The following is a 57,671-nucleotide window of genomic DNA, read 5'->3' as shown; positions in this document are numbered from 1 at the left end:
GAGCTCGCCGCCGAGCCCCAGACCGCGCTCGACCCCGTCGGCGTTGGCGACCCGGACCGTCCGCGTCCGGTCGTACGGGCGGAAGGTGCCCGGCACCGCCCAGCGCTCCTCGTACGGCGTCGCCCCGATGCCCGCGAAGGCGCGCCGGGCCGGGGCCTCGGGGTCCCAGACCCGGACCGCCCACAGCCCTTCGCGGCGCAGCACCACGAGCCGCCGCGCGCCCTGGGCCAGCCGGGACTCGCCGACCGGCGCGTGGTCGGCGCCCAGCCGGGCCTCGCCCGTGAACGGCTCGCCGTCCAGGGTGATCCCGTCCTGCTCGACGGCCCGCAGGACCAGCGCGTCGCCGTCTTCGCGCCACTCGCCGGGCACGGCCGGAATTCGACCCTCCACCGCGTCCGCGAGCCAGTGGGTGCCGGTCAGGGCCAGGGGGCCGTGGGGCGCCGAGACCGCGGCGACGCGGTGCTCGTGCCAGTGCTTCCACTCCTGTGCCGCCTCGTGCGGGTCTCTCGCCGCGTCGGTGCTCATGTGTCAACCCTTCCATACGGGGGTGGGGAACCCCAGAGGCGAACGCGGTGTCGGCCCGGAGCGATCCGTGCGGAAGACCCCGCGCCCCTGGTGCGGCGAAGCGATCCGGCCGACGGACTCGCCGGCCGGGTCCTGCGTGCGGCCGGTCAGGCGCCGACGGGATGGCGGGCGAGGTCGCGCAGGAGCGTCAGGGCGGCCCGTGCGCTGGCGTCGTTCTGCCGGAACGCGGGGCCGCCGGTGCGCGGCCGGGTGAAGGCCCCGGCCGCCCGCGCCGTGGTGTGCGGGCCCAGCGCGAAGCGGCGCGGATGCGGGCGCCCGGCGCGGTCCAGGACCCGCCCGTCGCCGGGGTCCACGTGCAGCAGCCCGGTCCCGGTGGCGGCGGCGCCGTCCCGGTGCAGGGCGCGCAGCAGCGGGCTCCGGGTGCGCTCCAGCGACGGCTCGGGCAGCCGGGCCTCGACCAGGGCGCGCGCCCGTGTCCACTCCCCCGGCACACTGGCGCCGCCCGCCCGGAACTCCCCCGCGTCCTCGTCGCACTCCACGACGAGGTCCGCCCCGAGGAAGCGGACCACCCCGGCCTCGGAGAGCGCGAGCAGCTGGCGCAGCCGGGGTCCGGGCGGCCCGGACGCCAGGTAGCTGAAGAAGCCGTGCCACCAGGGGCCCGGGTCGCCGAGGCCCGGCAGCTGTCCGTACGCGCTCAGCAGCCCGAGGAAGACGGCCAGGTCGGCGCTGTGCTCCGGGTCGTGACGGCGTGCCAGGTCCTGGCCGATGTAGGCGCGCAGCCCCTCCTGGAGCGCGTCGCCGGAGGGGTAGCGCACCCCGTCCAGCGGGTGGTCGAGGGCCTCCAGGTCGAGGCGGTCGGCCGGGTCGGGAACGGCGGCGGCGACCAGGGCCGCCGACTCGGGGCCGCCGGGTCCGGCCGCCGCGTACTTCTCCTCGAAGTCGCTCCAGGCCATGGCCGTGCGGCCGGGGTGGGCGGTGAAGAGCCGGTGGTAGTGGGCGAAGCCGAGCTCCTTGGCGATGAGCGGCCACACGTCCCGCCGGAAGTCGGGCGGCGCGGCCGAGCCGAGCAGCTTCCCGACGGCCTCGGGGCCGAAGAAGCGGGGCAGCGGAGGCCGTTCGCCCTGCCAGCCGTATCCGATCTTGGAGTGGTAGGGGACCCCGCGCCGCGACCCGACGTACAGCACCGGCTCCCGGCCCGACGGGTGGTAGGCGCCGCTGTCGTCGTGGTGTCCGCCGCGCCCCTCGGTGAGCAGCACCATGAGGTCGATGAAGGCGAGCCCGAAGCCGCGCACGATGACGGGTTCGCCGGGGGCGAGGGCCGACAGGTCGCAGTCGGCGGTGAAGGCGGGCGGCAGGTGGACCAGGCCGTGCCGGGCCGCGAAGGCGGTCAACTCCCGCTGCTCGTCGTCGGGTTCGGCGTCCAGGTGGCCGAGGGCGAGCACCACGAGGTCGGCGGTGAGCGGCTCGGCGCGCCCTTCCAGCCACACCCGCTGGCGGCCCTCGCGCGGCCCGCCGACGCGCAGCACCCGGGTGCGGTGTTCGCGTACGGTCACGGCCGGGCCCAGCGCCCGGACCGCCCGCTCGTAGACCCAGCGCAGATAGGCGCCCTGGGTGCGGCGGCCGGGGAAGGTCTGGCCGTCGAGCCCGGCCCATTCGGCGAGGGTGGGCCCCGGCCGCACCGGGCCCGCCAGCTCGACCGTCTCGTCGGTGAACATGGTGACGTCCTCGGCCATGGAGTTCATCCACAGCAGCGGCGACTGCCCGGCGCGCCAGATCCGGCCGCCGCCCGGCGGGTACGGGTCGACGAGGTGGACCTCCAGCGGCCGGTCCCCGTACAGCTCGGGCAGGTTGGCGGCGAGCCGCTCCAGGAATCCGGTGCCGCGCGGACCGGCGCCCACGATCACGACCGAGGCGGTGTCCGGCGCGGGGTGCGTCGCGTTCATCGGGTGCGCGCCGGGGCCGGGGGCCGTGCGGGCACGGGTGCGGAGGGGCGTGTGGGCAGGGGCATGCGAAGGCTCCGTGGATGCGGATCGAACACGGTGGTGCCTTCACGGACACGGCGCGGACCAGCCCCTCAGCACGGTCCGGTCCCGAGGCTATGCGGCGCCCACGGTCCGCTGTCAAGGCCGTCCGCACTGTGAGCGCCCCGTCCCGGGGCAGTTGACGCCCCGGGCGAATGCCTGTTCCACTGGGGCCATGCATCCGCAGCAGTGGCTGGTCACGCGCTCCCACATCGACTTCGGTCGAGTGTGGTCCGCTTCCTGTTGAGCCGACCGCCCTGCCCGCGTTCCTCCCGGCCGCCCAGGCGCGCCGGTCTCCCCACGCCTTCACACGGCCGGCACCGCGCACCCCTCCCCTCGCACCACCCCGGACGAGTCCGCGACCCCCGCGTCGCGGATCTCACCCCCCGAACACAAGTGACCCTCGATAGAGGGTTCGTGACGGTACGTCAGCAGTCGCAACCGCAGTCACAGCAGTCACATCCATCGCAGCACTCACAGACGTCACAGCAATCGCAGCAGTCGCAGTCCCGGCAGCAGCCCTCGCGCTTGCGCCGGGACCAGGGACCCTCGTACTCACCGGCGCAGCACAGCTGACAGGTGCAGCAGAGCCCGGCGAAGACGCCGCACCCCGCGAGCAGGCCGCGCGGCGCGGGCGGCCGGGGCGGCTCGCCCTGCGGCGGGGCCCCGTACGGATTGCCGGGCACCGGCGCGTACGGGCCGCCCGGCGGCGGGCTGCCGTAGGGGCCCGGCTGGTGGGCGCCGTGCGCGGCGTGGCCGTCGCCGTGGGCGCAGCCCGCGGTGCCGAAGGAGCGGTTGACGGACTGGGTGAGCTCGTGCGCGAGCAGCACGTGCGCCAGCCTGCCGTCGACGAAGTCCACCTCGCGCAGGGCCAGCCGGATGCCGTGCACGGCGTCGTCGGCCAGCCGCCGGGCCTCGGCGCGGTCGGTCCCGGTGGCGGTCAGCGGGTTCCAGGCGCCCGACGCCGCGTCGGCGCCCTGGTCCTCCACGGCGTCGAGCAGATGGGCGAGCCGCCCGAAGAGACGGCCCGCCTCGGCCAGCGGCTCGGCGTTGTGCGGCCGTCCGGCGAGGACGGCGGTGTGCGCGAAGGCGGCGGCCGTGGCCGTCTCGGTCGGCTCGGTGACGGTGAGCAGCGAGGTGCCCGGTCCGGCGAGCGCCTCGATCGCGGTCTGCCGGTCGACCGCGTCGACCAGCACCGCCGTGTCGAAGCCGAGGGAGGCGCCGGTGCGCGCGCCCGCCCGGTCCCAGCGGGTGGCGACGCGGCGGGCGGCGAGCGCCGCGGGCCGCCGCTTCAACAGGCCGTCCCGGTCGGCCACGTGGTCGCGGACCTTCGCCGAGGCGAGCACCAGAGAGACGGCCGCGGCGAGCCTGGCCCCTTCGCCCCGGGCGACCGGCGCCGTGCGCATCGCGCGCAGCGGGCAGGGCCCGGCGGTGCGCCGGGCGGCCGGGGTGCGCTCGCTCTGAGCCTCCGTCAGAACCGAGACGATCAGGCCGTCGTAGTTGGTCACGACCCGCGCGAACTGGCCGTGGTCGGAGCGAAGTGCCAGGCAGAGGCCGCAGAGATGGGCCATCCACTCGGTCTTCAGGCCCTCGGTGAGCCGGTGCGAACAGGGCCTGACGATTCCGAACACGACGCTCCCCCGGGCGGCGCGGGGCTGCCCGCCCGGCGCTTCGATCTACAGTGCGGCACGCATCGTATCGACGAAACCGTTCACCCGTACGTCCCCGCCCTCACCCGTCCGGACGGAAGTTCATATTTTGTATCGGTTACCCGTCATACAGCGGAAGAAAGCTGACGATTCGCCACATCTTCTGCACCAGTCCCGTCACGAATCCCCTGCACGGCGGCTATCCACTTGGCGCACTATCCGCATGATGGACGACCATAGGGATGCGGAACGAGAGAAGAAGCAAGAAGAAGTCCGCTGTGAGAGGAGGCGTCCATGGGATCGGTGCGCAAGGCGAGTGCCTGGCTGGGGCTTGTCGAGGACAACGACGACCGCTACTACGACGACGAGTACACCGAGGAAGCCGGGTCCGGCGAAGCCTGGGTGACCGACCCGCGGGTGCGGGTGGCCTCCGAGGCGGCCGAGGAGCAGGGCCGCCGGATCGCCACCGTGACGCCGGACGGCTTCCGGGACGCGCGCGGCATCGGCGAGCTCTTCCGCGAGGGCGTCCCGGTCATCGTGAACCTCACGTCCATGGAGCCCGGTGACGCCAAGCGCGTCGTCGACTTCGCGGCCGGCCTCACCTTCGGGCTGCGCGGCTCGATCGAGCGCGTGGCGACGAGGGTCTTCCTGCTGACCCCCGCCGACACCCAGATCGTCAGTGGCGAGGCCGCGGGCCGGGCCACCGGCGGCTTCTTCAACCAGAGCTGAGCAGGGCGCTCACCGGACCCCGCACCGCGCGGCCCCGGCACGTCGACGGCGGGCGGATCCGCCGGCGAAGGCCCTAGCGGAACGCGTCGAGCCCGGTGAGCGCCTTGCCCAGCACCAGCTGGTGCATCTCCACGGTGCCCTCGTAGGTGAGCACCGACTCCAGATTGGTGGCGTGCCGCATCACCGGGTACTCCAGCGAGATCCCGTTGGCCCCGAGGATCGTGCGCGAGGTGCGGCAGATCTCGATCGCCTCCCGCACGTTGTTGAGCTTGCCGAAGCTGACCTGCTCGGGGCGGAGCCGTCCCGCGTCCATGCGCCGGCCCAGGTGGTGGGCGAGCAGGACGCCCTTGTGGAGCTCCACCGCCATGTCGGCGAGCTTGGCCTGGGTGAGCTGGAAGCCGCCGATGGGCCGGCCGAACTGCTCGCGCTCCTTGGCGTAGTCGACGGCCGCCTCGAACGAGGCCCGGGCCGCGCCCATCGCGCCCCAGACGATTCCGTAGCGCGCGTGCGACAGACAGCTCAGCGGGCCCTTGAGGCCGACCACCCCGGGCAGCACCGCGTCGGCGGGCAGCCGCACCTCGTCCAGGACCAGCTCGCTGGTGACCGAGGCGCGCAGGGACCACTTGTGCCGGATCTCCGGCGCCGAGAAGCCGGGGGTGCCGGCCGGTACGACGAAGCCCCGGATCCCCTCGTCGGTCCGCGCCCAGACCACCGCGACCGCGGCGACCGAGCCGTTGGTGATCCACATCTTGCGCCCGCTCAGCACCCAGTCGGTGCCGTCCTTCTTGGCGTGGGTGCGCATCGCGGCCGGGTCGGAGCCGATGTCGGGCTCGGTCAGACCGAAGCAGCCGATGCTCTCGCCGACCGCCATCGACGGCAGCCACCGCTCCTTCTGCTCGTCGGAGCCGTACTTCCAAATCGCGTACATGGCGAGCGAGCCCTGGACCGAGACCAGCGAGCGGATGCCGGAGTCGGCGGCCTCCAGCTCCAGACAGGCCAGGCCGTACTGGACGGCGGTGGCGCCCGCGCAGCCGTAGCCGGTCAGGGACATGCCGAGCGCACCCATGTCGCCGAGTTCGCGCGCGAGCTCGCGGACGGGCACCTCCCCGTCCTCGTACCACTGGGCGATGTGCGGCAGGACCCGCTCGGCGGCCCAGGTGCGGACGGTGTCGCGGATCGCGAGGTCCTCGGGGCTCAGCAGGTCGTCGAGCCCGAGGGGGTCGGCCGGGTCGAAGGGGGGCAGCTTGGCGGGTGCGGACATGAGGATGCCTCCGAAGGCTCGCGCGGAGCCCGTGGGTCGGAACCTGTGGGTCACTACCTGGACGTGCGGGGCCGGGGTGCGGCCCGGACAAAACTAGCGGTGATAGTTATCGCCGGGCGCCGACGTTACGGCTCAGTGTCCCGCGCGTCCAGACCCGGCCGCCTCGGCGGCCACCGCGGCCGGCACCCGGACCTGGAGCTCGGCCCGCTGCTCGGGCAGCGCCGCCGGTTCGGCGCACGGCACGCCGCACTCCATCACCCGGGGCAGCCGCAGCGCGGCCAGCGCGCCCAGCACCAGCAGCCCCGCGCTGACCAGCAGCGTCACATGCAGACCGTGGACGAAGGCGTGCCGGGCGGCGGTGCGCAGGGCCGCGCCCGCCGGGCCGCCGAGCCGGTCCGCCACGTCGTACGCCTCGCCCAGCGAGTTGGCCGCGCCCGCCGACGCCTCGCCCGGGACGCCGGGGACCGAGGAGAGGGCGGGGCCGTAGGCCGCGTTCATCACGCTGCCGAGCAGGGCTATGCCCATGCCCGCGCCGAGCTGGTAGGAGGTCTCGCCGATCGCGGCGGCGCCGCCCGCGCACTCGGCGGGCGCCTCGCTGAGCATCGACTCGTACGCCCCGAAGAGGGTCGTCTGGAGCCCGAAGCCCAGGACTATGAACGCGCAGGTCAGCAGGGCGGGCCGGTCGTGCTGCCCCATCAGTACGAGCAGCAGGACGGCCGCGGCCGTCAGCGCGAAGCCGCAGACCACCATGGTCCGCGGGCCGAGCGCGCGCAGGGTGTACGAACCGGTGGCCCCGGCGGCCATCGCCGCGAAGGTGAGCGGCAGCAGCCGCAGACCGGTCTCCAGCGGGCCGAGCCCGAGCACCAGCTGGAGGTACTGCACGGCTATGAGCTCCAGGCCCACCAGCGCCAGCATGGCCAGGACGATGCAGCCGACCGAGGTCGAGAAGGTGGGCCGGGCGAACATCCGCATGTCCACCAGCGGATGCGCACGGCGCTTCTGCCGCCGTACGAACAGGATCAGCAGGGCGGTGCCCGCGCACAGCGGCGCCAGCGTCCACACGTCGAGCGGACCGTGGCCCGCGCCGAGCCGCTTCACCCCGAGCACCAGGGTGAGCACTCCGGCGGCGGCCATCAGCGCGCCGAGCACGTCCCAGGGCCCGTCGCTGCTGCCCTTCGACTCCGGCAGCAGCTTGCGGCCGAGCGGGAGGATCAGCGCCATCAGCGGAATGTTGACCAGGAAGACCGAGCCCCACCAGAAGTGCTGGACCAGGAAGCCGCCGAGGACCGGCCCGGTGGCGGCGCCGATCGCGGCGGTGGCGGTCCAGATGCCGATGGCGGTGGCCCGCTCGCGGCGGTCGGGGAAGACCGCGCGCAGGATGGAGAGGGTGGCGGGCATGATCATCGCGCCGCCGACGCCGAGCAGCGCGCGGGCCATGATCAGCACCTCGGCCGACCCGGCGAGCGCGGCGACCGCCGAGGCGAGCCCGAAGATGCCGTAGCCGAGCAGCAGCACCCGGCGGCGGCCGACGCGGTCGCCGAGGGTGCCGAAGAGGATGAGCAGGGCGGCGCAGACCAGCGGATAGGCGTCGACGATCCACAGCAGCGCGACGGCGCTGGGGCGCAGGTCCTCGGTGACCGAGGGCACGGCGACGTGCAGGACGGTCGCGTCGAGCGCGACCAGCAGCAGACTCACACAGAGGACGACGAGGACGACCCAGCGGTTGGCACCGTCGGCCTGCGCACGCGCGCGTGCGGCGTCCGTGGTCGTTCCTGCCATGTGTGTACCTCCTGTACGGCGGCCCCGCTGCCGGGGTCCCGGGACGCGTCGTGCCCTGCGGTGACGCGTCTTCCCCGCTCTCGGCGGACCCTGGACCTGCGCGGTCTTGTGGGCCCGGCATCGACGAGCGAGTGAGCCGTCAGCGTACGCGAGTTCAAGCCACCGACACGTGGTACACCTCTCACCGCCACCGGCCCGTGGTGTGGCGTGCGCCACATCCGTCACCAACGGCACACGGGCACCGCCGGTCCGCAATAATGATCTTGGCACCCGGTGCCGGACGATCTCGGCACGGGGTGCCGGGCCCCATGGCTGAACGATGAATTCCGGCCCGCTTCCCGGAGAACCAATTCACGGGATTCACAGTGCCTTCCCGGGGTGACCCGCGAAGGAATAGACACCAAGGTCATCCGCGCATTTCCGGGGCCCGGGAATAAACGGTGACGTGAGACATACTCCACATCACATCGTCATCACAAAGCCGCCGGATCGGCCTGGGCCGTCACTCACTCGCTGTAACGTCGATTGAGTGCGTACCGACCGAATCTTCGCCCGCCTGGACCGGGAGCCCGAGCCACCGAAGATAGTGATCCCGCGGATGAGCCGTCACCGCGTGATCCTCTTCAGCGCGACGATGGCGTTCTACGTCGCCATCGTCGTCGCCGTGCTCGCCTCGTCCTGGCTCGTCGAGCTGGACTGGAAGGTCATGCTGTTCCGGCCCTACGAGCAGTGGCCGCAGCTGCACGCCTTCCTCGACTACTTCGTGGTCCTGGGCCAGCGCGGCCCCACCGCGGTGATGGTCGCGGCCTGGCTGGGCTGGCGGTCGTGGCGGCAGCACACCCTGCGCCCGCTGCTCGCGCTCGGCGCCTCGCTGCTGCTCCTCAACATCACGGTCGGCGCGGTCAAGCTCGGCCTCGGCCGCCTCGGTCCGCACTACGCGACGCAGATCGGCTCGGCCGAGCTCTTCGCGGGCGGCGATATATTTCCCAGCGGCCACACCGCCAACGCGGTCGTGACCTGGGGCATCCTCGCCTATCTGGCCACCACCCCGCGCGCCCGCCGCTGGCTCTCGGTGATCTCCGCGATGGTCGCCCTCGGCGTCGGCGCTACCACCGTCTACCTCGGTACGCACTGGGTCAGCGACGTGCTCCTCGGCTGGGCGGCCGGGCTGCTCATCCTGCTGGCCCTGCCCTGGTGCGAGCCGGTGATCGCGCGTGCCGAGGCCCTGATCCTCATGCTGCGCGCCAAGTGGCGCGCACACGGAACGGCCGCTCCCGCACTGCCCGTTCCGGCCGCCGCGCTGCCGGCGATGTTCGCCCAGCGCGGCGCCGGCGAGGACGACGCGCCCGTGCGCGAGCCGGTGGGCGCCGCCAGCGGCTCGCGCCCGGCCGGCGTCCGCGGCCCCGCCCGGCCGCCGCACGCCGGGCCGCGCCCCGAGCGCCCGCCGGTCCCGCCGGCGGCCAGCAGGCGCCCCCAGCACTCCGAGCGCGCCCCGCGCCCGGCACCGGCCCGCCCGCTCGGCGGCTGAGGCCCCGGGCCGCCCGACGGCCCCCAGGACAGCGGGGATCCGGTACGCACACCACCCCCGCGGCACGAAGGCCCCGGCGGCTCCACTCGGAGCGGCCGGGGCCTTCGTCGCGCGCGGACGCGGGCGGGGCGGACGGGTCAGCCGCGCCAGCAGCGGGTCACCGTGCCGTGGTCGACCTCGAAGTTCAGCCGTCCTTCGAGGTACTCCATGGTGATGACCGAGCCGGGCGGCAGGGACCTGACGGTGGTCCAGCCACGCGCGCGTGCCAGCCGCTCGGCGGCTTCGCCGGGCAGGCCGACATAGGCGTCGGGGGCGTCGTCGGGGCGGGCGGGGGGCGTCGGTACGGGTGCCATACCCGCCACCGTAGGGGGCCTCGGGCGGCGACGGAAGCCGGGGCCCCTGCCCCACCCACGTCCGTACCACGTCCCCCGCCGGTCACACTTGTGTCACAGGATCTTGGACGATGTTTACCTCGAACTTGGTCACTCGTACGGGGAGTTCCGCGCACCCCGGCTGGAAATCGCTCAACCTTGTGCGGCCCGTCGGAGTCTATTGCGGAATTCCCTCGGGAGCGGTCCGGAAACACTCGCCACAATTACCGTCCGGTCGCCCCGCGCCGGAAATTGACGGGTCATGGGGAATTCACCGCATCCTTACACGATCCGCACCGGAGGGGGTTCCCCGCCGCCCTCGGCGACCCCCCGGCCCGATGGCTCGTATGCGCCTATCGGGGCCCCCAGGCACCCTGTCGGACCGGGTACCGCACGAGCATCATGGCTACCGGCCTGATGCCTGACACCTGAGTGGGGGCGGCGATGGGTACGGAGACGGAGAGCGCGCAGGCGGAACCGGTGGAGGCCCGTACGTCGGGCCGGGTCGTCGTGGACTGGCTGACCACCACGGACCACAAGAAGATCGGGCACCTCTACCTGATCACGTCGTTCGGCTTCTTCCTGATCGCCGGGCTGATGGCCATGCTGATGCGGGCCGAGCTGGCCCGCCCCGGGCTCCAGATCATGTCGAACAACACCTTCAACCAGATGTTCACCATGCACGGCACGATCATGCTGCTGCTCTTCGCGACCCCGACCTTCGCCGGCTTCGCCAACGAGATCATGCCGCTCCAGATCGGCGCCCCCGACGTCGCCTTCCCCCGGCTCAACATGCTGGCGTACTGGCTGTTCCTGTTCGGCGGGCTCATCGTGCTGGGCTCGCTGCTCGTGCCCGACGGCCCCGCCGCCTTCGGCTGGTTCGCCTACGCGCCGCTCAACTCGGCGACCCGCTCCCCCGGTGTCGGCGCCGACCTGTGGATCATGGGGCTCGCGCTCTCCGGCTTCGGCACGATCCTGGGCGCGGTCAACTTCCTGACCACGATCATCGGGATGCGCGCGCCGGGCATGACGATGTTCCGGATGCCGGTCTTCACCTGGAACGTGCTCTTCACCTCGATCCTGGTGCTGCTGGCCTTCCCGGTGCTGGCGGCGGCGCTGCTGGTCCTGGAGGCGGACCGCAGGTTCGGCTCGGTGGTCTTCGAACCCCAGTGGGGAGGCGCGCTGCTGTGGCAGCACCTCTTCTGGTTCTTCGGCCATCCCGAGGTCTACATCATCGCGCTGCCGTTCTTCGGGATCATCAGCGAGATCATCCCGGTCTTCGCCCGCAAGCCGATCTTCGGCTACCTCACCCTCATCGGCGCCACCATGGCGATCACCGGCCTCTCCGTCGTGGTGTGGGCGCACCACATGTTCGCGACCGGCGCGGTACTGCTGCCGTTCTTCTCGTTCATGTCGTTCCTGATCGCGGTCCCCACCGGCGTGAAGTTCTTCAACTGGACCGGCACCATGCTGCGCGGCTCGCTCAGCTTCGAGACCCCGATGCTGTGGGCGGTCGGCTTCCTCATCAGCTTCCTGTTCGGCGGGCTCACCGGCGTCATCCTCGCCTCGCCCCCGCTGGACTTCCATGTGACCGACTCGTACTTCGTGGTCGCCCACTTCCACTACGTCGTCTTCGGCACGGTCGTCTTCGCCACCTTCGGCGGCTTCTACTTCTGGTGGCCCAAGTTCACCGGGAAGATGCTCGACGAACGGCTCGGCAAGATCCACTTCTGGACGCTCTTCGTCGGCTTCCACACCACCTTCCTGGTCCAGCACTGGCTGGGCGCCGAGGGCATGCCGCGCCGGTACGCGGACTATCTGGCCGCCGACGGCTTCACCGCGCTCAACACGGTCTCCACCATCGGCGCCTTCCTGCTCGGCATGTCCACCTTCCCGTTCCTCTACAACGTCTGGAAGACCGCGAAGTACGGGACGAAGGTGGAGGTCGACGACCCCTGGGGGTTCGGGCGCTCGCTGGAGTGGGCGACCTCCTGCCCGCCGCCGCGCCACAACTTCGTGACCATCCCCCGGATCCGCACCGAGTCGCCCGCCTTCGACCTGCACCACCCCGAGTTCGCGCCGTTCCGCGACGACCTGGCGCCCGAGCGGCCCAAGGAGCGGGAGAGCGGGGCGGAGACCGGGGGGCGGTAGGCCGGGGCGCGGTGCGGCGGCCGGTCGCCGCCCCGCCCGGACGCACGTGCCCCGCCCGGTCGGGCGACCGGGCGGGGCAGTGGCGCCCGAAGTGCCCGCGGGCACCGGGCGGGTGCGGCTACAGGGCGAGCCGCTGGCCGGGCAGGATCAGGTCCGGATCGCCGCCGATGACCGCCTGGTTGGCCGCGTACAGCGACTGCCAGTCCGTGCCGTGCGCCTGGGCCACCGTGCTGAGCGTGTCGCCCTCGCGCACGGTGTACCGGCCGCCGGAGGGGCTCCCGGGCGCCTCGGCGCGGCTCCCGGTCGCGACCGGAACGGCGTCGAAGTGCTTGGCGCCCGGCTTGGGGAACGGCTTGGGCGCGGGCTTCGCCGCCGGTTCGGGCGCCTTCCACGCCTTGGGGGCCGTCTTCCTCGGGGCCGACGGCTTCGGCGCCGAGGGCGCGTCCCCGTAGGCGCCCGCCCGCGCCGCGCAGACCGGCCAGGCACCCCAGCCCTGCGACCGCTGGAGCCGGGTGGCGACGGCTATCTGCTGCGCCCGGCTGGCCCGGTCGGCGGTGGACGCGTACGCCCCGCCGCCGTGCGCCCGCCAGGAACCGGCGGAGAACTGGAGCCCGCCGTAGTAGCCGTTGCCGGTGTTGATGTGCCAGTTTCCTCCGCTCTCGCACTGCGCGATGCGGTCCCACACCGCACCGTCCGCCGCGCCCGCCGGGCCGGCGGAGACGGCGAGCAGGGCCAGCGGGGCCGCCGCGACGGCCGCGGCGATCACCGCCGCCGTGCCACGACCGCGCCCGGAGCTGGAACGACTGGTACCAACAGACATGAAGTCCCTCTTCCGAAGGACCCGGGTCTCCCCGGACGGCACGGCCCTGCGACGCGTCCGGCGTCTCGGTCCGTGCCGCCCCGCCCGCTGGGGCCGTGCTGAGTGCGTGTCGTGCGGTCGTACGAGTCGTACAGGTCGTGCGGCCGTACGGGGCGGGCTGTCCCGGGCGGTGCTCGGTGCACACGGCGGGGAATGTAGGGACCGGATCACCCTGGTATCAACCAATGCCTCGTCATTCCAGGCCAGTTGGCAGTTACCGCAGGTAACGGCCATTTCCGGACACCCACTTGATTGAGGGATTTCAGGATTTGTCGACCCCCGACTCTCCCGATCTGTGACTCACCTCACCGGTCCAACTTCCGCACCTGCACGACCGGTTGACGTGGAGTGAGAGATTCCGGCCACGCTCTCACCCTCCGCGCACGGCCGTCGGATTACGCCCGGCCCGGGGCGTGACCCCTGCCACAGATCCGCCGTTGTCCTTTCAAGAGCCGGGAACCACCCGGCGACGCATCCAGTAGGAGCCACCCGTGCCGCGCATGCTCGACGTCAGCGAGGACGTCCGCGCCGAGATCGGCGACGAAGAAGCCGACCGGCTGCTCGCCGGCGAGAACGCCCCGGGCAGCTACGACTGCACCTCCTGCCGCACCCCGGGCGACTCCGAGAACGAAGCCACCAGCACCGTCCTCTTCGTCGGCGAGGAGACCGCGGTCCTCGCCTTCGCCCATGCCTCCTGCATCCCCTCCCAGGTCGTCCAGGTCTCCGAGGAGCAGCTCCAGGGGGCCGTGCGGTCCATCACCGGGGACGAGTTCGGGGGCGCCGCTCCCCGGCAGGCCGTCCTCGGCATCACCAGCGGCCTCATCCTGATCGAGGGCGCGCTGCACCCGGCGCTCGTGGTGGAGCCGACCGCCCCCATCGCCCGCCCCGGCTCCACGGGGCCGACGGACGAGTTCCTGCCCCTCCTCATCGAGCAGGGCTTCGTGCCGGTCACCGACGTCGGCCGGATGCCCTCGGTGCTCTCGGGCTGGTCGGTGCTGCTCGCCATGGGCCAGCTGCACGCGATCCTCCAGCCGGGCACGGGCGCCGGTTCCAGCCCCGTCTCCTGGTGGCAGGCCCACCAGCCGCTCCAGGTGACCGAGGGCTGGCGCGCGGCGGCCAACCGCACCCAGCGCGTCCTGGTCTTCGCCGCCCCGGTCGGCGCGATCGGCCAGCAGCCCCGCGAGGACCTGCTGCGCGACGCCCTGGAGAAGGCCGCCTCCGACGGCACCCTGGTGTCGGTGGCGATGCCGCTGGCGGGCACGTGAGCTGACCCCCGCACCGCCACGGGCGCGCCCGCACCGCAGGGGGCCCGGACCACGCACCGGTCCGGGCCCCCGCCGCCGTCGGTCCGGACCGCCGCTGTTCGTCCGGAGCCGCGCCGCCGTGCGTCCAGAGCCCGCCGCCGTTCCCCCGGAGCCGCGCCGCTCTTCGTCACGGCACCCGCCGCCGGTCCGGCTCCGGCCGGGGCCGGTCGGCGGCGAGCCCCCGCGTGCGCCCGGAAGGCCCCGTGCATCCGGTGGTGCGCGATATCCGCCGTCAGCCCGCATCCCGGGGCTGCCGGGGTCGTTGGCACCTACGTGCACGCATACGAGCCCTCCCGCCAGCCGTACCAGTCACAGATCCCCAACATGCGCCCCGCGCAGGACTTCACGGGCGCCCACTCGCCCACGCCGATCTACGACGCGCTGTACTCCGAGTACCGCAGGTCCTTCCGGGCGCTGCCGGGCGATCGCAGCGGCGAGGACGACCTCGGCTTCCGCGGCTTCGCCGCGCTCGGGCACACCGGGGCGCACAGCTTCCGCCCCGCCCACCAGCAGCACCCGCAGATGCCGCACCCCCAGCCCGTCCCCAGCCTCCAGCCGTACCCCGCGCACAGCGGCGTCGCCTGGCAGATGAGCGGCGCGGGCATGGCGGGCGGCGCCGTGCAGGGGCGGCAGTACACCGGGCTCCACCAGCTCCCGGCGGCACTGCCGCCCGCGCCCCGCAGGGGCCTTTGAGACCTTGAGACCGGGGCCGGACGCTCCGGCCCGGCCCCGCCCCCGAGGGGTTACTTCTTCCGGTTGGCGCCGCGCTTCTCGCGCACCCGCACCGAAAGGTGGATCGGGGTGCCCTCGAAGCCGAACTCCTCGCGCAGCCGGCGCTCGACGAAGCGGCGGTAGCCGTGCTCCAGGAAGCCGGAGGCGAAGAGCACGAAGCGCGGCGGCTTGGTGCCGGCCTGGGTGCCGAAGAGGATGCGCGGCTGCTTGCCGCCGCGGATCGGGTGCGGGTGGGCGGCGACGATCTCACCGAGGAAGGCGTTGAGCCGGCCGGTGGGGACCCGGGTCTCCCAGCCCGCCAGCGCGGTCTCGATCGCCGGGACCAGCTTCTCCATGTGGCGGCCGGTCAGCGCGGAGACGTTGACGCGCGGGGCCCAGGAGACCTGCTGCATCTCGGTCTCGATCTCGCGCTCCAGGTAGTAGCGGCGCTCCTCGTCGAGGTCGTCCCACTTGTTGTACGCGATGACGACGGCACGGCCGGACTCGACGGCCATGGTGATGATCCGCTGGTCCTGGACGCTGATGTTCTCGGTCGCGTCGATCAGGATCACCGCCACCTCCGCCTTCTCGACGGCGGCGGCCGTGCGCAGCGAGGCGTAGTAGTCGGCGCCCTGCTGGAGGTGGACGCGCTTGCGGATGCCCGCGGTGTCGATGAACTTCCAGGTCACCCCGCCGAGCTCGATCAGCTCGTCGACCGGGTCGCGGGTGGTGCCGGCCAGCTCGTTGACGACGACGCGGTCCTCCTTGGCGACCTTGTTCAGGAGGGAGGACTTGCCGACGTTCGGGCGGCCGATGAGCGCGATGCGGCGGGGGCCGCCGGGGGCGGCGCCGCCGAAGGTCTGCGCGGGCGCCTCCGGGAGCGCCTCCAGGACCGCGTCCAGCATGTCGCCGGTGCCGCGGCCGTGCAGCGAGGAGACCGGGTGCGGCATGCCGAGGCCCAGCGACCACAGGGAGGCGGCGTCCGCCTCGCCCGACTGGCCGTCCACCTTGTTGGCGCACAGCACGACGGGCTTGCCGGCCCGGCGCAGCAGCTTGACGACGGCCTCGTCGGTGTCGGTGGCGCCGACCTTGGCGTCCACCACGAAGACACAGGCGTCGGCGGCCTCGATCGCGTACTCCGCCTGGGCGGCGACGGACGCGTCGATGCCGAGCACGTCCTGCTCCCAGCCGCCGGTGTCGACGACCTTGAACCGGCGTCCGGCCCACTCCGCCTCGTAGGTGACCCGGTCGCGGGTGACGCCCGGCTTGTCCTCGACGACCGCCTCGCGGCGGCCGATGATCCGGTTCACCAGGGTCGACTTGCCGACGTTCGGGCGGCCGACGACGGCGAGGACGGGGAGCGGGCCGTGGCCCGCCTCCTCGATCGCGCCCTCGACGTCCTCGATGTCGAAGCCCTCTTCCGCGGCGAGCTCCATGAACTCCGCGTACTCGGCGTCGCCAAGCGCTCCGTGGTCGTGCTGGTCGTTCATGAAGTCCGTTCCTCGTTCTGCGTCATCGATGGACCGGCGTCCGGTCCACTACTCAAGTCTCAAGTCTCGCTCAGCGCCCGGTGAGGCGCCTGGCGTTCTCCAGGTGGCGGGTGAGCCGCTCCTGGATCCGTACGGTCGCCTCGTCCAGCGCCGTACGGGTCCGCCGGCCGCTGCCGTCGCCCGCCTCGAAGGCGTCGCCGAAGACGACGTCCACCCGGCTGCGCAGCGGCGGCAGCGCCTTTATCAACCGTCCCCGGCGCTCGGTGCTTCCCAGCACCGCCACCGGCACGATCGGCGCCCCCGACCGCAGGGCGAAGTAGGCGAGCCCGGCGCGCAGCGAGGCGAAGTCTCCCTCGCCCCGGGTGCCCTCGGGGAAGATCCCGAGCACACCGCCCCCGGAGAGCACCCCGACGGCCTGGTCGATCGCGGTCCGGTCGACGGTCGACCGGTCCACCTGGACCTGTCCGATCCCGCGCAGGAACGGATCCAGCGGCCCGACGAACGCCTCCTTCTTGATGAGGAAGTGCACCGGCCGGGGCGCGGTCCCCATCAGCATCGGCCCGTCGATGTTGTGCGCGTGGTTGACGGCGAGGATGGCCGGGCCGCTCGCCGGAACCCGCCAGGCGCCCAGCACCCGCGGCTTCCACAGCCCGTACATCAGTCCGACGCCGATCCGGCGCCCGACCTCGGCGCCGCGCTCCGTGGGAGCCGTCACCTGGCCGCCCGCTTCTCCTCGACGAGGGTGACCACGCACTCGATGACCTGGTCCAGCGTGAGCTCGGTGGTGTCCACCTCGACGGCGTCGTCGGCCTTGGCCAGCGGGGACGTCTTGCGGCTGGAGTCGGCCGCGTCCCGCTTGATCAGGGCCTCGCGGGTGGTGGCCACGTCCACGCCCTTGAGCTCGCCGCTGCGCCGGGCGGCGCGCGCCTCCGGGGAGGCGGTGAGGAACACCTTCAGATCGGCGTCGGGCAGCACGGTCGTGCCGATGTCACGGCCCTCGACCACGATGCCCGCCCCGGCCGAGGCGGCGGTGTCCCGCTGGAGCTGGGTGATCAGCGCCCGCACCTCCGGGACCGCGCTGACGGCGCTGACCTTGGCGGTGACCTCCTGCGTACGGATGGGACCGGACGCGTCGAGGCCGTCGACCGTGATGGTCGGCGCGGCGGGGTCGGTGCCGGAGACGATGACGGGCTTGGCGGCGGCGGTCGCGATCGCCGCCGGGTCCTCGGTGTCCACGCCGTTGGTGAGCATCCACCAGGTGATGGCCCGGTACTGGGCGCCGGTGTCCAGATAGCTCAGCCCCAGCTTGGCGGCGACCGCCTTGGAGGTGCTGGACTTGCCGGTGCCGGACGGGCCGTCGATGGCGACGATCACAGCTGCCGGAGCGGTCCGGGCGGCGCTTTCCACGGTGACGGACACCTTCCTGGTACGGGGACGGGCTGGGCGGCCACACATCCGCCCCGCGTCTAAGGTTACCGGCCCGGCCGCGCGCCCCCGCCCGGCGCCCGGCGGGCCCCGCCCCCGGTGGCGGGGCTACTGCCGGATGGCCCAGCCCCGCTCCCGCAGCGAGGCGGTGAGGCCCGGGACGGCGGCGGGCTCGACCATCAGCTGGACCAGGCCCGCCTGCTGCCCGGTCGCGTGCTCGATCCGCACGTCCTCGATGTTGACCCCGGCGCGGCCCGCGTCCGCGAAGATCCGGGCCAGCTCGCCCGGCTGGTCGCTGATCAGCACCGCGACGACCTCGTACGCCGTGGGGGCCGCGCCGTGCTTGCCGGGGACGCGCTCGCGGCCCGCGTTGCCGCGCCGCAGCACGTCCTCGACTCCGGCCGCGCCGCCGCGCCGCTTCTGCTCGTCGCCGGACTCCAGGGAGCGCAGCGCCCGTACCGTCTCGTCCAGGTCGGCGGCGATCCCCGCCAGCACGTCGGCGACCGGGCCCGGGTTGGCGGAGAGGATCTCCACCCACATCCGGGGGTCGGAGGCGGCGATCCGGGTGACGTCCCGGATGCCCTGCCCGCACAGCCGCACCGCCGTCTCGTCCGCCTGCTCCAGCCGGGCGGCGACCATGGAGGAGACCAGCTGCGGGGTGTGCGAGACGAGCGCCACCGCGCGGTCGTGCGCGTCCGCGTCCATCACCACCGGCACCGCGCGGCAGAGCGCGACCAGCTCCAGGGCGAGGTTGAGCACCTCGGTGTCGGTGTCCCGGGTCGGGGTGAGCACCCAGGGGCGGCCCTCGAAGAGGTCGGCGGTGGCGGCGAGCGGCCCCGAGCGCTCCTTGCCGGACATCGGGTGCGTACCGATGTACGAGGTGAGGTCGCAGCCCAGCGCCTCCAGCTCGCGGCGCGGACCGCCCTTGACGCTGGCCACGTCGAGGTACGCGCGCGCGGCGCCCGCCCCGATGAGCTCGGCCAGGGTGGCGGCGACATGGGCGGGCGGCACCGCGACGACCGCCAGGTCCACCCGGCCCCCGGGCATCTCGTCCGTCCCGGCGCCGAGCGCGGCGGCGGTGCGGGCCTGGGCCGGGTCGTGGTCGACCAGGTGGACGGCGACGCCGCGCCCGGCGAGGGCCAGGGCCGCGGACGTGCCGATCAGGCCGGTGCCGATGACGAGTGCGGTCCTCACGGGGTGGTGTCCTTGCGCAGTGCGGCGGCCGTCCGGGCTCGGGGCACGGCCGGAGGTACCCGTACGGGCCCCCCGGCCAGCCTAGCCAGTGGGCCCGGCATCGGTGCGCGGCGGCCACCGCATCCGGGCCGGGGCACGACCGAAGGCACCCGTGCGGGCATCCGTACGGACCGGGCCCGGTGCACGACCGAAGGGCACCCGGCCGGTCCGGGCCGCCGGAGCGGCGGCGGTGCCGCGCCGGTCGCCGTCTCCGGGCCCGCCCGGCGGGGTGGCGACCGCACGGGCCGCCGGACCGGCACCGGGGTGCGCCGGTAGCCCGCTCCGGGCCCGGGGCACAGCCGAAGCCGGCTCCTACAGGTTCTGCTGCCTGATCAGGTCCTCCAGCGAGGTGCCCGCCTGCGGGAGCTCACCGCCGGGGGTCAGCTTGTCGACCGCTTGCGGCAGGCTCTGGGCGAGCTGGTCGGCGGCCTCCCGCGGCGAGACGCCGGCCTCCCGGGCCACCTGCTGGAGCGTCTCGTCCGGCACGGCCTCCTGGATCTGGGCGCCGGTGACCTGCTGGTTGTCGCCCGGGCCGATCCAGGACTGCGCCTGGTCGGTCAGCCCGGACCTGGTCAGCATGTCCATCAGCCCGCCGAGCGGATTGCCTCCGTTCGACTGGCCACCGCCGCCGAGCGCGCCCAGCAGCGCGCCGAGGATGTTCCCGGCGCCGCCGCTCGACGAGGTCCCGGAACCGCTGCCGCCGAGGAGCCCGCCCAGAAGTCCGCCGAGATCGTTTCCCGCCATGGTCCTGCCCTTCGAGAGGTGGGTGGGGACACGGTCAATGTCACCCTGGCGCCGGTGGCGCGCCACTCGGCCGGTCACCGTGCGTCAAGGTGCGGTAGAGCCGGTCACCGTGCGTCAAGGTGCGGTAGAACGGTCGGATGATCTTCCATGTGGTTCCCGCGCCGGAGTGGACGGCCGCCGGAGCGGCCCCCTACGCCCCGCCCTCGCTCGCCGCCGAGGGCTTCGTCCACTGCTCGGCCGACCCCGGGGCGGCGCTGACGGTCGCCAACGCCCACTACCGCGACGCGCCCGCCCCGCTGCTGCTGGTCGGCATCGACGAGGCACGGCTGGCCGCCGAGGTCCGCTGGGAGGGGGCGGGGCAGGCGTTCCCGCACGTGTACGGGCCGATCGGGCGCGAGGCGGTGGCCGAGGTGCGCGAGCTGCGCCGGGAGGCCGGCGCCTGGGTTGGGCCATAGGGCGTACGGCACGCGCGCGTCACGGAATTCGCCGCGGGGTTGCACCAGGATGGCGCCCATGACGACACCCACCTCCCGCCGCGCGGTGCTCGCGGTGGCCGCGGGCACGGCCGCGCTGGCCGGCTGCGGCGGCGGCGACAAGAGCAGCGGTACGGACGCCACGCCCACCGGCGGCCGGACCTCTCCCCCGGTCGCGTCCGCGCCGAGCTCGTCCGCCGGGGGCGCGGTGCTGGCCACCACGTCGGAGATCCCGGTGGGCGGCGGCACGGTCTTCGCGGACCGCAAGGTCGTGGTCACCCAGCCCGAGGCGGGCACCTTCAAGGCGTTCTCGGCGATCTGCACCCACCAGGGCTGCACGGTCAAGGACGTCTCGGGCGGGACGATCAACTGCCCCTGCCACGGCAGCAAGTACCGCGTGGCCGACGCCTCGGTGGCGGCGGGCCCGGCGCCCCGGCCGCTCCCGGCCGAGCGGATCACGGTCGAAAACGGTTCGATCCGGCTGGCCTGACCGGCGAGAATCGGCGGATGACGCCCGAGCAGCTGGTCCGCGACCACACCGTCTACTCCTGTGTGATGGGCTCGCGCGCCTTCGGTCTGGCCACCGCCGCGAGCGACACGGACCGGCGGGGCGTCTATCTGGCGCCGACCCCGCTGTTCTGGCGCTTCGACAAGCCGCCGACCCATGTGGAGGGCCCGGCCGAGGAGCAGTTCAGCTGGGAGCTGGAACGGTTCTGCGAACTGGCCCTGCGCGCCAACCCCAACATCCTGGAGTGCCTGCACTCCCCCCTCGTCGAACGGATCGACGACACCGGCCGCGAACTCCTGGACCTGCGCGGCGCCTTCCTCTCCCGCCGCGTCCACGACACCTTCACGCGCTACGCCCTGGGCCAGCGCAAGAAGCTGGAGGCGGACGTGCGCCTGCACGGCGCGCCGCGCTGGAAGCACGCGATGCACCTGCTGCGCCTGCTGGCCGACTGCCGCGACCTGCTGCGCACCGGCGTCCTCGACATCGACGTCGGCGCCGAACGCGACCGGCTGCTGGCGGTCAGGAACGGCGAGGTGACCTGGGCGGAGGTCGAGACCCGGATGACCCGCCTGGCCCAGGAGACGGAAGAGGCGGCCACCCGCACACCCCTGCCACCGGACCCGGACCACGCGCGCGTGGCGGACTTCCTGTTCCGGACCCGCCGCGCCTCGGCGCACCGACCGCACCCGCACGACGAGATCGTGCAACGCGTCGCCCCCACCCGCCACCCCGGGCAGTAGCGACCGGGTCCACCGCGTGGATCATGAATCCCAGAGCGCCCCGAGGGTGAGCAGTTCGCTGCGGTACTCGATCCGTTCCGCCCACTCCTTCGGCCAGGCCGAGGCGCCCAGGTGGGCGCCCGCGAAGGCGCCGGTGAGGCAGGCTATGGAGTCGGAGTCGCCCTGGGTGCAGGCGGCCCGGCGCAGGGCCGTCAGGGGGTCGCCGGGGAAGAGCAGGAAGCAGACCAGGGCCGTGGCCAGGGCCTCCTCGGCCACCCAGCCGTCGCCCGTCACCAGGCACGGGTCGGTCTCCGGCGACGGGTCGTGCAGCGCCTTGAGGACCCGGTCCAGGGCGTCCAGGCACTCGTCCCAGCCGCGCGCCATGAAGAGGTCGGGCGACTCGTCGTGGGCATAGGTCCACAGGTCGCCCAGCCAGCGCTCGTGGTAGCGGGTGCGGTTCTCGTACGCGTACGAGCGGAGCTGGCCGACCAGGCCGACCGGGTCCGCGCCCCGGGCGAGCAGGAACACCGCGCGGGCCGTCAGATCGCTGGCCGCCAGCGCCGTGGGGTGGCCGTGGGTCAGGGCCGACTGGAGCTGGGCCGCGCCCGCCCGCTGCGCGTCGCTCAGTCCGGGCACCAGGCCCACCGGGGCCACCCGCATGTTGGCGCCGCAGCCCTTGGAACCGAGCTGGCTCGCCTGCTGCCAGCGCAGGTCGGTGTCGAGCAGGCCGCAGGCGACCAGGCAGGTGCGGCCGGGGGCGCGGTTGTTCTCGGGCGAGTGGTACCACTGGACGAACTCGGCGCGGACCGGGCGCTCCAGGCGCCGCGCGTCCAGCAGCCCCCGGTCCATCGCTGCCCTGATGCCCCGGCCGACCGCCAGCGTCATCTGGGTGTCGTCGGTGACCGTCGCGGGCCGGGGCAGCCGCATCTCGCGCCAGGGGCCGCACTTCGACAGGATCGTGGGCACCGAGTTGAACTCGGTCGGGAAGCCCAGCGCGTCCCCCAGCGCCAGGCCGATCAGTGAGCCGGTGGCCGCCTGCTTCGCTCGGCTGCTCGCACGACTGTTCATGAGGCTCGTCCTTCCGGGCGCAGGAGCGGCGGGTGCAGCGCGGTCGCCGCGCCCGCCCGGTACAGCGCGGCCGGCTTGCCCCGACCGCCGGTCAGACGCGCGGCTCCGTCGACCGGCTCCACGAAGCCGGGCGTGGCCAGGACCTTGCGTCGGAAGTTCGGGCGGTCCAGGGGCGTGCCCCAGACCGTCTCGTAGACCTGCCGCAGCTCGCCGAGCGTGAACTCGGGCGGGCAGAACGCGGTGGCCAGGCAGGTGTATTCGAGCTTGGCGCCGATCCGCTCGTACGCGTCGGCGACGATCCGCTCGTGGTCGAAGGCGAGGCCGTCGTACCCGCCGAACGGCACCCACTGCGCGTGCGCCGCGTCCCCGCCGCCGTGCGGCTCGGGCAGATCGGGCACGAGCGCGGTGTAGGCGACCGACACCACCCGCATCCGGGGATCGCGGTCCGGGTCGCTGTAGGTGCGCAGCTGCTCCAGGTGCAGGCCCGCCACCACGTCGTCGGGCAGCCCGGTCTCCTCGGCCAGTTCCCGGCGCGCCGCCTGTCCGGCGCTCTCGCGGGGCAGCACGAATCCGCCGGGCAGCGCCCACTCGTCCTTGTACGGCTCCTCGCCGCGGCGGATGAGCAGCAGGTGCAGCACGCCGTCGCGGACCGTGCAGACCGCGAGGTCGACGGTGACGGCGAACGGCTCGAAGGCGTACGGGTCGTACCCCTCCGGCACCCTGGCCGGGCCCGCCGGGCTCACGGCCGCCCCCCGAACGGTTCGGTCAGGCCCCAGTCCTCGCCCAGGAAGGCGTCCACCGCGTCGACGGCGGCGGCCAGCGTCCGGGCGGGCGAGGCGCCCCGCAGCACCGCGCACCGGCCGTCCGGGCGCGGCGGCCGGGCCCGGCCCGACGGGTCGGCGAGCAGCCACAGATGGCGCCGGGCCCGGGCGTCGCCGGCGGCGCAGAACAGCACCGGCGCGCCCGTGCGCGCGGCCTGCTCCTCGCGGGCCGCGCCGCACGGGGGCACCCAGCGCGTCCCGGCCCAGACCCCGCCGCGCCGCTGGTAGCGCTCGGCCAGCGAGCGGGCCAGGGTGGTGGCGGCCGGGTCGGGGCCGAGCACCGCGACCCGGCGGGTCAGCCAGGCCCGTACCGGCTGCTCCAGGAAGTCCCAGCACCCGACCGGGTCCTTGCGGACGGCGGCGGCCGAGACGGGGAAGAGCGCGCGCTCGGGGTCGACGCACTCGTGCTCCGCCCCGAACCGCCGCGCCAGCCGCTCGCCGTGCCGCTCGGAGGTGAAGACCGCGTCCACCCGCGCCAGTGAGCGCGTGGAGCGGACGACGCGGACGCGCGGATGGACCTCGGCCATCCAGCGCGCCCGCGTCCGCGCCGCCGCGGCTTCCCCGGCCGCCGTGCACACCAGCACGGTCAGCGCACCGCAGCGGTCCTCGGCGGTCCGTACGAGGTGGTGGTGACCGGCGTGCGGCGGGCAGAACGTGCCGATCACCAGCCCGTGCCCGTACCGCTTCATCCGTCGTCACCCCCGCCCGCTTCTTAATAGTCATTTTGACTATAAAGGTCGCGGGCGGTCCGCACAACAGCCGTGCGCGGCTCCGCGTGACAGCCGCCCACGGCACGAAAGGGCCCGGCCCCCGTCGGTCGGGGGCCGGGCCCTTTCGGTTCAGCGGTGGCGGGCGGCTACAGGCCGACCTCGCGCATCAGCATGCCCACCTCGGTGTTGGTGAGGCGGCGCAGCCAGCCGGACTTCTGGTCGCCCAGCGCGATCGGGCCGAAGGAGACCCGGACGAGCTTCTCGACCGGGAAGCCGGCCTCGGCCATCATGCGGCGCACGATGTGCTTGCGGCCCTCGTGGAGCTCGATCTCCACCAGGTAGTTCTTGCCGGTCTGCTGCACGACCCGGAAGGCGTCCGCGCGCGCGTAGCCGTCCTCCAGCTGGATGCCCTCCTTGAGCCGCTTGCCGATCTCGCGCGGCAGCGGGCCCGTGATGGCCGCCAGGTAGGTCTTCTTCACGCCGTACTTGGGGTGGGTGAGACGGTGTGCCAGCTCACCGTGGTTGGTGAGCAGGATGATGCCCTCGGTCTCGGTGTCCAGCCGGCCGACGTGGAAGAGCCGCGTCTCCCGGTTGGTCACGTAGTCGCCCAGGCACTGCCGGCCGTCCGGGTCCTCCATGGTGGAGACGACACCGGCCGGCTTGTTCAGCGCGAAGAACAGGTACGACTGGGTGGCGACGGTCAGACCGTCCACCTTGATCTCGTCCTTCTCCGGGTCGACGCGCATGCCCTGTTCGAGGACGATCTCGCCGTTGACCTCGACGCGGGCCTGCTCGATCAGCTCCTCGCAGGCGCGCCGCGAGCCCATGCCGGCGCGGGCGAGCACCTTCTGCAGCCGCTCGCCCTCCTGCTCGGCGCCCGGGAAGGTCTTGGGGAGCTTGATGTCGGGCTTGTCCGCGTACCGGTCGCGGTTGCGCTGCTCGATCTTGGCGTCCAGCTCGCGCGAGCGGGCCGGGGTCTGGCGCTGGCCGTGCGGGCCGCGGCGCGGCTGGCCGCCGCCCTGGGGCGCCTTGGGGCCGCCCTTGGCGCCGCCGCGCGCGGACGCGCCGCGACCACCGCGGGGGGCGTCGCCGCCCACGTCGTAGGTGCGCTCCTCGGGGCGGAGGGGGCGCTGCTTGCCGCTGCCGCTCTGGCGCGGGCCGCCGCCCTGGCGGTGGCCGTCCCGGCCGCCGCCGGCGCCGCCCCGGCCGCCACCGCCGCTGCTGCCGCGGCCGCCGCTGTTGCCACCACGGCTCCCGCCGTTGTTTCCGCTGCTGTTCCTGCCGCTGCTGCTTCGCATCAAAGTTCCGTCTTGTCGTCTGCGGGGGTCTCCGGGGCGTCCAGCGCGTCCGGATCGAACGACGGCACACCTTCCAGGGTCTCGGACTCGATCGCGTCCGCCTCGGGGAGGAAGGGCGCGAGCTCCGGGAGCTCGTCCAGGCCGCGCAGGCCCATCCGCTCCAGAAAGTAGTTCGTCGTCCTGTACAGGATCGCACCTGTTTCGGGTTCCGCGCCCGCCTCGTCGACCAGACCCCGCTGGAGCAGGGTCCGCATGACCCCGTCGCAGTTGACTCCGCGCACCGCCGAGACCCGGGAACGGCTGACCGGCTGGCGGTAGGCGACGACCGCCAGCGTCTCCAGGGCCGCCTGGGTGAGCCGGGCCTGCTGGCCGTCCAGGACGAAGCCCTCGACGGCCTCCGCGTACTCGGCCCGGCTGTAGAACCGCCAGCCGCCCGCCACCAGCCGCAGCTCGAAGCCGCGGCCCTGGACGGTGTACTCGTCCGCCAGCTCGCGCAGGGCGTCCGCCACGGCCCGCCGGGGCCGGTCCAGGACCTTCGCCAGGTGCTCCTCGGTCGCGGGCTCGTCCACGACCATCAGGACGGCCTCCAGGGCGGGCTTGAGCGCGGGCGCCTCGGCCATCTCGGTCACGCCTTCTCCTCCTGCACGATCCGGTCGAACTCGTCGGTGACGAGCGCCCCGCCCCCGTCCGCGTCCCCGTTCCCGCCGCTCCACCGCACCAGGAGCTCCCCGAGGGCCTCGTCCTGGTCGAGGACGACGGCCTTCTCGCGGTAGAGCTCCAGCAGGGCGAGGAACCGGGCGACGACGGTCAGGGTGTCCGGGGCGTCACTGGTCAGCTCCTGGAAGCTGGCGCCGCCGCGCTCGCGCAGCAGGGCGACCACCACGGCGGCCTGCTCCTGCACGGAGACCAGCGGCGCGTGGATGTGGTCGACGTACACCTGGGGCTTGGCCCGGGGCTGCATCGCCTTCACGGCGAGCTTGGCGAACCCCTCGGCGCCGATGCTGATGACGACCTCGGGCAGCAGCTCGGCGTGGTGCGCCTCCAGGCCGACCGTACGGGGGTACCGGCGCGCCTCGCTGTCCAGCCGCTCGGTGAAGATCTCCGCGATCCGCTTGTACGCGCGGTACTGGAGGAGCCGCGCGAACAGCAGGTCCCGCGCCTCAAGGAGGGCGAGGTCCGCCTCGTCCTCCACCTCGGCGACCGGCAGCAGCCGGGCCGCCTTGAGGTCGAGCAGGGTGGCGGCGACGACCAGGAACTCGGTGGTCTGGTCGAGGTCCCAGTCCGCGCCCATGGCCCGGATGTGGGCCATGAACTCGTCGGTCACCTTGGAGAGCGCCACCTCGGTGACGTCCATCTTGTGCTTCGAGATGAGCTGGAGCAGCAGATCGAAGGGGCCCTCGAAGTTCGTGAGGCGCACCGTGAAGCGGCCGTCGCCGGGGGCGGCCCCCACCGCGGGGAGTTCCGCGTCGGGCCGCGCCTCAAGCGGCGCGGGGAGCGGGGCGACCGGCCCGGGACGGTCCGCGTCCGCGGGCGGGGGATCAGGGGCCTCGACGGGGGCGGGTTGCGCGGGACTGCGGGACGGGGGGCCGCCGTGCCCACCCGTGCCGTCCTCGGCGGCCCCACTGCCCGCAGCGGCGGGGCTTTCGGGAAGGGGCGGGGCGGGGGCGGCCCCCGGCCCCCGCCCGAGCGCACGGCGAGCCCCCCGCGCTGCGGGAACGTGCGGGTCGTCGGCGTTGGGCAAGAGGCGTTCCAGACGGGGAGCGGGCGGTACGGGGGCGCGGGCGGCGCACGGCCGCACGCCGCAGGCTAGCGGCTACCGCCCCCGCAGGCGCCGTACGAGAATGCTCGCGTCGCCCCGCGACTCCAGGTCGGCGAGGACGACGGCGACCGCCTCGCGCACGATGCGCCCGCGGTCCACGGCGAGCCCGTGCTCACCGCGCAGGACCAGGCGCGCGTGCTCCAGGTCCATCAGCTCCTCGGCGGAGACGTACACCGTGATCTTCTCGTCGTGCCGCTCGCGCCCGCTGGGGCGGCGGTTGGCCGCCCGCGCCCGGCGGCGCTGCTGCGCGGTGCTGGGAGCGGCCTGGGCAGCCGCCGGGCGCGCGCCCTTGGCGGCCTCGGCGGCGGCCGAGCGGCTGCGCGGCTCACCCGACGCCGGTTCCTCCTCGGCCGCCGTGTGCTCGGCCTGCGGCGCGGCCTCCTCGGCCGCCGGGTCGCTCTCGCCCGCCGGTCCGGGCACCTTGGCCTCGCCGTTGGCCCGCCTGGGGGTGGAGGACTGGAGCGCCATCCCTCCGGTCGTACGGAACAGTTCGTCGGCCCCGGGCAGACTCACTCGGCGTGACACCGGGCGAGCACCTCCCTGGCGAGCTGGCGGTAGGCGGCGGCACCGACGGAGTTGGACGCGTACGTCGTGATCGGCTCGCCGGCGACGGTGGTCTCCGGGAAGCGCACGGTCCGGCCGATCACCGTGTGGTAGACGTGGTCGTCGAACGCCTCGACGACCCGGGCCAGCACCTCGCGGCTGTGCACCGTACGGGAGTCGTACATGGTGGCGAGGATGCCGTCGAGCTCCAGGTCGGGGTTGAGCCGCTCCTGGACCTTCTCGATCGTCTCGGTCAGCAGGGCGACACCGCGCAGCGCGAAGAACTCGCACTCCAGCGGCACGATCACCTTGTGAGCCGCCGTCAGGGCGTTGACGGTGAGCAGGCCGAGCGAGGGCTGACAGTCGATCACGATGTAGTCGTAGTCGGCCATCAGGGGCTTCAGGGCGCGCTGGAGCGTGGACTCCCGGGCGACCTCGCTGACCAGCTGCACCTCGGCGGCGGAGAGGTCGATGTTGCTCGGCAGCAGGTCCATGTTGGGGACCGCGGTCTTGAGCAGCACCTCGTCCGCCGACATGCCCCGCTCCATGAGCAGGTTGTAGACGGTGAGGTCGAGCTCCATCGGGTTCACCCCGAGGCCGACCGAGAGGGCGCCCTGCGGGTCGAAGTCCACGAGCAGCACGCGGCGTCCGTACTCCGCGAGCGCGGCACCCAGGTTGATGGTCGACGTGGTCTTGCCGACGCCGCCCTTCTGGTTGCACATCGCGATGATCTTCGCGGGTCCGTGGTCGGTCAGCGGACCCGGGATCGGGAAGTACGGCAGCGGCCGTCCGGTGGGGCCGATCCGCTCGCGGCGCTGGCGCGCGGCGTCGGGGGCGAGGGTGGCCGCGTACTCGGGGTCGGGCTCGTACTCGGCGTCGGGGTCGTAGAAGTGCCCCTGGGGCACCTCGTCGTAGTCGGCGAAAGCGGCGGTCTCGCGGCCGCTCTCGTTGCCGGCCATGGCGTTCACGTGTAGGCCGTCCATCATCCGTGGGGCTGTCGTCATGTGCGGGGTGGTTGCGAAGGTGCGGACCGCGACGGAGCCGACAGCCTCAGCAGGCCCCGAAGGGCCATGGCCCCGTTCGGGCATCCCTGGTTGACCACCTCCGGGAGTAAATGTCGACTCATTCACAAGTCGTCTTACCTCCTTGGAAGTGACCAGGAAACTTTATCGATAGGTCAGCGTGGCACCATGCCGACGGTTGGCGACTCTATGGCGTGTCACCGGTCCGCAGCAACACAATCCGCCGGACCCGGCCGGATGTGTCGGCAACCGAACACCGCTCTGTCAAGGGCGTACGGGCATCAGAGCGCGGGTTTCAGGGGTGCGCGAAACGGTTAAAGAGTTACGTTCGAGGCGAGTTGAGCGAGCCTGCGACACTCCGGGGGAAGTGTCGCGATACACATCCGGCCGGACCTTGGTCGACAAGGTCCGGCCGGGTGAGTGAGGTTGACGACGTACGTTGACGAACCGATTCGTCAGGGTGTCGTCACGGCGTGGCGGCTCAGCCGAGGAGCGTGCTCAGCTCCAGCGTCTCCAGGCCGTGGGCCTCGGCGACCGGGCCGTAAACGACCTGGCCGTCATGGGTGTTGAGGCCCAGGGCGAGCGCCGGGTCGCGGCGCAGCGCCTCGACCCAGCCGTTGTTCGCCAGCGACACGATGTAGGGCAGCGTGGCGTTGGTGAGGGCGTAGGTGGAGGTGTTGGGCACCGCGCCCGGCATGTTGGCGACGCAGTAGAAGACCGAGTTGTGGACCATGAAGGTCGGCTCGGCGTGGGTGGTGGGACGCGAGTCCTCGAAGCAGCCGCCCTGGTCGATCGCGATGTCGACAAGAACACTTCCGGGCTTCATCTTGGCGACGAGCTCGTTGGTGACCAGCTTGGGGGCCTTGGCGCCCGGGATGAGCACCGCGCCGATGACCAGGTCGGCCTCGACGACGGCCTTCTCCAGCTCGTAGGCGTTGGAGACGATCGTCTGCACCTTGGTGCCGAAGACCTTGTCGGCCTCGCGGAGCTTGTTGATGTCCTTGTCGAGCAGGGTCACGTGGAAGCCCATGCCGACCGCGATCTGCGTGGCGTTCCAGCCGGAGACGCCACCGCCGATGACGACGGCCCTGCCCGCGTGGGTGCCGGGCACGCCGCCGGGCAGCACGCCGCGGCCACCGGCCGAGCGCATCAGGTGGTAGGCGCCGACCTGCGGGGCCAGGCGGCCCGCGACCTCGGACATCGGGGCGAGCAGCGGGAGCGCGCGGTTCGCGGTCTCCACCGTCTCGTACGCGATGGCGGTGGTGCCGGACTCCAGCAGGGCGTCCGTGCACTCGCGGGAGGCGGCGAGGTGCAGGTAGGTGAAGAGCGTCTGGTCCTTGCGGAGGCGGTGGTACTCCTCGGCGATGGGCTCCTTGACCTTCAGCAGCAGGTCGGCGGCGGCCCAGACCTCGTCGGCGGTGGCGAGGATCTCGGCACCGGCGGCCACGTACTCGGCGTCCGTGATCGACGAGCCGACACCGGCGTTCTGCTCGATGACGACCTGGTGGCCGTGGCGCACCAGCTCGTGCACGCCGGCGGGGGTGATGGCCACCCGGAACTCGTTGTTCTTGACCTCGCGGGGGATACCGACCTTCACGTCGATCACGGTCCTTGGCTCAGGGGATGAAGGGGGTGCAACTGATACATACCCGGACGCAACAAGGCGCACCGGGAGACACCGCAAGAAGATGCGGCGGAGCCAGTCTAATGAAGGTTTTCCAGCTGTCTACCCTTACAAACAACTAATCTTTGGCCGAAGCACTGCGGATTTCGTAGGCCGGAGCGGCTCCTTCCCTGGCAGGCTCCAGCAATCTCTCGGCCGCGCCCCGGTGCTGCCTGGCCCCGGCCGGGTCGCCGAGCCGGTCGAGGGTGTCCGCGAGCCGCAGCTGGAGCGCGGCCTGGAGACGCAGATCACCGGCCTGGCGCGCCCACTCCACCGCCTCCCGGCAGGTCCGCAGCGACTCCTCGGGGCGGCCCGCGTACTCCTGCACCCGGGCCACCTCGCTCAGCGCCCGCGCCTGCCCGGGCAGGTCTCCCAGCCGCCGGAATCCGGCCACCGCGGCGCGCCAACTGCGGAGCGCCTCGCCGTAGCGGCCCGCGTAGGTGAGCACCGCGCCGAGCCGTCCGTGCAGCCGGGTCTCGTCGGCCCGCTCGCCCCGGGCCAGCCGCTGCGCCAGCGCCCGCCCGTACCAGTCGGCGGCCCGCGTCCAGTCGCCCAGCTCCTGGTGGGCGCCGCCTACGGATTCCATCGCGCGGCCCGTGGCGTACGGGTCGCCGGCCGCCCGGCCCGCGTCCAGAGCGGCCCGGTAGCGGACCAGCGCGTCCCGGGTGCGCCCGGCCTCCGCGTCCAGATCGCCCAGATTGAGCAGGGCCGCGGCCTGCTCGCGGGGCAGCTCGCGGCGCTCGGCGACGTCGAGAACCAGCTGGTGCAGACCGTAGAGGTCGGGGGCCGCCGCCGCGGTGCCCCGGTGGGCGGCCAGCGCCCGCACCAGGGCCGCCACCAGCCGCCGGGCCAGGGTGTCCAGCTCGCCGTCCTCGACGGCCAGCCGGGCGGCGGCGAGCAGCGCGGGACGCCGGGTGCGCAGCCACTCGGCGGCCAGGGGGGCGGTCGGGAAGCGCAGCGCCCGGGGCAGCCCGGCCAGCTTCTTGCGGGCCGGGGAACCGTCCGGCTCGGTGACCGCCCGGCAGGACTGCAGCAGCCGTACGGTCCGCTCCAGCATCCGGGCGCGGGCCAGCTGGAGCTCGGCGGGCCGGTCGGCGGCCTCCGCGAGCCTGCCGAGCAGCGGCGCCAGCCAGCCGGGCACCACGTACTGCGCGGGCCGCTCGTGCGGTTCGCCCGCCACCGCGAGCAGCCCGTACGCGACGAAGTCGTCCAGGGTGTTCTGGGCCGCCGAGACCGAGCAGCCCGCCAGCGCGGAGGCGGTCTGGGCGTCGGCGAGGCCCGCCGGGGCCAGCGAGAGCAGCCGCAGCAGCCGGGCGGTGGGCCCCGGCAGCCCCTCGTAGACCAGCCGGAAGGCGTGGACCAGCGGACGGTCGGCGGCCGGGAGACGGGCGGTGAGCACCCCGCCGTCCTCCGGCAGCGCGCGCAGCCGCTTGGTGACGTCCGCCACGGCCGACTGCGGCCGGTCCCGCAGCCAGCCGCCCACCAGGGCCAGGGCGGCGGGCTGGGCGCCGCACTCCTCGGCCAGGTTCGCGGCGGCCAGCGGGTCCACGGTGATCCGCACCGACCCGGCGAACTCCTCCAGGAACGCCACGGCCGACTTGGGGTCGAGCCCGCCCAGCACGCACGGGCGCACGTCCGGGATGCCGGTGAGCGGGCCGCGCGCGGTCGCCACCACCAGGCAGTCGGCGTTCTCCGGCAGCAGCGGGTCGACCTGCTCGGCATCGGCCGCGTCGTCGAGCAGCAGCAGCGCCCGCCGGGCCGCCAGGGCCTCGCGGACCAGCCCGCCGAGCTCGTCCCCGTCACCGCCGGGCGGCACCGGTACGTCGAGCAGGTCCAGCAGATCGCGGGCGACCCGCTCGGTGGGTACGGGGGCGCCGCCCGGCTCGGTCAGCCGGGCCCGCAGGACCCCGTCGGGGTAGTCGTCGGCGAGCAGCCGGACCAGCTCTTCGGCGAGCGCGGTGCGCCCGGAGCCGGGGCGTCCGGCGATCAGGAGGACCCGGGCGCGCGGCGACTTGCGGCCGGACAGGGTGTCGAGCCCGGCCCGCTCCACGTCCTCGCGCAGTTCCTTCAACTCGCGGCGGCGGCCGAAGAACTGACGGCCACTCGGCTCGGGCCCGGCCGGTCCGCACTGTGCGGCAGCGCCGCCCACGTCCACCGCCTGATCCGTCACGGGCCACGCTCCGTCCGCTGCGCACGAGCCGAGCCCGGCGGGTCTCCGCACGGGCGTTCCGAGCGTAGTTCACGCGTGGTCAGGGGCTTGGCGGAGCGCGGCGGTCAGGTCGCCCGATCGGATCAGCGGATGGTCCGACCGTCCGGAGTGTCGGCCGCGGGCCGCGCGGCGTGCGAGCGGGCCTTTGGGGCCGGGTGTTCGTCCGTGGGCCGCCGGCCGGTTGTTCGCGCCCCATTCGGGCCGGGTGTTCATCCGCGGACCGTGCTGGGCTGGTCGCGCAGTTCCCCGCGCCCCTGATCGGGCCGGTCGTTCGTCTGCGGCCCGGTGGCCGCTCCTCGCGCAGTTCCCCGCGCCCCCTAAAACCTTCGTTCGTTCGCGAACCGTGCTCGCTCGTCGCGCAGTTCCCCGCGCCCCTCAACCCGCTGTCGTCCGCCGACCGTGCCCGCTTCTCGCGCCCACGCGGCGGAGCCGCACCATGTCACAGCCCCGCGCCCCTAGGGGGTACCCGCAGCCGGAGAACCCGGCTCAGCCACCAGCCTTCAGGGGCGCGGGGAACTGCGCGACCAGCCCGACACGGCCCGCAGACAAAGACCGGCCCGATAGGGGCGCGAGGAACTGCGCGAGTAAGCCGGCACGGCCCGCAGACGAAAACCGGGCCCAAAGGGGCGCGGGGAACTGCGCACGCGGCCACCGACGGCCCGCGGGCAAAGATCGGTCCCGGTGCCCGCTACTTCTCGAACGGGCGGGCCGGCCAAGGCGCCTCGGGCGGGCGCAGAGCCTCCAGGCCCGCTCCCGCCTGCGCGGCCGTCAGCGCGAGAACCCCCACCACCAGGCAGTTGTTGTGCAGCTCACCGGCGAGCACCCCCCGGACGAGCTCCGCGAGCGGCACCCGCGCCAGCTCCATGTCGGCCTCCTCCTCGGAGACCTCGAAGCGCGCCCCCTCCGCCTCGGACAGATCGCGGGCCAGGAAGATGCGTACGGCCTCGTCGCAGCCGCCGGGCGTGGTGTAGACGTCGGTGAGGACCCGCCAGTCCTCGGCCTTGACGTGCGCCTCCTCGTACAGCTCGCGCTGGGCGGCGTGCAGCGGGTTCTCGCCGGGCACGTCCAGCAGCCCGGCCGGGATCTCCCACAGCTTGTGGCGCACCGGGTGGCGGTACTGGCGCAGCACCAGGACCCGGCCGGCGTCGTCGAGGGCCAGGACCGCCACGGAGCCCGGGTGGACCTGGTAGTCGCGGCGGGCGACCGTGCCGTCGGGCATGACCACGTCGTCGGTGCGGACGCTGGTCTTGTTGCCCCGGAACGGGGTCGTGCCGGCGATGACCCGCCATTCCTCGGGGGTGTCCTGGAGCTGCATCGATGTCCTCCCGCAAAACAGAAACCGGGGTACGCGTCCGATCAGGACCCGTACCCCGGCAACCGTATCGCCTGTTACTTCTTGCCGGTCTTCCGCGCTTCCACCTGTCGTTCGACGGCCGCCTTCACCAGTCCCGCGAAGAGCGGGTGCGGGCGGGTCGGGCGGGAGCGCAGCTCCGGGTGCGCCTGGGTGGCGACCAGGTAGGGGTGCACCTCGCGCGGGTACTCGACGTACTCGACGAGCTTGTTGTCGGGGGACGTGCCCGAGAAGACGATGCCCGCCTTCTTCTCCAGCTCCGCGCGGTAGGAGTTGTTGACCTCGTAGCGGTGGCGGTGGCGCTCCTCCACGTACGGCTGGTCGCCGTAGACCTCGCGGACGATGGAGCCCTCGGCGAGCTTCGCCGGGTACATGCCCAGGCGCATCGTTCCGCCCAGGTCGCCCGCGCCCTCGACGTACGCCAGCTGCTCCTCCATCGTCGAGATGACGGGGTGGGCGGTGGCGGCGTCGAACTCGGTGGAGTTGGCGTCCGGGATGCCGGCCAGGTTGCGGGCGGCCTCGATCACGATGCACTGCAGGCCCAGGCAGATGCCGAGCAGCGGCACCTTGTTCTCGCGGGCGTACTGGATCGCGCCGATCTTGCCGTCGACACCGCGGTCGCCGAAGCCGCCGGGGACCAGGATCGCGTCCACGTCGCCGAGGTTCTTCTTGGCGCCGGCCGGGGTCTTGCAGTCGTCCGAGGTGACCCACTTGACCTTGACGCGGGCCTTGTTGGCGAAGCCGCCGGCGCGCATGGCCTCGGTGATCGAGAGGTAGGCGTCGGGCAGGTCGATGTACTTGCCGACCAGCGCGACGGTGACCTCGTGCTCCGGGTTGTGGACCCGGTCCAGCAGGTCGTCCCAGGTCGTCCAGTCCACGTCGCGGAAGGGCAGGTCCAGCTTGCGGACCACGTACGCGTCCAGGCCCTCGGTGTGCAGCACCTTCGGGATGTCGTAGATCGACTTGGCGTCGATGGCGGCGACCACGGCGGCCTCGTCCACGTCGCACATCAGCGAGATCTTGCGCTTGATCGACAGCGGCACCTCGCGGTCGGCGCGCAGCACGATCGCGTCGGGCTGGATGCCGATGTTGCGCAGGGCGGCGACCGAGTGCTGGGTCGGCTTGGTCTTCAGCTCGCCGGAGGGGCCGATGTAGGGCAGCAGCGAGATGTGCACGACGAAGACGTTGTCGCGGCCGACCTCGTGGCGGACCTGGCGGACGGTCTCCAGGAACGGCAGCGACTCGATGTCGCCGACCGTGCCGCCGACCTCGGTGATGACGACGTCCACGTCGTCGGTGGCCATGCGGCGGATGCGGTGCTTGATCTCGTTGGTGATGTGCGGGATGACCTGGACGGTGTCGCCCAGGTACTCGCCGCGCCGCTCCTTGGCGATGACCTGCGAGTAGACCTGGCCGGTGGTGACGTTGGCCGAGCCGTCGAGGTCGACGTCGAGGAAGCGCTCGTAGTGGCCGATGTCCAGGTCGGTCTCGGCGCCGTCGTTGGTGACGAACACCTCGCCGTGCTGGAACGGGTTCATCGTGCCCGGGTCGACGTTCAGGTACGGGTCGAGCTTCTGCATGGTGACGCGCAGGCCGCGCGCCTTGAGGAGCGCACCCAGGCTGGAGGCAGTCAGACCCTTGCCGAGGGAGGAGGCGACACCCCCGGTGACGAAGATGTGCTTGGTCGTCGTGGCTGCGCTGTTGCGCAAAGCCTTGGGCTGCATGGCCAAGAGGGGGCTCCCGTGGTCGCTGTCTGGAGTGCGTGCCGGTCACCCTCTGTGGATCTTGTACAAGTGCCGTACGAGATTCCGGGGGCGCCGTCGCTGCGGTTCGGGGGGATTTTCACCACCCGGCCACGGGCTACCAGGGTATCAGCGAGTGCGGCGGACCGCTTCCGGCCACGCTCCGCACACGCCCGGGCACCCCTGTGTACACCTGTCACCCATACGGCCCAGTGGCGTTGCCGGAAGGCATCGGCGGATCACCCACGTGCGTCGTATCCTGCTCGGACACTCGCCGCCGAGCCGCTGGTAGCACGGCACCACCCCGGCCGTCACCCACAACATGCGCTCGTTGGCGTTCCCTTGACCGCAGTCGCAGCAGTAGTAAGCGCCCCGCGGGGCGGACGTGGCCGTTCGACTGGAGATTGCACGTGGCCGGGCGCATCGAGGATTACGCACTCATCGGAGACATGCAGACCGCAGCGCTGGTCTGCCGGGACGGCACGACGGACTGGTTGTGCCTGCCACGCTTCGACTCGCACGCCGTCTTCGCGGGACTGCTGGGCACCGATGAACACGGCTTCTGGCGGATCGGCCCGGCCCACGCGGCCGACGCGCCGCCACCCCGGGCGGACCGGCGCCGCTACCGGGGCGACTCCCTGATCCTGGAGTCGGAGTGGGACACCCCGCGCGGCACGGTCCGCGTGACCGACTTCATGCCGCCGCGCGACGGCGCGCCGCAGCTGATCCGGATCGTGGAGGGCGTCAGCGGCCGGGTGCCGATGCGCAGCGCCCTGCGGATGCGCTTCAGCTACGGGCGTGTCGTGCCCTGGGTCCACAAGGTCGACAACCGCACGGTCGCGGTGGCCGGGCCGGACTCGGTGTGGCTGGACACGCCGGTGGACACCTACGGCAAGAACCTCACCACCTACGCCGACTTCACCGTCTCGCCCGGTGAGCGGATCGCCTTCACCATCAGCTGGCAGCCCTCGCACCGGGAGCAGCCCGCGCTCCCCGAGCCGGAGGCGGCCCTGACGGCGACCGAGGACTTCTGGCGCGAGTGGGTCGAGCACGGCACGTACCACGGGCCCTACCGGGAGGCCGTGGTCCGCTCGCTGATCACGCTCAAGGCCCTCACCTATGCCCCGACCGGCGGAATCGTCGCCGCGCCGACCACCTCGCTGCCGGAGGACATCGGCGGTTCGCGCAACTGGGACTACCGCTACACCTGGCTGCGCGACGCCGCCATCACCCTCTCCTCGCTGCTGCGCACCGGCTATCGCGAGGAGGCCCGCGCCTGGCGGGAGTGGCTGCTGCGGGCGGTCGCCGGGGACCCCGAGAACCTGCAGATCATGTACGGGATCGCGGGCGAGCGCGAGCTGGGCGAGGCGGAGCTGGACTGGCTGCCGGGGTACGAGAACTCGGCGCCGGTCCGGGTCGGCAACGGCGCGGCCCACCAGCTCCAGCTGGACGTGTACGGCGAGGTCACCGAGGCCCTGCACCTGGCCCATATGACGGGCCTGGCCCGCAACGACTACGCCTCGCTGCTCCAGCTGAAGCTGATCAGCTATCTGGAGGACCACTGGGACGAGCCGGACGAGGGCATCTGGGAGGTGCGCGGCCCGCGCCGCCACTTCGTGCACTCCAAGGTGATGGCCTGGGTCGCGGTGGACCGCACCATCAAGCTGATCGAGTCGGGCGACGCGGACGGGCCGCTGGAGAAGTGGCGCCAGCTGCGCGACGACATCCACCGCGACGTCTGCGAGAAGGGGTACGACAAGGAGCGCAACACCTTCACCCAGTCGTACGGCTCGAAGGAGCTGGACGCCTCCCTGCTGCTGATCCCCCAGATGGGCTTCCTGCCGCCGGACGACAAGCGGGTCATCGGCACCATCGAGGCGATCCAGCGCGAGCTGTCCACGCCCGACGGGTTCATCCTGCGCTATCCGACGGCGGGCGAGGAGGCGGGCTGCGACGGCCTGGAGGGCGACGAGGGCGCGTTCCTGGCCTGCTCGTTCTGGCTGGCGGACGACCTGGCCATGATCGGCCGGGTGGACGAGGCCCGCAGGCTCTTCGAGAAGCTGCTGGCGCTCCGCAACGACCTGGGACTGCTCGCCGAGGAGTGGGACCCGCGGCTCCAGCGCCAGGTGGGCAACTTCCCGCAGGCGTTCAGCCACGTCCCGCTGATCGACACGGCCCTGCGGCTCACGGCCTCGGGGGCGTACGGGGGCTAGCGCCCGGTTCGCCGCGCCCCCGGGTGGGTGCCCGCCTACAGTGGAATTGTCCTGTTCCCCTCCGAAAGGGGGGCATCATGACCTCCCCCTCCAAGGCGGGCACGGCCCTGGTCGAGCTCCGCGAAGACCTCTCCGGCGAGGTCTTCGCACCGGGCGACCCGGGATACGACGGGGCCCGGCAGGTCTTCAACGCCATGATCGACCGGCACCCCGCCGTGATCGCCCAGTGCGAGTCCGAGGCGGACGTGGCCACGGCCGTGCGCTTCGGCCGCGCGCTCGATCTGAAGATCGCCGTCCGGGGCGGCGGCCACAGCGTCTCCGGCCAGGCCGTCAACGACAACGGGCTCGTCATCGACCTGCGCCGGATGCGCGAGGTGACCGTCCACCCCGCCGCCCGCGCCGTACGGATCCAGGGCGGCGCCACCATGAGCGACCTCGACCGGGCCACCGCGCCCCACGGCCTCGCCACCACCGGCGGCCGGGCCTCCACCACCGGCGTCGGCGGCTTCGTCCTCGGCGGCGGCTCGGGCTGGCTGGACCGGGCCTTCGGGCTGGCCGTCGACAACCTCCTCGGCGTCGACCTGGTCACCGCCGACGGCACGTCGGTGACCGCCACCGCCGAGGAGAACCCCGAGCTGTTCTGGGCGCTGCACGGCGGCGGCGGCAACTTCGGCGTCGCCACCTCCCTCACCCTGCGCCTGCACGAACTGCCGGCGTTCTCGATGGCGCTGCTGCTCTACCGGCCCGACCGGGGCCCCGAGGTGACGCGCGTCTACCGGGAGCTGATCGAGACCGGGCCGCCCGAGGCGAGCGGCGGGGTCATCTACCTCACCGGACCGCCCGAGGAGTTCGTCCCCGAGCACCTGGTCGGCGAGCTGCTCGCCGGCGCCCTGGTGACGTACGCGGGCCCGGCCGACGAACTCACCAAGCTCGCCCAGCCGCTGCTCGCGCTGCCGCACGAGGCCGAGGTCCTCACCGACCTGCCGTACCCGCAGATGCAGTGCATGCTCGACGACCCGCCGGGGATGCGCAACCACTGGTCGGCCGAGTACCTGACCGGGCTGCCCGACGAGCTGGTCGACGTGTTCTGCGCCCGCGCCGACAGCCTCCCGGCGCCCACGGTCCAGCACGTGCTGTTCCCGCTGGGCGGCGCCGTCGCCGACGGCCCGTCCGCGTACCCGGTGCCCTACCGCGACGCGCCGTGGGCCGTGCACCCGTTCGCGATCTGGGCGGACCCGGCGGACGACGAGCGCTGCGCCCAGTGGGTGAGGGACGTCCGCGCCGACGTCCGGCCCTGGTCCACGGGCGCGGTCTACCTCAACTTCATCGGCGAGGAGGGCCACGACCGGGTGATCGCCGGACTCGGGGAGGCGAACTACCACCGGCTCGCCGAGGTGAAACGGAGCTACGACCCCGACAACGTCTTCCGCTACAACCACAACATCGCCCCGGCCTGACCGAGAGGCGCACGGGTGTCGTACCGTGACCGGCATCACGCGGTCCGGTACGACACATCACGAGGTGAACCCCATTGGACACCCAGGGCGGGATCACCGTGCAGCGGGCGCTGGAGCTGCCGGGGCTGCGCGGCGGACTGCCCGAAGTGGTGGCGGGCGCCGACCGGCTCGGCCGGACCGTGCGCTGGGTGCACGCGGGCGAGGTCCCCAACATGGCCTCGCTGCTCAAGGGCGGCGAGCTGCTGCTGACCACCGGCCTGGGCCTGGGCACCCGCCCCGCCGAGCAGCGCGCCTTCGTGACGCGGCTCGCCGAGCGCGGCATCGCCGCCCTGGTGGTCGAGCTCGGCCCGCGCTTCAGCAGGCTGCCCGCCACCTTGGTGGACACCGCGCGGGCGGCCGGGCTGCCGCTGGTCGCGCTCCACCGCGAGGTGCCGTTCGTGACGGTCACCGAGGAGATCCACACCGAGATCGTCAACGGCCACTACGCGCTGCTCCAGCGGGCCGAGGAGGTGCACCGGCGGTGTACCGGGGCGCTGCTCTCGGGCGGCGGGGTGCCGCAGGTCCTGTCGATCCTCGCCGACTTCACCGGCAACCCGGTGTTCCTGGAGACCCCCGACGGCCAGCTCCTGTACGCGGCGGCGTGCGGGGCGGGCGGCGCGGGCGCGGATCCGCTCCAGGTGTGGGAGGGGCTGCGCGGCCAGCGCGAGTCCCGCGAGGCGGGCCCGCCGTCCGGGGCGGTCCTGGTGGACGTGCCCGGCGGCGGCCACGGCGCCGGCGCGGTCCGGGCCCGGATGGTGCTGCTCGCGGTCGCCTCGCCGCTGCTGCCGGTGCACCGGATGGCGGCCGAGCGGGCGGCGGGCATCCTCGCGGTGGTGCTGATGCAGGCGCGCCAGGAGGAGGAGCTGGCCGCGCGCGGGCGCGGCGACTTCCTCACCGACCTCGCCGAGGGCCGGATCGGCGCCGAGGACGCGCCGGGGCAGGCGAAGGTGCTGGGCTTCCGGCCGGGCGAGGGCCCGCTGCTGCCGGTGGTGATGCGGCTGGCCTCGGACCTGTCGGGCTCCTCCCCCACCGGCAACTGGGCGGTGCTGGCCCGCGCGGTCCTGGAGGAGCTGGCGTCGGTGGGGGTGCCGGTGCTGCTCGGCGTGCGGCCGGTGGAGGGCCGGGTGCCGCTGCTGCTCGGGCTGCGCACCGAGACCGAGCGCACGGCGGTGGCCGACCGGGTGGCGGCGGCGCTGCGGGCGGGCGTGGAGCGGGCCGGGCTGGCCCGGGCCGGGGCGCAGCCGGTGGTGGTGGTCGCGGCGGCGGGCGGCTGGGCGGCGGCCTCGGCGGGGCTGCGGCACGCGGCGGAGACGGCCGCGGCGGCCCAGGGCCTGCCGGAGCGCCCCTGGTACGACGCCCGGCGCCTGGACATCGACCTGCTGCTGTGGCGGCTGCGCGAGCACCCGGACCTGGCGGCCTTCGTGGAACGGGCGATCGGCCCGCTGCGCGCCCACGACGCGGCCTCGCGCCCGCCGCTGCTGCCCACCCTGGAGACCTATCTGGCGCACGCGGGCCGCAAGGCGGAGACCGCCCGCGAGCTGCATCTGAACCGCCAGACGCTCTACAACCGGCTGGCCCGGATCTCGGAGCTGCTCGGCACCGATCTGGACGACCCGCAGACCGTTCTGGCGCTGTCCCTGGCCCTGCGGGCCCGCCGTCACGTCGCCTGACGCTGCGTCAACTCGTCGTAGACGCTGAGCACCTGGGCCACCGTCTCGTCCTCGGTGGGCCAGTCGGCCGCCTGGACGAGCCCGGCCCGGGCCAGCTCCCGGCGCCGCCCGGGGTCGCCCAGCAGGGCCGTCACCGCCCCCGCGAGCGCGCCCGCGTCCCCGTACGGCACGAGCTCGGCGGCGTCCCCGACCAGCTCGGGCACCCCGCCCACGGCCGTCGCCACCAGCGGCACGCCCAGCCGCAGCGCCTCCTGGGCCAGCAGCGAGCGCCCCTCCCAGCGGCTGGCGAGGACCGCCACATCGGCGCAGGCGAGCAGTTCGGTGACGTCGTCGCGCCGCCCGAGCAGCTTCACCGGCAGCGCCTCGGCCTCGATGCGCCGCTGGAGCGCGGCCCGCTCCGGCCCCTCCCCCGCGATCGCGAGCAGCGGTACGGGGTCGAGCCCGCGCCAGTGGTGCGCGGCGTCCAGGAGCACCCCGTACCCCCGGTGCCCGACCAGGCTGCCCACGGCCATCAGCAGCGGCCGGTCCACCGCGCCCAGTTCGGCCCGCGCCTTGCCGTCCCCGGCCGGGACGCGCGGGCCGGGCACCGCGACCGCGGCGAGCCGGGCGTCCCGGGCGCCGTGCCGCCGCGCCCGGTCGACCAGGTCGGAGGAGGTGCCGAGCACCACGGCGGCGGCCCGCACCGCCCGCCGCTCCAGCATCCGCAGCATCTGCCCGCGCGGGCCGTCGGCGTGCCGCGGGGTGCCCAGGGAGTGCCAGGTGACGACGAGGGGGACGCCGCGCCGCCCGCCGAGGGCGAGGGCGCCGCGCACGGCCGCGTGCGCCCCGTGCGCGTGCACCACGTCCGCGCCCGCGCAGACCGCCCGCAGCGCGGCGATCGCCACCGGGTCACCGCGCCGGGGCACCGGCACGAAGTGCGCGCCCGCGCCGGTGAAGTCGAACTCGCGCTCAAGGGCCGCCGGGGCGCACACGGTGACCCGCACGCCCCGCGCGGCGAGACCCGCCGCCAGCGAGCGCACATGCGCGCTGCTGCCCGCGCTGCCGCCGCCCAGCACTTGGACCGTACGCAGCTGTGACACGTGAACAGGCTCCCGGGGGCGGCGGTGGGCCGGTGTGGACCCGGCCAAGGATGCCAGCCCGTACGGACGTTCCGCCCCCGTCCTGACGTTTCTCCGTGCCGACGGCGGCACCCCGGGCCCGGGGACCACCCACACGGGTGAACTCCCGGGCCGGGACCGACGGCCCTATCCCTCGGAACGGGCGGTCGCCAGCAGCTCCTCCGCATGGGCGCGGGCCGTCTCGGAGTCCTCCTGGCCCGCCAGCATCCGGGAGAGCTCACGGACCCGGTCCTCGCCCTCCAGGACGGTGACGCCGGACCGGGTGACCGTGCCGTCGTTGGTCTTCTCCACCAGCAGCTGACGGTCCGCGAAGGCCGCCACCTGCGGCAGATGGGTCACCACGACCACCTGCGCCGACTTCGCCAGCTTGGCGAGCCGCCGGCCGATCTCGACCGCCGCCCGGCCGCCGACGCCCGCGTCCACCTCGTCGAAGAGGTACGTGGGGACCGGGTCGGTGCCCGCGAAGACCACCTCGACCGCCAGCATCACCCGGGAGAGCTCACCGCCCGAGGCACCCTTGGCGATGGGCCGGGGCGGGGCGCCCGGGTGCGGGGCGAGCAGCAGCTCCACCTCGTCCGCGCCGGTCGGCCCGTAGGCCACCGTCCGCCCGTCCACCTCGACGCCCTCGGCGTCCTCGACCTGGCCGACCGCGAACGACACCCGCGCGTGCGGCATCGCCAGCGAGGCCAGCTCGGCCGTCACCGCGTCCGCGAAGCGGGCCGCGGCCTCGGTGCGGGCGTCCGTCAACGCCTGCGCCAGCAGCGACAGTTCGGCCCGCAGCCCGTCGCGCTCCGCGGTCAGCTCGCCGATCCGGTCGTCGTCGCCGTCCAGTTCGGTCAGCCGGGCCGCGCCCTGCTGCGCCCAGGCGAGGACGGCCGTGATGTCCTCGCCGTACTTGCGGGTCAGCGCGGTCAGCGCGGCCCGCCGCTCCTCCACGGCCGCCAGCCGCAGCGGATCGGCGTCCAGGTCGTCCGCGTACCCGGCGAGCTCGCCCGCCACATCGCCCAGCAGGATGCCCACCTCGCCGATGCGCTCGGCGAGCGCGGCCAGCGCCGGGTCGTGCGAGCGGACCGCCTCCAGGGCCCGGTGGGCGCCGGCGACCAGGGTGGTCGCGTCGACGCTCTCGGGATCCTCGGGGTTGCCGGCGAGCGCGGCGTGGGCGAGGGCGGCGGCCGAGGCCAGGGCCTCGGCGTGACCGAGCCGGCCGGCCTCCGCCGCGAGCTCCTCGTCCTCGCCCGGCAGCGGCTCGACCGCCGCGATCTCGTCGAGCCCGAACCGCAGCAGATCGGCCTCCTGCGCCCGCTCGCGCGCCCGCGTGGTCAGCTCCTCCAGCTCCCCGGCGACCGCGCGCAGCCGCCGGTACGCCTCGGCGTACTTGGTGAGCGGCCCGGCCACCGCGTCGCCCGCGTACCGGTCGAGCGCCTCGCGCTGGCGGGCGGGCCTGAGCAGCCCCTGCTGATCGGTCTGGCCGTGCACGGCGACGAGCTCGTCGGCGAGCTCCGCGAGCACGCCGACCGGTACGGAACGCCCGCCCAGGTACGCCCGCGAGCGGCCCTCGGCCGAAACGGTCCGGCTGACCAGCAGCGCGCCCTCGTCGAGCTCGGCCCCGGCCTCCTCCGCGCGGATCGCCGCGGTGCCGCCCGGGCGCAGCGCGATCCGCCCCTCGACCACCGCCGACTTGGCGCCGATCCGCACCAGGGCGGGGTCGGCGCGCCCGCCGAGCAGCAGCCCCAGGCTGGTGACGACCATGGTCTTGCCGGCGCCGGTCTCGCCCGTCACCGCGGTGAAACCGGGCGACAGCTCGACGACAGCGTCGTCGATGACCCCGAGCGACCGTATCCGCATCTCCTCCAACACGCCCCCGACCTTACGAGGTCCCGGGCCCTGTGTGCGACGCCCCCCACGCGGTCACCCGGAGGGTTGACCCCCCTGACCCGTTTTCCCCCCATCGAGGGGTCCGCGGGCCGGAGGGGGCCGGCGCCTCAGTGCGGGGCGCCCCGCCAGCCGCTCACCGGCAGCGCGAACTTCGCCACCAGCCGGTCCGTGAAGGACGCGTGGTGCAGCCGGGCCAGCCGGACCGGCACGGCACCCCGGCGCACCTCCACCCGCGCCCCCGAGGGCAGCTCCACCGTCCGCCGCCCGTCGCACCACAGCACCCCGTGCGGCGTGTGCGGCTGGACCTCCACCGCCAGCACCGAACTCGGCGACGTCACCAGCGGCTTGGCGAACAGCGCGTGGGCGCTGATCGGCACCATCAGCAGCGCCTCGACCTCGGGCCACACCACCGGCCCGCCCGCCGAGAAGGCGTACGCGGTCGAGCCGGTCGGCGTCGCGCACACGATCCCGTCGCAGCCGAACCCGGTCACCGGCCGCCCGTCGATCTCCAGGACGACCTCCAGCATCCGCTCCGGGGACACCTTCTGCACGGCGGCCTCGTTGAGCGCCCAGTCGGTGTGCACCACGTCGCCGTTGCTGTGCACGACGACGTCGAGCGTCATCCGCTCCTCGACCTCGTAGGAGCGCGTCACGACCCGGTCGACCACCTTGTCCAGGTCGTCGCGCTCCGCCTCGGCGAGGAAGCCGACCCGGCCGAGGTTGACGCCGAGCATCGGCACCCCGGACGCCCGCGCGAACTCGGCGCCGCGCAGCAGCGTCCCGTCCCCGCCGAGCACGATCAGCAGCTCACACCCGTCCAGGCACCGCGGGGTGGCCTCCTTGACGGTCTCCACGGACTCCGGCAGCGGGATGTCGACCGCCTCGGCCTCCAGCACCCGTACGCCGATGCCGGAGCGCACCAGCCCCCGCACCACCAGCTCCGCGCTGCGGATGGCGGCGGGCCGCCCCGTGTGCGCGAGCAGGAAGACGGTCCGTGCCCCGGCGCCCCCGGCGCCGTCCCCACCCGGCGTCTTCGCCGTACTCCCCAATGAACTCAACGAGGTCCCTCCGCCACTGCACGCTCGACGTCAGCCGGATCCAGCGCGGGCGCGCCCGCCCGCAGCCACAGAAAGTATTCGACATTGCCGGACGGCCCGGGCAGCGGGCTGGCGGTGACCCCCAGCACACCGAGTCCGAGGGCCGCGGCCTGCCCGGCCACCGCCCGCACGGTCTCGGCCCGCAGCTCCGGACTGCGCACCACCCCGCCGCTGCCGAGCCGCTCCTTGCCGATCTCGAACTGCGGCTTGACCATCAGCACCAGGTCGGCGTCGGGCGCGCAGCACCGCACCAGCGCGGGCAGCACCAGGCCGAGCGCGATGAACGACAGATCGCCGACCACCAGGCCGACGGGCTCGCCGTCGATCGCCTCCAGCGTCAACTCCCGTACGTTGGTACGGTCCTTGACGGTGACGCGTTCATCGCTCTGCAGGGACCAGGCGAGCTGTCCGTAGCCGACGTCCACGGCCACCACGTGCCCGGCGCCCGAGCGCAGCAGGACGTCCGTGAAGCCACCGGTCGAGGCGCCCGCGTCCAGCGCCCGGCGCCCCTCCACCTCCAGCCCCAGCGGGACGAAGGCGGCCAGTGCCCCGGCCAGCTTGTGGCCGCCGCGCGAGACGTAGTCCGGGTCGCTGTCGTCCTCGGCGACCAGGATCGCGGCGGCGGTCTCGACCTGGGTGGCGGACTTGGTGGCGACGGTCTTGCCGACCGTCACCCGCCCGGCGGCGATCAGCTGCGCGGCGTGCTCACGGGACCGGGCGAGCTTTCGGCGCACCAGCTCGGCGTCGAGACGGCGGCGGGCCACTCCTGCCACGTTCGGTTCAGCTCCTGTTGTCGTACGGATGTGGTGCGGGGGACGGGGCCGGCGGCCCCGGGCGGGCGTCGAGCGCGGTCAGCGTCTCGCGCAGCCCCCGGTGTACATCCTCGTACACCTCGACGTGTCCGTCCGTACCGAGGTGGTCCACGTCGCCCAGCCGCTCCACCAGCGCGTCCACCCGGGCGTCGCCGGTGGCGGCGCGGGGCACCTCCAGGGGCGCCGGACCGGCGGGCTGCGGCTCCGCGGCGGGCGCCGCGCCGGCCTCCGCCGCCTCCGGCATCAAGTCGCTCATGCCACGACGCTACCGCGAAGCCCTGGGGTACGGTCGATCACGATGGCGACCACACAGGAGTGCCGCGCGGCGCTCGACAAGCTTTCCGACAATCTGGCCGGGGCGCGCGGCGACGTGCACGCCGCAGCCGCGCTCGACCGCTCGCTGAGCTGCCACATCACCGATCTGGACGTCACCTTCACCGGCCGCCTCCAGGACGGCCGCATCGAGGTGCGCGACACGCTCCAGGGCCCGCCGCCCGAGCGCGCCCAGATCCGGCTCGCCATGAGCGGCGACGACCTGGTGGCGCTGGTGGCGGGCGAGCTCGACTTCGCCCGCTCCTGGGCCACCGGCCGGGTCCGGCTGGAGGCGGGCTTCCGCGATCTGCTGCGGCTCAGGACGCTGCTGTAGGCACCGCCGCGTCCCGCTGCCGGGCCGCCGGGACCACCAGGGGCGTGCCCGTCTCCGGGTCGTCGATGACCTGGCAGCGCACCCCGAAGACCCGCCGCACCAGCTCCGCCGTGACGATCTTCGCGGGCGGGCCCTCCGCGACGATCTCGCCGTCGCGCATCGCGATCAGATGGGTCGCGTAGCGGGCCGCCTGGTTGAGGTCGTGCAGCACCGCCACCAGGGTGCGGCCCTGCTCCTCGTGGAGCTGTGAGCACAGGTCGAGGACCTCGATCTGGTGCTGGATGTCCAGGAACGTGGTGGGCTCGTCGAGCAGCAGCAGCGGCGTCTGCTGGGCGAGCGCCATCGCGATCCACACCCGCTGGCGCTGGCCGCCCGACAGCTCGTCGACGTACCGCTCCCCCAGCTCGCCCACCCCGGTGGCCGCCATCGACTCCCGGACGATCCGCTCGTCCTCGGACGACCACTGCCGCAGCAGGCCCTGGTGCGGGTAACGGCCGCGCGCCACCAGGTCGGCGACGGTGATCCCGTCCGGGGCGATGGAGGACTGGGGCAGCAGCCCGAGCGTCTTGGCGACCTTCTTGGCGGGCATGGCGTGGATGGTCTGCCCGTCCAGCAGCACCCGTCCCTCGGTCGGCTTCAGCATCCGGGACAGGGCGCGCAGCAGCGTCGACTTGCCGCAGGCGTTCGGGCCGACGATCACCGTGAACGAGTGGTCCGGGATCTGGACCGACAGGTTCTTGGCGATGACCCGCTGGTCGTAGCCGAGGGTCACCGAATCGGCGCTGAGGCGCTGCATGCTCGTACTCCTGGGGGAAGGACCGGATTCCGGACCGGGTTCGGGGAGGTGCGGGCGGCTCATATCCGGCCCGCCTTGCGCTCGGTGACCAGCAGCCACAGCAGATAGATCCCGCCGACCACGCCGGTCACCACGCCCACCGGCAGCTTGCTCTCGCCGAAGAGCCGCTGGGAGGCCCAGTCGGCCACCAGCAGCAGGGTCGCGCCCATGCACGCCGAGGCCATGACGTTGGGTCCGGTGGCCCGGGTCAGCCGGCGGGCCAGCTGCGGGGCGGTGAGCGCGACGAAGGCGATGGGGCCGGCGGCGGCGGTCGCCGCCGCGTTCAGCAGGACGGCGGCCAGCATCAGCACGGTGCGGGTCCGCTGGACGGGCACGCCGAGCGCGTACGCCGCGTCGTCGCCCATCTCCAGCATCCGCAGCGGACGCACGTACACCAGGATCACCGGCACCAGCACCGCGAACAGCGCGAGCAGCGGCCACACCTGGGCCCAGTCGCGTCCGTCGAGCGAGCCGGTCAGCCACACCATGGCCCGGGTCGCGTCGACCAGCTGGGCCTTGGTGAGCAGGTACTGGATGCAGGCGGTGAGCATCGCCGCGGCGCCGATGCCGACGAGGACGAGCCGGTAGCCGTGCACGCCCTTCTTCCAGGCGAGCAGATAGACCGCGACGCCGGTGGCGAGCCCGCCGACCAGGGCGCCGGCCGCGACCTGGGTGGCGCTCCCGCCGAACCAGACGAGCACGACGAGCGCGCCGACCGACGAGCCCTGGCCGAAGCCGATGACGTCCGGACTGCCCAGCGGATTGCGGGAGATGGACTGGAAGACCGTGCCGGAGATCCCGAACGCGGCCCCGACGAGCAGCCCCACCAGGACGCGCGGCAGCCGCAGTTCGTTGATGATGAAGTCCTGCTGGGCGCTGCCGTGCCCGAACAGGGTGCGGATCACGTCGGGGGGCGAGACGGCGAAGTCGCCGCTGCCGACCAGGACCACCCCGGCGGCGAGCGCCGCGGCCAGCAGGCCGGCCACCACGACCAGCGAACGGGTGTCGGCCCGGAACGAGTAACCCCCGGGCGTGCGCAGTGCCTTCACAGCTGGGCCATCCTCTTGCGGCGGACGAGAAAGATGAAGACGGGCCCGCCCAGGAGCGCGGTGACGATGCCGACCTGGAGCTCGGACGGCCGGGTGATCACCCGGCCCACGACGTCGGAGCCGAGCAGCAGCACGGGCGACAGCACACACGCGTACGCCAGCATCCAGCGCATGTCGGGCCCGGTGAGGGCCCGGACGATGTGCGGGACCATCAGACCGACGAAGACGATCGGCCCGCACGCGGCGGTCGCGGCCCCGCACAGCAGGGTGACGGTCACCATCGACAGGACGCGGGTACGGGTGAGGTGGGCGCCCAGCGCGCGGGCGGTGTCGTCGCCGAGCGCCATCGCGTTGAGCGGCCGGGCGATCAGCGCGGCGAGCACCAGTCCGGCCACCACGAACGGCGCGATCTCGGTGACGGTGTCGGAGTTGGCGGAGGCGAGCGAGCCGACCGACCAGAACCGCAGCCGGTCGAGCGCGGCCGAGTCCATCAGCTGCACGGCGCTGATGTAGCCGTAGAGCGCGGCCGAGACGGCCGTCCCGGCGAGCGCGAGCCGGACCGGGGTGGCGGCCCGGCTGCCGCCGAGCACGTACACCAGCGCGGAGACGACGGCGGCGCCGCCGAAGGCGAACCACACGTAGCCGGTGAGGCTGGTGACGCCGAAGAAGCTGATCGCGGAGACCACGGCGGCGGACGCGCCCGCGCTGACGCCGAGGACGCCGGGTTCGGCGAGCGGATTGCGGGTGAGCGCCTGCATCACGGCACCGGAGACACCGAGCGCGGCCCCGACGAGCACCCCGAGCAGGGTGCGCGGGACGCGGGTGTCGTGGACGATGACGTCGTTGGCGGTGCCGGAGTAGTGGAACAGCCCGTGCCAGACGTCCGCGAGCGGCATCTGTTTCGCGCCGACGGCGACGCTCGCGACGGCCACGAGCGCGAGCACGCCGACAGCTGCGAACAGTCCGGCGGCGCGCAGGGCGTTCCGCCGGGTGGTCGGGGGCGCGGGCGAGGTCGCCGCGCTCGGCTTGGGAGGGCTGTCTACCAACACGCAAGTTAGGTTAGCCTACCCTGCCAATCCCCTGGCAGGGGCGTTGCCCACCCCGTTCCCGGGGCCGCCCGGACCCTGGGGCCGGGCGGCGGCTCCATGGCCCGCACGCGGCGCCCCGGGCCCGAGCCCCGAGCGCCGCACCCCGGGCGGCCCTGCGCACGGCATCGCGGGGCCCGGCTCCGGGCGCCTCCTCGTCCGGCTATCGGGCCCCCGGCCCCGCACCCCGGGCGGCCCCTCATCCCGGGCCCGCCCCCAAGCGCCGCGACCCGGGCGGCCCCGCGCCCCGCGCCGGTGGCCGGACCCGGGCGTGACGACAGCCCCTAGAGCCCCAGCCGCCCCAGCACCTTCCCCGCGTCCAGCTCGCACACGCCCTCGCCCGCGTACGTCCACGCCGCCGCGCACAGCGCCCGCAGCCCGTCCAGTGGCTCGCCCTCGCCGTCCAGGACCAGCCCCTCGTCCCGCACCGACGCCGTCCACCCGCCGCACCCGAACTCACCGTCGTTTTCAGCCACTTCCGGCTGGCCGGTCAGCATCCCGCGCAGATCCGCGTCCACGAACGTCGGCCGGTGCTCCGGCCGGGCCGCCAGCAGCTGGGCACCGTCGGTCACCCCGGTGAGCACCAGCAGCGAGTCCACCTCGCCGTTGAACGCCCCCTCGATGTCCGTGTCCAGCCGGTCCCCCACCACCAGCGGCCTGCGCGCGCCCGTCCGCAGGATCGTCTCCCGGTGCATCGGGGGCAGCGGCTTCCCCGCCACCTGCGGCTCCGCGCCGGTCGCGATCCGCACCACCTCCACCGCCGCCCCGTTGCCCGGCGCGATCCCGCGCCCGCTCGGGATCGTCAGATCGGTGTTGGACGCGAACCACGGCACCCCGGCCGAAACCGCGTACGACGCCTCGGCGAACCGGCCCCACGCCAGCTCCGGCCCGCCGTACCCCTGCGCCACCGCCGCCGGGCCGTCCTCGGCCGACTCCACCGGCACCAGCCCGCGCTCGCGCAGCGCCACCCGCAGCCCCTCGCCACCGATCACCAGCACCCGCGCCCCCTCCGGCACCTGCTCGGAGATCAGCCGCGCCACCGCCTGCGCCGAGGTGATCACATCGCCCGGCTCGGCCGGCACCCCCAGCTCGGTGAGGTGCGCCGCCACCGCGTCCGGCGTCCGCAGCGCGTTGTTGGTGACGTACGCGAGGTGCATCCCGCCCTCGCGCGCGGTGCCCAGCGAGTCCACCGCGTGCCCGATCGCCTCACCACCCGCGTACACCACCCCGTCGAGATCCAGCAGAGCCGTGTCGTACACCTCGCTCAGCGCCCGCGCGCTGCCGCTCGGCCGGGTCCTGCTCGGCTGGCTCATCCTCATCCACTCCTCGCTCGATGCTCTCCCCCGATCATCGCGCATGCCCGCACCCCACTTACCATGCACCAATGACCACAACAGGGCGTGCGGACGACGGGCTGCGCCTGATCCCCTTCCGAGGGCTGCGCTACGTACCGGAGCGCGTCGGCAGCCTCGCGGCGGTGACCTCGCCGCCGTACGACGTGGTGGTGCGCCCCGACGGGCTCCTCCACCTGGAGTCGGCCGACCCGTACAACATCGTCCGGCTGATCCTCCCGCAGGCCGCCACCCCCGCGGCCCGCCACCAGCAGGCCGCGCTCACCCTCGACGACTGGCTCTCGGAGGGCGTCCTCGCCCCCGACCCGGAGCCCGCGCTCTACGTGTACGAGCAGCACGAACAGCGCGGCGCCGGCCTGCTCCAGCGCGGCCTGATCGGCGCCCTGGCCCTCTCGGAGCCCGCCGAGGGCGTGGTGCTGCCGCACGAGGACGTGATGCCGCACGTCGTCGAGGACCGCGCCGACCTGATGCGGACCACGGCGGCCCACTTCGAGCCGCTGCTGCTGACCTACCACGGCGACACGGGCACCAACGGCAGTACGCCGAGGGGCGCGGGCGCGGTCATCGAGCGCACCGTCCGCCGCGAGCCGCTCCTGTCGACGACCACCGAGGACGGTTACAGCCACCGGCTGTGGGCGGTCACCGACCCCGCCGACCTCGCCGAGATCCAGGCGGACCTGACCCACCACCAGGCCGTCATCGCCGACGGCCACCACCGCTGGGCCACCTATCTGCGGCTGCGCTCCGAACAGTCCGCCCCCGGCCCCTGGGACTTCGGCCTGGTGCTGCTCGTCGACACCGCCCGCTATCCGCTCCGGGTCCGCGCGATCCACCGTCTGCTGCACCGGCTTCCGGTCAGCGACGCCCTCGCCGCTGTGGCCGAAACCCATGCCTTCCGCGTCCGCTCGCTGGCGGTGCCGCTGCCCGACGCACTGGACGCGCTGGCGGAGGCGAGCGAGACGGGCAACGCCTTCCTGCTGGCGGGCGACGGCCGCTTCCACCTCCTGGACCGCCCCGACGAGGGCCTCCTCGCCCGGACGATCCGCACGGACCGCCCCCCGGCCTGGCGGCGCCTGGACGCCACCGTGCTGCACTCCACGCTCCTGGACCACGTCTGGCGGATCCCGGACGCGCCCGAGGACATCATGTACATCCACGACACGGCAGCCGCCGTGGAGCAGGCCGAACGGCGCGGCGGCACGGCGGTGCTCATGCACCCCGTACGCGAGGACGTCGTCCGCGACCTCGCCCGTCAGGGCGTCACCATGCCCCGCAAATCGACGTCGTTCGGCCCCAAGCCCGCCACCGGCCTGGTCCTGCGCAGCCTGGCGGTGTCCTGACCAACGGCCCCGGGCCTGACACGGACGTGGTCCCGGCGACGCCCCGGACATGAAGAAGGGCGGTACCCCGGCCGGGGTACCGCCCTTCTCGTCACTCACTCACGGCTCACGCCTTGTCGGCCCGGCCCTTGGCGTCCTCGTCGTCGACATCGACGTCGGCGTCGTCGAAGGCGTCCACGTCCGCACGCTCGTCGTCCGCGTCGGGCGCGTCCTCCGGCTCGTCGGCGGCGTCCTCGGCGTCCCGCTCGTCGGCGAGGTCGGCGTCCTCGTCACCCTCCTCGTCGAGGGCGTCCACGAAGTCCACGCCGTCCATCTCGGCCAGCCGGTCCGACGCGTCGGTCGCGCCGTCCTTGTCGGACTCCAGCGCCTTGGCGAACCACTCGCGCGCCTCGTCCTCGCGACCGGCGGCGAGCAGCGCGTCGGCGTACGCGTACCGCAGACGCGGGGTCCACGGCTGTACCGAGTTGGAGGCCAGCTCCGGGCTCTGCAGGGTCACGATGGCGGCGTCCAGCTGCCCCATGTCCCGCCGCGCACCGGCCGCGACCAGGCGCATCTCGACCTGGCCCGCCTTGTCGAGCTTCTGCACCTCGGGCGCGCCGGCCATCTCCAGCGCCCGCTCCGGCCGGCCGAGGCCGCGCTCGCAGTCGGCCATGACGGGCCACAGCTCGACGCGCCCGGTCATCCGGCGCGCGGCACGGAACTCGGCCAGCGCCTCGGAGTACTTCTGCGTCGCGTACGCGGCGAACCCGGCCGCCTCGCGGACCGCCGCCACACGGGAGGCGAGCCGCAGCGCGATGCGCGAGTACGCGTACGCCTGCTCGGGCTCCTCGTCGATCAGCCGGGCCACCATGACCAGGTTCTGGGCTACGTCCTCGGCGAGGGTCTTGGGCAGGCTCAGCAGCTCCTGGTGCACGTCCTCGTCGATCTCGTTGCCCGTGACGTCCTCGTCGATCGGCAGGCGCCGGATCGGCTCGCGGTCGCGGTCGCGCTCACGGCGGTCGTCGCCGCCGCGGAACCCACCGCGGTCGCCGCGGTCACCGCGGTCGTCACGGCCGCGGTAGCCGCCCCGGTCGTCGTCGCGGCGCGGGCCACGGTCGTCACGGCGGAAGCCACCGCGGTCGTCGCGCCGGTCGTCACGACGGAAGGAACCACCACGGTCGTCATCGCGACGGGGACCACGGTCGCCCCGGTCGTCGCGGCGGAAGGAACCACCACGGTCGTCGTCACGGCGCGGGCCACGGTCGTCACGGAAGCTGGGACGGTCGTCGCGACGGAAGCCGCCGCCGGTGCCGCCACCTCGGTTGTCGTCACGACGGCCGTAGCCACCGCCACCGGTGGGACGGCCACCACGGTCATCACGGTCGTCACGACGGAAGGAACCACCACGGTCGTCATCGCGACGCGGGCCACGGTCGTCACGGCGGTCGTCACGGAAGCTCGGGCGGTCGTCACGGCGGAAGCCGCCACCCGAGCCGCCACCACGGTTGTCATCGCGGCGGCCGTAGCCGCCACCGCCGGAGGGACGGCCACCACGGTCATCACGGCGGTCGCCCCGGTCGTCGCGGCGGAAGGAACCACCACGGTCGTCGTCACGACGGGGACCACGGTCATCGCGGCGGTCGTCACGGAAGCTGGGACGGTCGTCGCGACGGAAGCCGCCGCCGGTGCTGCCACCACGGTTGTCGTCACGACGGCCGTAGCCGCCACCGCCGGAGGGACGGCCACCACGGTCATCACGGTCGTCACGACGGAAGGACGGACGGGCATCGTCACGACGGGGCGCGCGGTCGTCGCGGCGGAAGCCGCCACCCGAGCCGCCACCACGGTTGTCGTCACGACGGCCGAAGCCACCCCGGTCGTCGTCGCGACGCGGGGCACGGTCGTCGCGGCGGAAGCCGCCACCGGTGCCGCCACCACGGTTGTCATCGCGGCGGCCGTAGCCACCACCGCCAGTGGGACGGCCACCACGGTCATCACGGCGGTCGCCCCGGTCGTCGCGGCGGAAGGAACCACCACGGTCGTCGTCACGACGGGGACCACGGTCATCGCGGAAGCTGGGGCGGTCGTCACGGCGGAAGCCACCGCCGGTGCTGCCACCACGGTTGTCGTCACGACGGCCATAGCCGCCGCCACCGGAGGGACGGCCACCACGGTCATCACGGTCGTCACGACGGAAGGACGGACGGTCGTCGTCGCGACGGGGGGCACGGTCGTCGCGGCGGAAGCCGCCACCCGAGCCGCCACCACGGTTGTCATCGCGGCGGCCGTAGCCGCCACCGGACGGACGACCGCCACGGTCGTCGCGACCGCCTCGGTAGCCGCCCCTGTCACCGCCGTCACGGCTGCGCCACTCGCGCTGCGGACGGTCCTCGGGAGAGTTGGTGGACATTGGTGCGACTCCTGTCTTCGGGTACTGCGGTCATTCTCGCGCAGTCGGCGGCCCGACGCGCTTCGGGAAATTGAATCAAAAACAAAAAAGGACCCTTGGTCCCAGCGTGAACGCTGGGACCAAGGGTCCTTTGAAAGATTGTTCGGCGGCGTCCTACTCTCCCACAGGGTCCCCCCTGCAGTACCATCGGCGCTGAAAGGCTTAGCTTCCGGGTTCGGAATGTAACCGGGCGTTTCCCTAACGCTATGACCACCGAAACCCTATCGGTTTCGAGCGAACAAGCACACTTTTCAATTAAGTGGGTTCTGCTCAACCAGCAACTGTTCGTTGCTTCAGAACTAACACAGTGGACGCGAGCAACTGAGGACAAGCCCTCGGCCTATTAGTACCGGTCAGCTCCACACCTTACGGTGCTTCCACATCCGGCCTATCAACCCAGTCGTCTACTGGGAGCCTTACCCACTCGAAGGTGGTGGGAGTCCTCATCTCGAAGCAGGCTTCCCGCTTAGATGCTTTCAGCGGTTATCCTTTCCGAACGTAGCCAACCAGCCATGCCCTTGGCAGGACAACTGGCACACCAGAGGTTCGTCCGTCCCGGTCCTCTCGTACTAGGGACAGCCCTTCTCAAGACTCCTACGCGCACAGCGGATAGGGACCGAACTGTCTCACGACGTTCTAAACCCAGCTCGCGTACCGCTTTAATGGGCGAACAGCCCAACCCTTGGGACCGACTCCAGCCCCAGGATGCGACGAGCCGACATCGAGGTGCCAAACCATCCCGTCGATATGGACTCTTGGGGAAGATCAGCCTGTTATCCCCGGGGTACCTTTTATCCGTTGAGCGACGGCGCTTCCACAAGCCACCGCCGGATCACTAGTCCCGACTTTCGTCCCTGCTCGACCCGTCGGTCTCACAGTCAAGCTCCCTTGTGCACTTACACTCAACACCTGATTGCCAACCAGGCTGAGGGAACCTTTGGGCGCCTCCGTTACTCTTTAGGAGGCAACCGCCCCAGTTAAACTACCCATCAGACACTGTCCCTGATCCGGATCACGGACCGAGGTTAGACATCCAGCACGACCAGAGTGGTATTTCAACGGCGACTCCACCTGTACTGGCGTACAAGCTTCACAGTCTCCCACCTATCCTACACAAGCCGAACCGAACACCAATATCAAACTGTAGTAAAGGTCCCGGGGTCTTTCCGTCCTGCTGCGCGAAACGAGCATCTTTACTCGTAGTGCAATTTCACCGGGCCTATGGTTGAGACAGTCGAGAAGTCGTTCGCCATTCGTGCAGGTCGGAACTTACCCGACAAGGAATTTCGCTACCTTAGGATGGTTATAGTTACCACCGCCGTTTACTGGCGCTTAAGTTCTCAGCTTCGCCTGGACGAATCCAAGCTAACCGGTCCCCTTAACGTTCCAGCACCGGGCAGGCGTCAGTCCGTATACATCGCCTTACGGCTTCGCACGGACCTGTGTTTTTAGTAAACAGTCGCTTCTCGCTGGTCTCTGCGGCCACCCCCAGCTCACCGAGTAAATCGGATCACCAGTGATGGCCCCCTTCTCCCGAAGTTACGGGGGCATTTTGCCGAGTTCCTTAACCATAGTTCACCCGAACGCCTCGGTATTCTCTACCTGACCACCTGAGTCGGTTTAGGGTACGGGCCGCCATGAAACTCGCTAGAGGCTTTTCTCGACAGCATAGGATCATCCACTTCACCACAATCGGCTCGGCATCAGGTCTCAGCCTTAACGTGTGACGGATTTGCCTACCACACGCCTACACCCTTACCCCGGGACAACCACCGCCCGGGCTGGACTACCTTCCTGCGTCACCCCATCGCTTACCTACTACAAGTCTGGTTCGTCGGCTCCACCACTCCCCTTTGCCCGAAGGCTCCAGGGCGGCTTCACGGACTTAGCATCGCCTGATTCGATATTGGGCGTTTCAAAGCGGGTACCGGAATATCAACCGGTTGTCCATCGACTACGCCTGTCGGCCTCGCCTTAGGTCCCGACTTACCCTGGGCAGATCAGCTTGACCCAGGAACCCTTAGTCAATCGGCGCACACGTTTCTCACGTGTGTATCGCTACTCATGCCTGCATTCTCACTCGTGAACCGTCCACAACTCGCTTCCGCGGCTGCTTCACCCGGCACACGACGCTCCCCTACCCATCAACGCGGGCGTTGGCCCTTCATGCGTCAATGACACGACTTCGGCGGTACGCTTGAGCCCCGCTACATTGTCGGCGCGGAATCACTTGACCAGTGAGCTATTACGCACTCTTTCAAGGGTGGCTGCTTCTAAGCCAACCTCCTGGTTGTCTCTGCGACTCCACATCCTTTCCCACTTAGCGTACGCTTAGGGGCCTTAGTCGATGCTCTGGGCTGTTTCCCTCTCGACCATGGAGCTTATCCCCCACAGTCTCACTGCCGCGCTCTCACTTACCGGCATTCGGAGTTTGGCTAAGGTCAGTAACCCGGTAGGGCCCATCGCCTATCCAGTGCTCTACCTCCGGCAAGAAACACACGACGCTGCACCTAAATGCATTTCGGGGAGAACCAGCTATCACGGAGTTTGATTGGCCTTTCACCCCTAACCACAGGTCATCCCCCAGGTTTTCAACCCTGGTGGGTTCGGTCCTCCACGAAGTCTTACCTCCGCTTCAACCTGCCCATGGCTAGATCACTCCGCTTCGGGTCTAGAGCGTGCAACTCAAACGCCCTGTTCGGACTCGCTTTCGCTACGGCTTCCCCACACGGGTTAACCTCGCTACACACCGCTAACTCGCAGGCTCATTCTTCAAAAGGCACGCAGTCACGACGCACTGAGTAAACTCAATGCGCGACGCTCCCACGGCTTGTAGGCACACGGTTTCAGGTACTATTTCACTCCGCTCCCGCGGTACTTTTCACCATTCCCTCACGGTACTATCCGCTATCGGTCACCAGGGAATATT

At 72.9% G+C, this 57,671-nt stretch carries 48 protein-coding genes and 2 rRNA genes (2 of these 50 running past the window's edge); 13 read left to right on the top strand and 37 right to left on the bottom strand.

All coding sequences use genetic code 11. The annotated features are described in order from the left end of the window. The 3 genes from AB5J87_RS27520 to AB5J87_RS27510 all read right to left on the bottom strand — a co-directional run. Nucleotides 1-525, bottom strand: the 5' portion of a protein-coding gene (locus AB5J87_RS27520; RefSeq protein WP_369380251.1) for a DUF1684 domain-containing protein. Its footprint begins 285 nt before the window's first position; the window shows 525 of its 810 coding nt (coding positions 1-525); the start codon lies at nt 523-525; the stop codon falls past the left edge of the window. Nucleotides 526-671: 146 nt separating this feature from the next. Beyond that, on the bottom strand, nt 672-2,468 hold the full coding sequence (locus AB5J87_RS27515) for an FAD/NAD(P)-binding protein (RefSeq protein ID WP_369380249.1): 1,797 nt from the start codon (nt 2,466-2,468) through the stop codon (nt 672-674). A 506-nt stretch (nt 2,469-2,974) separates the two neighbouring features. After that, nucleotides 2,975-4,177: a DUF5685 family protein gene (locus AB5J87_RS27510; RefSeq protein WP_369380246.1), complete on the bottom strand. Its 1,203-nt coding sequence runs from the start codon at nt 4,175-4,177 to the stop codon at nt 2,975-2,977. 312 nt (nt 4,178-4,489) lie between these two features. Here AB5J87_RS27510 and AB5J87_RS27505 point away from each other — a divergent pair, with 312 nt between their 5' ends. After that, nucleotides 4,490-4,924, top strand: coding sequence for a cell division protein SepF (locus AB5J87_RS27505; protein ID WP_369380245.1), 435 nt, complete (start codon nt 4,490-4,492; stop codon nt 4,922-4,924). Nucleotides 4,925-4,997: 73 nt separating this feature from the next. On the opposite strand, the gene AB5J87_RS27500 is transcribed toward AB5J87_RS27505, so the two are convergent. Together AB5J87_RS27500 and AB5J87_RS27495 are read right to left on the bottom strand one after the other, a co-directional pair. Further along, nucleotides 4,998-6,185, bottom strand: coding sequence for an acyl-CoA dehydrogenase family protein (locus AB5J87_RS27500; protein WP_369380244.1), 1,188 nt, complete (start codon nt 6,183-6,185; stop codon nt 4,998-5,000). Between the two features lie 132 nt (nt 6,186-6,317). Beyond that, entirely contained in the window at nt 6,318-7,964 is a 1,647-nt protein-coding gene (locus tag AB5J87_RS27495) for an MFS transporter (RefSeq protein WP_369380242.1), read from the bottom strand. Between the two features lie 529 nt (nt 7,965-8,493). Between AB5J87_RS27495 and AB5J87_RS27490 the strand changes: the two genes are divergently transcribed. Beyond that, on the top strand, nt 8,494-9,492 hold the full coding sequence (locus AB5J87_RS27490) for a phosphatase PAP2 family protein (RefSeq protein WP_369380241.1): 999 nt from the start codon (nt 8,494-8,496) through the stop codon (nt 9,490-9,492). Nucleotides 9,493-9,629: 137 nt separating this feature from the next. On the opposite strand, the gene AB5J87_RS27485 is transcribed toward AB5J87_RS27490, so the two are convergent. Beyond that, a complete protein-coding gene (locus tag AB5J87_RS27485; RefSeq protein WP_369380240.1) occupies nt 9,630-9,845 on the bottom strand; it encodes an I78 family peptidase inhibitor in 216 nt (71 codons plus the stop codon). Between the two features lie 462 nt (nt 9,846-10,307). Here AB5J87_RS27485 and ctaD point away from each other — a divergent pair, with 462 nt between their 5' ends. Beyond that, nucleotides 10,308-12,014: a cytochrome c oxidase subunit I gene (gene ctaD, locus AB5J87_RS27480; protein WP_369380239.1), complete on the top strand. Its 1,707-nt coding sequence runs from the start codon at nt 10,308-10,310 to the stop codon at nt 12,012-12,014. Between the two features lie 118 nt (nt 12,015-12,132). Here the strand turns inward: ctaD and AB5J87_RS27475 are convergent, their stop codons facing one another. After that, nucleotides 12,133-12,834: a transglycosylase family protein gene (locus tag AB5J87_RS27475; protein ID WP_369380237.1), complete on the bottom strand. Its 702-nt coding sequence runs from the start codon at nt 12,832-12,834 to the stop codon at nt 12,133-12,135. A gap of 530 nt (nt 12,835-13,364) precedes the next feature. On the opposite strand from AB5J87_RS27475, the gene AB5J87_RS27470 reads away from it, so the two are divergent. Both AB5J87_RS27470 and AB5J87_RS27465 read left to right on the top strand, forming a co-directional pair. Next, the gene (locus AB5J87_RS27470; protein ID WP_369380236.1) at nt 13,365-14,138 is read left to right on the top strand and encodes a hypothetical protein; all 774 of its coding nucleotides are present in this window, start codon (nt 13,365-13,367) and stop codon (nt 14,136-14,138) included. A 363-nt stretch (nt 14,139-14,501) separates the two neighbouring features. Continuing rightward, complete coding sequence (locus AB5J87_RS27465; RefSeq protein WP_369380235.1) at nt 14,502-14,870, top strand: hypothetical protein; 369 nt, start codon at nt 14,502-14,504, stop codon at nt 14,868-14,870. 50 nt (nt 14,871-14,920) lie between these two features. Here the strand turns inward: AB5J87_RS27465 and der are convergent, their stop codons facing one another. From der to AB5J87_RS27440, 5 genes are all read right to left on the bottom strand, one after another. After that, nucleotides 14,921-16,378 (bottom strand): ribosome biogenesis GTPase Der, encoded by a 1,458-nt coding sequence (der, locus tag AB5J87_RS27460; protein ID WP_369380233.1) that lies wholly within the window; start codon nt 16,376-16,378, stop codon nt 14,921-14,923. 70 nt (nt 16,379-16,448) lie between these two features. Further along, nucleotides 16,449-17,132 carry a lysophospholipid acyltransferase family protein gene (locus tag AB5J87_RS27455; protein WP_369380231.1) on the bottom strand — a complete coding sequence of 228 codons (684 nt, stop codon included), beginning with the start codon at nt 17,130-17,132 and terminating at the stop codon, nt 16,449-16,451. Beyond that, a complete protein-coding gene (gene cmk / locus AB5J87_RS27450; RefSeq protein WP_369380229.1) occupies nt 17,090-17,797 on the bottom strand; it encodes a (d)CMP kinase in 708 nt (235 codons plus the stop codon). The genes AB5J87_RS27455 and cmk overlap by 43 nt, the downstream gene beginning before the upstream one ends. Nucleotides 17,798-17,911: 114 nt before the next feature. Next, nucleotides 17,912-18,997, bottom strand: coding sequence for a prephenate dehydrogenase (locus AB5J87_RS27445; protein WP_369380226.1), 1,086 nt, complete (start codon nt 18,995-18,997; stop codon nt 17,912-17,914). 351 nt (nt 18,998-19,348) lie between these two features. Next, the gene (locus AB5J87_RS27440; protein ID WP_369380225.1) at nt 19,349-19,780 is read right to left on the bottom strand and encodes a YidB family protein; all 432 of its coding nucleotides are present in this window, start codon (nt 19,778-19,780) and stop codon (nt 19,349-19,351) included. Nucleotides 19,781-19,917: 137 nt separating this feature from the next. Here AB5J87_RS27440 and AB5J87_RS27435 point away from each other — a divergent pair, with 137 nt between their 5' ends. Genes AB5J87_RS27435 through AB5J87_RS27425 form a run of 3 tightly spaced genes read left to right on the top strand, consistent with a single transcriptional unit; the run spans nt 19,918 to nt 21,501 of the window. After that, nucleotides 19,918-20,235: a DUF952 domain-containing protein gene (locus AB5J87_RS27435; RefSeq protein WP_369380224.1), complete on the top strand. Its 318-nt coding sequence runs from the start codon at nt 19,918-19,920 to the stop codon at nt 20,233-20,235. Nucleotides 20,236-20,293: 58 nt separating this feature from the next. Further along, nucleotides 20,294-20,743, top strand: a complete 450-nt coding sequence (locus AB5J87_RS27430) for a Rieske (2Fe-2S) protein (RefSeq protein ID WP_369380223.1) — start codon at nt 20,294-20,296, stop codon at nt 20,741-20,743. 17 nt (nt 20,744-20,760) lie between these two features. Then, complete coding sequence (locus AB5J87_RS27425) at nt 20,761-21,501, top strand: nucleotidyltransferase domain-containing protein (protein ID WP_369380221.1); 741 nt, start codon at nt 20,761-20,763, stop codon at nt 21,499-21,501. A gap of 21 nt (nt 21,502-21,522) precedes the next feature. Here the strand turns inward: AB5J87_RS27425 and AB5J87_RS27420 are convergent, their stop codons facing one another. From AB5J87_RS27420 to AB5J87_RS27365, 12 genes are all read right to left on the bottom strand, one after another. Beyond that, nucleotides 21,523-22,548, bottom strand: coding sequence for an ADP-ribosylglycohydrolase family protein (locus tag AB5J87_RS27420; RefSeq protein ID WP_369380220.1), 1,026 nt, complete (start codon nt 22,546-22,548; stop codon nt 21,523-21,525). Next, nucleotides 22,545-23,291 carry an NUDIX domain-containing protein gene (locus tag AB5J87_RS27415; RefSeq protein WP_369380218.1) on the bottom strand — a complete coding sequence of 249 codons (747 nt, stop codon included), beginning with the start codon at nt 23,289-23,291 and terminating at the stop codon, nt 22,545-22,547. Before AB5J87_RS27415 ends, AB5J87_RS27420 begins: the two co-directional genes overlap by 4 nt. Then, nucleotides 23,288-24,058, bottom strand: a complete 771-nt coding sequence (locus tag AB5J87_RS27410) for a transcriptional regulator (protein ID WP_369380215.1) — start codon at nt 24,056-24,058, stop codon at nt 23,288-23,290. The genes AB5J87_RS27415 and AB5J87_RS27410 overlap by 4 nt, the downstream gene beginning before the upstream one ends. Before the next feature lie 167 nt (nt 24,059-24,225). Next, complete coding sequence (locus tag AB5J87_RS27405) at nt 24,226-25,377, bottom strand: pseudouridine synthase (protein WP_369380214.1); 1,152 nt, start codon at nt 25,375-25,377, stop codon at nt 24,226-24,228. Continuing rightward, nucleotides 25,377-25,997, bottom strand: coding sequence for an SMC-Scp complex subunit ScpB (gene scpB / locus AB5J87_RS27400; protein ID WP_369383690.1), 621 nt, complete (start codon nt 25,995-25,997; stop codon nt 25,377-25,379). Before scpB ends, AB5J87_RS27405 begins: the two co-directional genes overlap by 1 nt. Before the next feature lie 5 nt (nt 25,998-26,002). Next, entirely contained in the window at nt 26,003-27,118 is a 1,116-nt protein-coding gene (locus AB5J87_RS27395) for a ScpA family protein (protein ID WP_369380213.1), read from the bottom strand. A gap of 72 nt (nt 27,119-27,190) precedes the next feature. Beyond that, entirely contained in the window at nt 27,191-27,721 is a 531-nt protein-coding gene (locus tag AB5J87_RS27390) for a hypothetical protein (RefSeq protein WP_369380212.1), read from the bottom strand. After that, the gene (locus tag AB5J87_RS27385) at nt 27,706-28,827 is read right to left on the bottom strand and encodes a ParA family protein (RefSeq protein WP_369380210.1); all 1,122 of its coding nucleotides are present in this window, start codon (nt 28,825-28,827) and stop codon (nt 27,706-27,708) included. Before AB5J87_RS27385 ends, AB5J87_RS27390 begins: the two co-directional genes overlap by 16 nt. Nucleotides 28,828-29,242: 415 nt before the next feature. After that, nucleotides 29,243-30,358 (bottom strand): alanine dehydrogenase, encoded by a 1,116-nt coding sequence (ald, locus tag AB5J87_RS27380; RefSeq protein ID WP_369380209.1) that lies wholly within the window; start codon nt 30,356-30,358, stop codon nt 29,243-29,245. Between the two features lie 145 nt (nt 30,359-30,503). Beyond that, on the bottom strand, nt 30,504-32,594 hold the full coding sequence (locus AB5J87_RS27375) for a tetratricopeptide repeat protein (RefSeq protein ID WP_369380208.1): 2,091 nt from the start codon (nt 32,592-32,594) through the stop codon (nt 30,504-30,506). A gap of 727 nt (nt 32,595-33,321) precedes the next feature. Then, nucleotides 33,322-33,948, bottom strand: a complete 627-nt coding sequence (locus AB5J87_RS27370; protein ID WP_369380207.1) for an NUDIX domain-containing protein — start codon at nt 33,946-33,948, stop codon at nt 33,322-33,324. Between the two features lie 74 nt (nt 33,949-34,022). After that, complete coding sequence (locus AB5J87_RS27365) at nt 34,023-35,708, bottom strand: CTP synthase (protein ID WP_369383689.1); 1,686 nt, start codon at nt 35,706-35,708, stop codon at nt 34,023-34,025. A 428-nt stretch (nt 35,709-36,136) separates the two neighbouring features. Between AB5J87_RS27365 and AB5J87_RS27360 the strand changes: the two genes are divergently transcribed. The 3 genes from AB5J87_RS27360 to AB5J87_RS27350 all read left to right on the top strand — a co-directional run bounded on the left by AB5J87_RS27360 (nt 36,137) and on the right by AB5J87_RS27350 (nt 41,105). After that, a complete protein-coding gene (locus tag AB5J87_RS27360) occupies nt 36,137-37,939 on the top strand; it encodes a glycoside hydrolase family 15 protein (protein WP_369380206.1) in 1,803 nt (600 codons plus the stop codon). Nucleotides 37,940-38,016: 77 nt separating this feature from the next. Further along, entirely contained in the window at nt 38,017-39,396 is a 1,380-nt protein-coding gene (locus AB5J87_RS27355) for an FAD-binding oxidoreductase (protein ID WP_369380203.1), read from the top strand. A gap of 74 nt (nt 39,397-39,470) precedes the next feature. Continuing rightward, nucleotides 39,471-41,105, top strand: a complete 1,635-nt coding sequence (locus AB5J87_RS27350; protein WP_369380200.1) for a PucR family transcriptional regulator — start codon at nt 39,471-39,473, stop codon at nt 41,103-41,105. Here the strand turns inward: AB5J87_RS27350 and AB5J87_RS27345 are convergent. From AB5J87_RS27345 to AB5J87_RS27325, 5 genes are all read right to left on the bottom strand, one after another. After that, a complete protein-coding gene (locus AB5J87_RS27345; protein ID WP_369380197.1) occupies nt 41,093-42,184 on the bottom strand; it encodes a glycosyltransferase family 4 protein in 1,092 nt (363 codons plus the stop codon). The genes AB5J87_RS27350 and AB5J87_RS27345 overlap by 13 nt on opposite strands. A 165-nt stretch (nt 42,185-42,349) precedes the next feature. After that, entirely contained in the window at nt 42,350-44,068 is a 1,719-nt protein-coding gene (gene recN, locus AB5J87_RS27340) for a DNA repair protein RecN (protein ID WP_369383688.1), read from the bottom strand. 137 nt (nt 44,069-44,205) lie between these two features. Further along, entirely contained in the window at nt 44,206-45,147 is a 942-nt protein-coding gene (locus tag AB5J87_RS27335) for an NAD kinase (RefSeq protein WP_369383687.1), read from the bottom strand. A 5-nt stretch (nt 45,148-45,152) separates the two neighbouring features. After that, complete coding sequence (locus tag AB5J87_RS27330) at nt 45,153-45,968, bottom strand: TlyA family RNA methyltransferase (protein WP_369380195.1); 816 nt, start codon at nt 45,966-45,968, stop codon at nt 45,153-45,155. 7 nt (nt 45,969-45,975) lie between these two features. Beyond that, nucleotides 45,976-46,263, bottom strand: coding sequence for a hypothetical protein (locus AB5J87_RS27325; protein WP_369380194.1), 288 nt, complete (start codon nt 46,261-46,263; stop codon nt 45,976-45,978). Nucleotides 46,264-46,305: 42 nt separating this feature from the next. On the opposite strand from AB5J87_RS27325, the gene AB5J87_RS27320 reads away from it, so the two are divergent. Continuing rightward, nucleotides 46,306-46,653 carry an SCP2 sterol-binding domain-containing protein gene (locus AB5J87_RS27320; protein WP_369380193.1) on the top strand — a complete coding sequence of 116 codons (348 nt, stop codon included), beginning with the start codon at nt 46,306-46,308 and terminating at the stop codon, nt 46,651-46,653. Here the strand turns inward: AB5J87_RS27320 and AB5J87_RS27315 are convergent. The 4 genes from AB5J87_RS27315 to AB5J87_RS27300 all read right to left on the bottom strand — a co-directional run bounded on the left by AB5J87_RS27315 (nt 46,637) and on the right by AB5J87_RS27300 (nt 50,935). Then, nucleotides 46,637-47,449, bottom strand: a complete 813-nt coding sequence (locus tag AB5J87_RS27315) for an ABC transporter ATP-binding protein (RefSeq protein WP_369380192.1) — start codon at nt 47,447-47,449, stop codon at nt 46,637-46,639. The two genes, AB5J87_RS27320 and AB5J87_RS27315, sit on opposite strands and share 17 nt — an antisense overlap. 59 nt (nt 47,450-47,508) lie before the next feature. Beyond that, nucleotides 47,509-48,537: a FecCD family ABC transporter permease gene (locus AB5J87_RS27310; RefSeq protein ID WP_369380190.1), complete on the bottom strand. Its 1,029-nt coding sequence runs from the start codon at nt 48,535-48,537 to the stop codon at nt 47,509-47,511. Beyond that, complete coding sequence (locus AB5J87_RS27305) at nt 48,534-49,586, bottom strand: FecCD family ABC transporter permease (protein WP_369380188.1); 1,053 nt, start codon at nt 49,584-49,586, stop codon at nt 48,534-48,536. The genes AB5J87_RS27310 and AB5J87_RS27305 overlap by 4 nt, the downstream gene beginning before the upstream one ends. Before the next feature lie 320 nt (nt 49,587-49,906). Then, nucleotides 49,907-50,935: an HAD hydrolase-like protein gene (locus AB5J87_RS27300; protein WP_369380186.1), complete on the bottom strand. Its 1,029-nt coding sequence runs from the start codon at nt 50,933-50,935 to the stop codon at nt 49,907-49,909. Between the two features lie 71 nt (nt 50,936-51,006). On the opposite strand from AB5J87_RS27300, the gene AB5J87_RS27295 reads away from it, so the two are divergent. Further along, complete coding sequence (locus tag AB5J87_RS27295) at nt 51,007-52,314, top strand: DUF1015 family protein (protein WP_369380183.1); 1,308 nt, start codon at nt 51,007-51,009, stop codon at nt 52,312-52,314. Nucleotides 52,315-52,420: 106 nt separating this feature from the next. On the opposite strand, the gene AB5J87_RS27290 is transcribed toward AB5J87_RS27295, so the two are convergent. From AB5J87_RS27290 to AB5J87_RS27275, 4 genes are all read right to left on the bottom strand, one after another. After that, a complete protein-coding gene (locus AB5J87_RS27290) occupies nt 52,421-53,227 on the bottom strand; it encodes a tetratricopeptide repeat protein (RefSeq protein ID WP_369380182.1) in 807 nt (268 codons plus the stop codon). Then, nucleotides 53,209-54,654: a hypothetical protein gene (locus tag AB5J87_RS27285; protein ID WP_369380181.1), complete on the bottom strand. Its 1,446-nt coding sequence runs from the start codon at nt 54,652-54,654 to the stop codon at nt 53,209-53,211. The genes AB5J87_RS27290 and AB5J87_RS27285 overlap by 19 nt, the downstream gene beginning before the upstream one ends. Nucleotides 54,655-54,843: 189 nt before the next feature. After that, nucleotides 54,844-54,960: ribosomal RNA gene (gene rrf, locus AB5J87_RS27280) — 5S ribosomal RNA — on the bottom strand. Between the two features lie 105 nt (nt 54,961-55,065). Continuing rightward, a 23S ribosomal RNA gene (locus AB5J87_RS27275) occupies nt 55,066-57,671 on the bottom strand (it continues 516 nt past the right edge of the window).

It is taken from the genome of Streptomyces sp. cg36, from assembly GCF_041080675.1.
In the GTDB taxonomy this organism is placed as follows: Bacteria; Actinomycetota; Actinomycetes; order Streptomycetales; family Streptomycetaceae; genus Streptomyces.
This window is presented reverse-complemented; position numbering and strand designations above follow the sequence as displayed.

Excerpts from the sequence above, each read along its gene's own strand:
- AB5J87_RS27515 (WP_369380249.1), bottom strand. The coding sequence starts at position 2,468 with ATGAACGCGACGCACCCCGCGCCGGACACCGCCTCGGTCGTGATCGTG.
- AB5J87_RS27435 (WP_369380224.1), top strand. The coding sequence starts at position 19,918 with ATGATCTTCCATGTGGTTCCCGCGCCGGAGTGGACGGCCGCCGGAGCG.
- AB5J87_RS27465 (WP_369380235.1), top strand. The coding sequence starts at position 14,502 with ATGCGCCCCGCGCAGGACTTCACGGGCGCCCACTCGCCCACGCCGATC.
- AB5J87_RS27385 (WP_369380210.1), bottom strand. The coding sequence starts at position 28,827 with ATGCCCGAACGGGGCCATGGCCCTTCGGGGCCTGCTGAGGCTGTCGGC.
- AB5J87_RS27425 (WP_369380221.1), top strand. The coding sequence starts at position 20,761 with ATGACGCCCGAGCAGCTGGTCCGCGACCACACCGTCTACTCCTGTGTG.
- AB5J87_RS27410 (WP_369380215.1), bottom strand. The coding sequence starts at position 24,058 with ATGAAGCGGTACGGGCACGGGCTGGTGATCGGCACGTTCTGCCCGCCG.
- AB5J87_RS27300 (WP_369380186.1), bottom strand. The coding sequence starts at position 50,935 with ATGAGCCAGCCGAGCAGGACCCGGCCGAGCGGCAGCGCGCGGGCGCTG.
- AB5J87_RS27440 (WP_369380225.1), bottom strand. The coding sequence starts at position 19,780 with ATGGCGGGAAACGATCTCGGCGGACTTCTGGGCGGGCTCCTCGGCGGC.
- AB5J87_RS27295 (WP_369380183.1), top strand. The coding sequence starts at position 51,007 with ATGACCACAACAGGGCGTGCGGACGACGGGCTGCGCCTGATCCCCTTC.
- AB5J87_RS27370 (WP_369380207.1), bottom strand. The coding sequence starts at position 33,948 with ATGCAGCTCCAGGACACCCCCGAGGAATGGCGGGTCATCGCCGGCACG.
- AB5J87_RS27420 (WP_369380220.1), bottom strand. The coding sequence starts at position 22,548 with ATGAACAGTCGTGCGAGCAGCCGAGCGAAGCAGGCGGCCACCGGCTCA.
- AB5J87_RS27405 (WP_369380214.1), bottom strand. The coding sequence starts at position 25,377 with ATGCGAAGCAGCAGCGGCAGGAACAGCAGCGGAAACAACGGCGGGAGC.
- AB5J87_RS27325 (WP_369380194.1), bottom strand. The coding sequence starts at position 46,263 with ATGAGCGACTTGATGCCGGAGGCGGCGGAGGCCGGCGCGGCGCCCGCC.
- AB5J87_RS27430 (WP_369380223.1), top strand. The coding sequence starts at position 20,294 with ATGACGACACCCACCTCCCGCCGCGCGGTGCTCGCGGTGGCCGCGGGC.
- AB5J87_RS27475 (WP_369380237.1), bottom strand. The coding sequence starts at position 12,834 with ATGTCTGTTGGTACCAGTCGTTCCAGCTCCGGGCGCGGTCGTGGCACG.
- AB5J87_RS27320 (WP_369380193.1), top strand. The coding sequence starts at position 46,306 with ATGGCGACCACACAGGAGTGCCGCGCGGCGCTCGACAAGCTTTCCGAC.
- AB5J87_RS27355 (WP_369380203.1), top strand. The coding sequence starts at position 38,017 with ATGACCTCCCCCTCCAAGGCGGGCACGGCCCTGGTCGAGCTCCGCGAA.
- AB5J87_RS27315 (WP_369380192.1), bottom strand. The coding sequence starts at position 47,449 with ATGCAGCGCCTCAGCGCCGATTCGGTGACCCTCGGCTACGACCAGCGG.
- AB5J87_RS27365 (WP_369383689.1), bottom strand. The coding sequence starts at position 35,708 with ATGCAGCCCAAGGCTTTGCGCAACAGCGCAGCCACGACGACCAAGCAC.
- AB5J87_RS27505 (WP_369380245.1), top strand. The coding sequence starts at position 4,490 with ATGGGATCGGTGCGCAAGGCGAGTGCCTGGCTGGGGCTTGTCGAGGAC.
- AB5J87_RS27500 (WP_369380244.1), bottom strand. The coding sequence starts at position 6,185 with ATGTCCGCACCCGCCAAGCTGCCCCCCTTCGACCCGGCCGACCCCCTC.
- recN (WP_369383688.1), bottom strand. The coding sequence starts at position 44,068 with ATGCGGATACGGTCGCTCGGGGTCATCGACGACGCTGTCGTCGAGCTG.
- AB5J87_RS27495 (WP_369380242.1), bottom strand. The coding sequence starts at position 7,964 with ATGGCAGGAACGACCACGGACGCCGCACGCGCGCGTGCGCAGGCCGAC.
- AB5J87_RS27485 (WP_369380240.1), bottom strand. The coding sequence starts at position 9,845 with ATGGCACCCGTACCGACGCCCCCCGCCCGCCCCGACGACGCCCCCGAC.
- scpB (WP_369383690.1), bottom strand. The coding sequence starts at position 25,997 with ATGGCCGAGGCGCCCGCGCTCAAGCCCGCCCTGGAGGCCGTCCTGATG.
- ctaD (WP_369380239.1), top strand. The coding sequence starts at position 10,308 with ATGGGTACGGAGACGGAGAGCGCGCAGGCGGAACCGGTGGAGGCCCGT.
- der (WP_369380233.1), bottom strand. The coding sequence starts at position 16,378 with ATGAACGACCAGCACGACCACGGAGCGCTTGGCGACGCCGAGTACGCG.